Origin of the sequence: Micromonospora chokoriensis (genome assembly GCF_000718555.1) — a bacterium.
GTDB classification, from domain to species: domain Bacteria; phylum Actinomycetota; class Actinomycetes; order Mycobacteriales; family Micromonosporaceae; genus Micromonospora; species Micromonospora chokoriensis_B.
The window spans coordinates 112,756-169,733 of sequence record NZ_JOAN01000017.1; the positions used below are offsets into that span (position 1 = coordinate 112,756).

Annotated in this window: 52 protein-coding genes and 1 pseudogene (2 of these 53 only partly in view); 22 read left to right on the forward strand and 31 right to left on the reverse strand. The window is 70.5% G+C overall.

Annotated features, from left to right (window positions below; genetic code table 11):
* The 4 genes in view from IF46_RS0123040 to IF46_RS0123055 are tightly spaced (at most 3 nt apart) and all read left to right on the forward strand, a layout consistent with a single transcriptional unit that may run on beyond the window.
* Positions 1-1,003: the 3' portion of an ABC transporter substrate-binding protein gene (locus tag IF46_RS0123040; RefSeq protein WP_030490446.1), read on the forward strand. The gene continues 62 nt to the left of window position 1, outside the view; the window shows 1,003 of its 1,065 coding nt (coding positions 63-1,065); its start codon lies beyond the left edge, outside the window; its stop codon occupies positions 1,001-1,003.
* Positions 1,000-1,779, forward strand: coding sequence for an ABC transporter ATP-binding protein (locus tag IF46_RS0123045; RefSeq protein ID WP_030490447.1), 780 nt, complete (start codon positions 1,000-1,002; stop codon positions 1,777-1,779). Before IF46_RS0123040 ends, IF46_RS0123045 begins: the two co-directional genes overlap by 4 nt.
* The gene (locus IF46_RS0123050; protein WP_030490448.1) at positions 1,769-2,653 is read left to right on the forward strand and encodes an ABC transporter permease; all 885 of its coding nucleotides are present in this window, start codon (positions 1,769-1,771) and stop codon (positions 2,651-2,653) included. Before IF46_RS0123045 ends, IF46_RS0123050 begins: the two co-directional genes overlap by 11 nt.
* 3 nt (positions 2,654-2,656) lie before the next feature.
* A complete protein-coding gene (locus tag IF46_RS0123055) occupies positions 2,657-3,091 on the forward strand; it encodes an RrF2 family transcriptional regulator (protein WP_030490449.1) in 435 nt (144 codons plus the stop codon).
* Between the two features lie 110 nt (positions 3,092-3,201).
* Here the strand turns inward: IF46_RS0123055 and IF46_RS0123060 are convergent, their stop codons facing one another.
* The 8 genes from IF46_RS0123060 to dapE form a co-directional block, all read right to left on the reverse strand.
* Positions 3,202-3,402: a hypothetical protein gene (locus IF46_RS0123060; RefSeq protein WP_030490450.1), complete on the reverse strand. Its 201-nt coding sequence runs from the start codon at positions 3,400-3,402 to the stop codon at positions 3,202-3,204.
* A gap of 244 nt (positions 3,403-3,646) precedes the next feature.
* A complete protein-coding gene (locus IF46_RS0123065) occupies positions 3,647-4,960 on the reverse strand; it encodes a DEAD/DEAH box helicase (RefSeq protein ID WP_030490451.1) in 1,314 nt (437 codons plus the stop codon).
* A gap of 222 nt (positions 4,961-5,182) precedes the next feature.
* The gene (cspE, locus tag IF46_RS0123070; protein WP_007464836.1) at positions 5,183-5,386 is read right to left on the reverse strand and encodes a cold-shock protein; all 204 of its coding nucleotides are present in this window, start codon (positions 5,384-5,386) and stop codon (positions 5,183-5,185) included.
* 226 nt (positions 5,387-5,612) lie between these two features.
* The gene (locus IF46_RS0123075; RefSeq protein ID WP_030490452.1) at positions 5,613-9,035 is read right to left on the reverse strand and encodes an ATP-dependent helicase; all 3,423 of its coding nucleotides are present in this window, start codon (positions 9,033-9,035) and stop codon (positions 5,613-5,615) included.
* A 114-nt stretch (positions 9,036-9,149) separates the two neighbouring features.
* Complete coding sequence (locus IF46_RS0123080; RefSeq protein ID WP_030490453.1) at positions 9,150-12,692, reverse strand: ATP-dependent helicase; 3,543 nt, start codon at positions 12,690-12,692, stop codon at positions 9,150-9,152.
* Positions 12,693-12,837: 145 nt separating this feature from the next.
* Positions 12,838-13,383, reverse strand: a complete 546-nt coding sequence (locus IF46_RS0123085) for a TIGR00730 family Rossman fold protein (RefSeq protein WP_030490454.1) — start codon at positions 13,381-13,383, stop codon at positions 12,838-12,840.
* Positions 13,383-14,237 carry a TIGR00730 family Rossman fold protein gene (locus IF46_RS0123090; RefSeq protein WP_030490455.1) on the reverse strand — a complete coding sequence of 285 codons (855 nt, stop codon included), beginning with the start codon at positions 14,235-14,237 and terminating at the stop codon, positions 13,383-13,385. The genes IF46_RS0123085 and IF46_RS0123090 overlap by 1 nt, the downstream gene beginning before the upstream one ends.
* 381 nt (positions 14,238-14,618) lie before the next feature.
* A complete protein-coding gene (gene dapE / locus IF46_RS0123095; protein WP_030490456.1) occupies positions 14,619-15,692 on the reverse strand; it encodes a succinyl-diaminopimelate desuccinylase in 1,074 nt (357 codons plus the stop codon).
* 78 nt (positions 15,693-15,770) lie between these two features.
* Here dapE and dapD point away from each other — a divergent pair, with 78 nt between their 5' ends.
* A complete protein-coding gene (gene dapD / locus IF46_RS0123100; protein WP_030490457.1) occupies positions 15,771-16,730 on the forward strand; it encodes a 2,3,4,5-tetrahydropyridine-2,6-dicarboxylate N-succinyltransferase in 960 nt (319 codons plus the stop codon).
* 51 nt (positions 16,731-16,781) lie between these two features.
* On the opposite strand, the gene IF46_RS0123105 is transcribed toward dapD, so the two are convergent.
* A complete protein-coding gene (locus IF46_RS0123105; protein ID WP_232234126.1) occupies positions 16,782-20,057 on the reverse strand; it encodes a S8 family serine peptidase in 3,276 nt (1,091 codons plus the stop codon).
* 181 nt (positions 20,058-20,238) lie between these two features.
* Here IF46_RS0123105 and IF46_RS0123110 point away from each other — a divergent pair, with 181 nt between their 5' ends.
* Positions 20,239-20,796, forward strand: a complete 558-nt coding sequence (locus IF46_RS0123110) for a sugar O-acetyltransferase (RefSeq protein WP_036393000.1) — start codon at positions 20,239-20,241, stop codon at positions 20,794-20,796.
* Here IF46_RS0123110 and IF46_RS0123115 read toward each other — a convergent pair.
* The 5 genes from IF46_RS0123115 to fdxA are packed head-to-tail and all read right to left on the reverse strand — an operon-like array spanning position 20,793 to position 24,576.
* Positions 20,793-21,440: a nucleoside/nucleotide kinase family protein gene (locus IF46_RS0123115; RefSeq protein ID WP_030490460.1), complete on the reverse strand. Its 648-nt coding sequence runs from the start codon at positions 21,438-21,440 to the stop codon at positions 20,793-20,795. The two genes, IF46_RS0123110 and IF46_RS0123115, sit on opposite strands and share 4 nt — an antisense overlap.
* Entirely contained in the window at positions 21,440-22,090 is a 651-nt protein-coding gene (locus IF46_RS0123120; RefSeq protein WP_030490461.1) for an SIMPL domain-containing protein, read from the reverse strand. Before IF46_RS0123120 ends, IF46_RS0123115 begins: the two co-directional genes overlap by 1 nt.
* Positions 22,091-22,100: 10 nt before the next feature.
* Positions 22,101-23,129 carry a prephenate dehydrogenase gene (locus IF46_RS0123125; RefSeq protein WP_030490462.1) on the reverse strand — a complete coding sequence of 343 codons (1,029 nt, stop codon included), beginning with the start codon at positions 23,127-23,129 and terminating at the stop codon, positions 22,101-22,103.
* A 17-nt stretch (positions 23,130-23,146) separates the two neighbouring features.
* On the reverse strand, positions 23,147-24,253 hold the full coding sequence (gene dapC / locus IF46_RS0123130) for a succinyldiaminopimelate transaminase (protein ID WP_030490463.1): 1,107 nt from the start codon (positions 24,251-24,253) through the stop codon (positions 23,147-23,149).
* Complete coding sequence (gene fdxA, locus IF46_RS0123135) at positions 24,250-24,576, reverse strand: ferredoxin (RefSeq protein WP_030490464.1); 327 nt, start codon at positions 24,574-24,576, stop codon at positions 24,250-24,252. Before fdxA ends, dapC begins: the two co-directional genes overlap by 4 nt.
* Before the next feature lie 79 nt (positions 24,577-24,655).
* Between fdxA and IF46_RS0123140 the strand changes: the two genes are divergently transcribed.
* Entirely contained in the window at positions 24,656-25,678 is a 1,023-nt protein-coding gene (locus IF46_RS0123140) for a GNAT family N-acetyltransferase (protein WP_030490465.1), read from the forward strand.
* A gap of 206 nt (positions 25,679-25,884) precedes the next feature.
* On the opposite strand, the gene IF46_RS0123145 is transcribed toward IF46_RS0123140, so the two are convergent.
* The 3 genes from IF46_RS0123145 to mshB all read right to left on the reverse strand — a co-directional run bounded on the left by IF46_RS0123145 (position 25,885) and on the right by mshB (position 27,814).
* Positions 25,885-26,349, reverse strand: coding sequence for a hypothetical protein (locus IF46_RS0123145; protein ID WP_030490466.1), 465 nt, complete (start codon positions 26,347-26,349; stop codon positions 25,885-25,887).
* Positions 26,350-26,432: 83 nt separating this feature from the next.
* Entirely contained in the window at positions 26,433-26,870 is a 438-nt protein-coding gene (locus IF46_RS0123150; protein WP_030490467.1) for a hypothetical protein, read from the reverse strand.
* A gap of 17 nt (positions 26,871-26,887) precedes the next feature.
* Complete coding sequence (mshB, locus tag IF46_RS0123155) at positions 26,888-27,814, reverse strand: N-acetyl-1-D-myo-inositol-2-amino-2-deoxy-alpha-D-glucopyranoside deacetylase (protein WP_030490468.1); 927 nt, start codon at positions 27,812-27,814, stop codon at positions 26,888-26,890.
* A gap of 87 nt (positions 27,815-27,901) precedes the next feature.
* Between mshB and IF46_RS0123160 the strand changes: the two genes are divergently transcribed.
* The gene (locus IF46_RS0123160) at positions 27,902-30,046 is read left to right on the forward strand and encodes a S9 family peptidase (protein ID WP_030490469.1); all 2,145 of its coding nucleotides are present in this window, start codon (positions 27,902-27,904) and stop codon (positions 30,044-30,046) included.
* Between the two features lie 153 nt (positions 30,047-30,199).
* Here IF46_RS0123160 and IF46_RS0123165 read toward each other — a convergent pair whose 3' ends face one another.
* A complete protein-coding gene (locus IF46_RS0123165) occupies positions 30,200-30,952 on the reverse strand; it encodes an SDR family NAD(P)-dependent oxidoreductase (protein ID WP_030490470.1) in 753 nt (250 codons plus the stop codon).
* A 108-nt stretch (positions 30,953-31,060) separates the two neighbouring features.
* On the opposite strand from IF46_RS0123165, the gene IF46_RS0123170 reads away from it, so the two are divergent.
* On the forward strand, positions 31,061-31,651 hold the full coding sequence (locus IF46_RS0123170) for a GIY-YIG nuclease family protein (protein WP_030490471.1): 591 nt from the start codon (positions 31,061-31,063) through the stop codon (positions 31,649-31,651).
* 104 nt (positions 31,652-31,755) lie between these two features.
* On the opposite strand, the gene IF46_RS0123175 is transcribed toward IF46_RS0123170, so the two are convergent.
* From IF46_RS0123175 to IF46_RS35285, 4 genes and pseudogenes are all read right to left on the reverse strand, one after another.
* Positions 31,756-32,130: a DUF805 domain-containing protein gene (locus tag IF46_RS0123175; RefSeq protein WP_030490472.1), complete on the reverse strand. Its 375-nt coding sequence runs from the start codon at positions 32,128-32,130 to the stop codon at positions 31,756-31,758.
* Positions 32,131-32,328: 198 nt separating this feature from the next.
* Entirely contained in the window at positions 32,329-33,141 is an 813-nt protein-coding gene (locus tag IF46_RS35275; protein WP_232234132.1) for a hypothetical protein, read from the reverse strand.
* A 222-nt stretch (positions 33,142-33,363) separates the two neighbouring features.
* A pseudogene (locus IF46_RS35280) lies at positions 33,364-33,504 on the reverse strand (helix-turn-helix domain-containing protein); the annotation flags it as partial.
* Entirely contained in the window at positions 33,491-33,655 is a 165-nt protein-coding gene (locus IF46_RS35285) for a hypothetical protein (protein ID WP_232234127.1), read from the reverse strand. The gene IF46_RS35285 and the pseudogene IF46_RS35280, both read right to left, overlap by 14 nt.
* Before the next feature lie 153 nt (positions 33,656-33,808).
* Here IF46_RS35285 and IF46_RS0123190 point away from each other — a divergent pair, with 153 nt between their 5' ends.
* Entirely contained in the window at positions 33,809-34,552 is a 744-nt protein-coding gene (locus IF46_RS0123190; RefSeq protein WP_198041511.1) for a helix-turn-helix domain-containing protein, read from the forward strand.
* 131 nt (positions 34,553-34,683) lie between these two features.
* Here the strand turns inward: IF46_RS0123190 and IF46_RS0123195 are convergent, their stop codons facing one another.
* Positions 34,684-35,052 (reverse strand): cyclic-phosphate processing receiver domain-containing protein, encoded by a 369-nt coding sequence (locus IF46_RS0123195; protein WP_030490475.1) that lies wholly within the window; start codon positions 35,050-35,052, stop codon positions 34,684-34,686.
* Positions 35,053-35,257: 205 nt separating this feature from the next.
* Here IF46_RS0123195 and IF46_RS0123200 point away from each other — a divergent pair, with 205 nt between their 5' ends.
* Together IF46_RS0123200 and IF46_RS0123205 are read left to right on the forward strand one after the other, a co-directional pair.
* Positions 35,258-36,250, forward strand: a complete 993-nt coding sequence (locus tag IF46_RS0123200; protein ID WP_030490476.1) for a MerR family transcriptional regulator — start codon at positions 35,258-35,260, stop codon at positions 36,248-36,250.
* A gap of 40 nt (positions 36,251-36,290) precedes the next feature.
* Positions 36,291-36,704, forward strand: a complete 414-nt coding sequence (locus IF46_RS0123205) for a VOC family protein (RefSeq protein ID WP_030490477.1) — start codon at positions 36,291-36,293, stop codon at positions 36,702-36,704.
* On the opposite strand, the gene IF46_RS0123210 is transcribed toward IF46_RS0123205, so the two are convergent.
* From IF46_RS0123210 to IF46_RS0123220, 3 genes are read right to left on the reverse strand one after another with little or no spacing between them, the layout of a single operon-like run.
* On the reverse strand, positions 36,679-37,164 hold the full coding sequence (locus IF46_RS0123210) for a hypothetical protein (protein ID WP_030490478.1): 486 nt from the start codon (positions 37,162-37,164) through the stop codon (positions 36,679-36,681). The two genes, IF46_RS0123205 and IF46_RS0123210, sit on opposite strands and share 26 nt — an antisense overlap.
* 2 nt (positions 37,165-37,166) lie before the next feature.
* Complete coding sequence (locus tag IF46_RS0123215) at positions 37,167-37,523, reverse strand: PadR family transcriptional regulator (protein ID WP_030490479.1); 357 nt, start codon at positions 37,521-37,523, stop codon at positions 37,167-37,169.
* 44 nt (positions 37,524-37,567) lie between these two features.
* A complete protein-coding gene (locus tag IF46_RS0123220; RefSeq protein ID WP_030490480.1) occupies positions 37,568-38,464 on the reverse strand; it encodes a LysR substrate-binding domain-containing protein in 897 nt (298 codons plus the stop codon).
* A gap of 140 nt (positions 38,465-38,604) precedes the next feature.
* Here IF46_RS0123220 and IF46_RS0123225 point away from each other — a divergent pair, with 140 nt between their 5' ends.
* The 5 genes from IF46_RS0123225 to uppS all read left to right on the forward strand — a co-directional run bounded on the left by IF46_RS0123225 (position 38,605) and on the right by uppS (position 44,371).
* Entirely contained in the window at positions 38,605-39,615 is a 1,011-nt protein-coding gene (locus tag IF46_RS0123225) for an aldo/keto reductase (protein WP_030490481.1), read from the forward strand.
* A gap of 31 nt (positions 39,616-39,646) precedes the next feature.
* Positions 39,647-40,072: an SRPBCC family protein gene (locus IF46_RS0123230; RefSeq protein WP_030490482.1), complete on the forward strand. Its 426-nt coding sequence runs from the start codon at positions 39,647-39,649 to the stop codon at positions 40,070-40,072.
* 325 nt (positions 40,073-40,397) lie between these two features.
* The gene (locus tag IF46_RS0123240) at positions 40,398-42,596 is read left to right on the forward strand and encodes a hypothetical protein (protein ID WP_157563368.1); all 2,199 of its coding nucleotides are present in this window, start codon (positions 40,398-40,400) and stop codon (positions 42,594-42,596) included.
* 9 nt (positions 42,597-42,605) lie between these two features.
* Entirely contained in the window at positions 42,606-43,517 is a 912-nt protein-coding gene (locus tag IF46_RS33380; RefSeq protein ID WP_084598010.1) for a class I SAM-dependent methyltransferase, read from the forward strand.
* A gap of 62 nt (positions 43,518-43,579) precedes the next feature.
* Positions 43,580-44,371: a polyprenyl diphosphate synthase gene (gene uppS, locus IF46_RS0123250; protein ID WP_051724094.1), complete on the forward strand. Its 792-nt coding sequence runs from the start codon at positions 43,580-43,582 to the stop codon at positions 44,369-44,371.
* A gap of 83 nt (positions 44,372-44,454) precedes the next feature.
* Here uppS and IF46_RS0123255 read toward each other — a convergent pair whose 3' ends face one another.
* The 5 genes from IF46_RS0123255 to IF46_RS0123275 all read right to left on the reverse strand — a co-directional run bounded on the left by IF46_RS0123255 (position 44,455) and on the right by IF46_RS0123275 (position 50,536).
* Positions 44,455-46,197: an ABC transporter substrate-binding protein gene (locus IF46_RS0123255; protein WP_030490486.1), complete on the reverse strand. Its 1,743-nt coding sequence runs from the start codon at positions 46,195-46,197 to the stop codon at positions 44,455-44,457.
* 158 nt (positions 46,198-46,355) lie between these two features.
* Positions 46,356-47,342, reverse strand: coding sequence for an ABC transporter permease (locus IF46_RS0123260; RefSeq protein WP_030490487.1), 987 nt, complete (start codon positions 47,340-47,342; stop codon positions 46,356-46,358).
* Between the two features lie 10 nt (positions 47,343-47,352).
* The gene (locus IF46_RS0123265) at positions 47,353-48,360 is read right to left on the reverse strand and encodes an ABC transporter permease (protein WP_030490488.1); all 1,008 of its coding nucleotides are present in this window, start codon (positions 48,358-48,360) and stop codon (positions 47,353-47,355) included.
* On the reverse strand, positions 48,357-49,484 hold the full coding sequence (locus IF46_RS0123270; RefSeq protein ID WP_232234128.1) for an ABC transporter ATP-binding protein: 1,128 nt from the start codon (positions 49,482-49,484) through the stop codon (positions 48,357-48,359). Before IF46_RS0123270 ends, IF46_RS0123265 begins: the two co-directional genes overlap by 4 nt.
* Positions 49,481-50,536: an ABC transporter ATP-binding protein gene (locus IF46_RS0123275; protein ID WP_030490490.1), complete on the reverse strand. Its 1,056-nt coding sequence runs from the start codon at positions 50,534-50,536 to the stop codon at positions 49,481-49,483. The genes IF46_RS0123270 and IF46_RS0123275 overlap by 4 nt, the downstream gene beginning before the upstream one ends.
* A gap of 277 nt (positions 50,537-50,813) precedes the next feature.
* Here IF46_RS0123275 and IF46_RS0123280 point away from each other — a divergent pair, with 277 nt between their 5' ends.
* The 5 genes from IF46_RS0123280 to IF46_RS0123300 all read left to right on the forward strand — a co-directional run.
* Positions 50,814-51,362 (forward strand): Uma2 family endonuclease, encoded by a 549-nt coding sequence (locus tag IF46_RS0123280; RefSeq protein ID WP_030490491.1) that lies wholly within the window; start codon positions 50,814-50,816, stop codon positions 51,360-51,362.
* A 32-nt stretch (positions 51,363-51,394) separates the two neighbouring features.
* The gene (locus IF46_RS0123285; protein ID WP_030490492.1) at positions 51,395-52,831 is read left to right on the forward strand and encodes a TldD/PmbA family protein; all 1,437 of its coding nucleotides are present in this window, start codon (positions 51,395-51,397) and stop codon (positions 52,829-52,831) included.
* A complete protein-coding gene (locus IF46_RS0123290; protein WP_030490493.1) occupies positions 52,828-54,234 on the forward strand; it encodes a TldD/PmbA family protein in 1,407 nt (468 codons plus the stop codon). The genes IF46_RS0123285 and IF46_RS0123290 overlap by 4 nt, the downstream gene beginning before the upstream one ends.
* 243 nt (positions 54,235-54,477) lie before the next feature.
* Positions 54,478-55,284: a hypothetical protein gene (locus IF46_RS0123295; protein WP_030490494.1), complete on the forward strand. Its 807-nt coding sequence runs from the start codon at positions 54,478-54,480 to the stop codon at positions 55,282-55,284.
* A 12-nt stretch (positions 55,285-55,296) separates the two neighbouring features.
* Positions 55,297-56,978, forward strand: partial view of a fumarate reductase/succinate dehydrogenase flavoprotein subunit gene (locus tag IF46_RS0123300; protein WP_030490495.1) — the 5' portion only. Its footprint extends 247 nt past the window's final position; 1,682 of the gene's 1,929 nt are visible here — the first part of the coding sequence; it begins with the start codon at positions 55,297-55,299; its stop codon lies off the right edge, out of view.

A 56,978-nucleotide genomic window follows, 5' to 3' on the forward strand; every position in this document is an offset into this window, starting at 1 on the left:
GACCCTTGGCAGCACCGCCGCGTGCGGCGACGACAGCGAGGGCACGGGCGGCAGCTCCGGCCCGGTGACGTTGCGCCTCGGCTACTTCCCCAACATCACCCACGCGCCGGCGGTCGTCGGCGTGGAGAAGGGCATCTTCGCCGAGAAGCTCGGCACCGACGTCAAGCTGGACCCGAAGACCTTCAACGCCGGCCCGGCCGCCATCGAGGCGGTCTTCTCCGGCGCGCTGGACGCCACCTACATCGGTCCGAACCCGACCGTGAACGCCTTCTCCAAGTCCAAGGGTGAGGCCGTCCGGGTCATCTCCGGTGCGGCCTCCGGCGGTGTGGCGCTTGTGGTCAAGCCCGGCATCACCGGGGCACAGGACCTGAAGGGCAAGAAGATCGCCACCCCGCAGCTGGGCAACACCCAGGACGTGGCGATCCGTTACTGGCTCAAGCAGCAGGGCCTCACCACCACCAAGGAGGGTGGCGGCGACGTCAAGATCGTGCCGCAGGAGAACGCCCAGACGGTCGAGACGTTCAACAGCGGCACGATCGACGGGGCCTGGGTGCCCGAGCCGTTCGTCTCCCGCCTGGTCAACGCCGGCGGCAAGGTGCTCGTCGACGAGCGCGACCTGTGGCCGGACAAGAAGTTCGTCATCACCAACCTGCTGGTGAGCACGAAGTTCCTCAAGGCACACCCGGACGTGGTGCAGAAGCTGGTCGACGGCCAGGTGGCCGCCAACGAGTTCGTCAACAGCAAGCCCGACGAGGCGCAGCAGGCCATCTCCGACGCGATCGGCAAGATCACCGGCAAGCCGCTGGACCTGAAGCTGATCAAGCAGGCGTGGCCGACGTTGGAGTTCACCAACGACCCGATCTCCTCCTCCCTGAAGGCCGGGCTCGACCACGCCGTCGATGTCGGTCTGACCGAGCCGGTCGACCTCAAGGGCCTGTACGACCTGAAGTACCTCAACAACGCGCTCAAGGCGCAGGGCAAGCCCGAGGTCGTCCAGCCATGACGTCGACCACGACGACGCCGCAGAGCGCGACCACCGCGGTCGCGCTCTCCGGCGTGACCAAGGTGTACGGGCGCGGAGCGAACGCCGTCCTGGCCCTGGACGGTGTCTCGCTGGACGTCGCGCCCGGCGAGTTCGTCTGCCTGGTCGGCGCGTCCGGCTGCGGCAAGAGCACCCTGCTCAACCTGGTGGCCGGGCTGGACCGGGTCAGCGGTGGGCAGATCACCCTGGCCGGCGACGCCAACCCGGGCCTGATGTTCCAGGAGCCGGCGCTCTTTCCGTGGTTGACCGTCGACGCCAACGTGGAGGTCCCCCTCAAGCTGCGCCGACTGCCCCGGGCCCAGCGTCGCGAGCGGGTGGCCGAGCTGCTGCGGACGGTGCACCTGGCCGACTTCGGTCGCAAGCGCCCGCACGAACTCTCCGGCGGGATGCGGCAGCGGGTGGCGCTGGCCCGCACGCTGGCCCTGGACACGCCGGTGCTGCTGATGGACGAGCCGTTCGGCGCACTGGACGCGATGACCCGGGACATCCTGCACGACGAGCTGGAACGAATCTGGTCCGAGCGCAAGCTCTCGGTGCTCTTCGTGACGCACAACGTCCGCGAGGCGGCCCGGCTGGCCGACCGGATCATCCTGCTCTCCAGCCGACCCGGTCGGATCATCTACTCCACCGAGGTGAACATCCCGCGCCCTCGCCGGATCGACTCCCCCGAGGTCGCCGCCATCGCCGCCGAGGTCACCGAGCGGCTCCGTACGGAGGTGGGCCGCCATGGCCAGTGACACCCTCACCAGTTCGGCGCGTACCGACGCGGAGATCACCGGCCTCGACGCGCTGGAGATCGCCGGCCGGGACAAGGAGGTCTCTCGGGGTGCCCGAATCTGGGCGGCCACCTGGCCCAAGCTCGCCGCGCTGGTCATCGCCATCGCCGCCTGGCAGCTCGTGGTCTGGTCCGGTTGGAAGCCGCCGTACTCGCTGCCGGGCCCGCTGGAGGTCGGCCGCGAGTTGGCGGCCCAGGCCCAGGGCCCGCAGCTCTGGGACGGCCTGGTCACCACGCTGCGCCGGGCTGCCGTCGGGTACGTCTTCTCGGTCGCCGTCGGCCTGCTGCTGGGCCTCGCGGTGGCCCGGTCCACGGTGCTGCGCGCCGCCATCGGCTCGATGATCACCGCCCTGCAGACCATGCCGTCGATCGCCTGGTTCCCGCTGGCCATCCTGCTCTTCGAGCTGAGCGAGAAGGCGATCTTCTTCGTGGTGGTGCTCGGCGCGGCACCGTCCATCGCCAACGGAGTGATTTCCGGTGTGGACTACGTGCCGCCGCTACTGCTGCGCGCCGGCCGCAATCTGGGTGCCCGAGGGCTCAACCTCTACCGGTACGTCATCGCGCCGGCTGCCCTGCCGGCGATCGTCGCCGGACTCAAGCAGGGGTGGGCGTTCTCCTGGCGCAGCCTGATGGCCGGTGAGCTGCTCGTGGTCGGCATCTCGCAGACCTCGCTCGGCGCCCAACTCACCTACTCCCGAGAGCTTTCCGACGCGCCCTGGCTGCTCTCCACGATGATCGTCATCCTGGTCGTCGGCTTGGGCGTGGACGCCGCGTTCGGTGCGGCGGACAAGGCGATCCGGCGGCGCTGGGGCGTACTCGATCAGGCGGGCAACTGACCCGTGTACGTCTCCGCGCGCAGCGACTATGCGCTCCGGGCGATGCTCGCCGTCGCCGCCGGCAGTGGCGGCGACGGCGACAAGGTCGGCGAGTTGGTGAAGGCGGCCAGCCTGGCCGAGGTGCAGGACATCCCGCTCAGCTTCCTGCAGGGCATCCTGCTCGACCTGCGCCGTGCTGGTCTGCTACACAGCCATCGCGGCGCCGACGGCGGTTACGCGTTGACCCGCCCAGCCGACGAGATCACCGTCGGGGACGTGCTGCGCGCGGTCGGCGGCACGCTCACCACGGTGCGCGGCCTGCCGGCCGAGCGCGCCGGCTACCACGGAGTGGCCGCGGGGCTCACCGACGTGTGGCTGGCGGTGCACGGGGCGATCGCCACGGTGGTCGACAGCACCACCCTGGCCGACCTACTAACCCACGCCCCCACCACCTCTTGAGCAGCGGCAAAGGCGATGTGGTCGGGTCGGTGCCCCGCCGACCCGACCACACCTCGTACCGATCCTGACCGGGCCTGCCCCTCCGCCTGCACCGGTCGGCCGGTCGCTGCTCAGCCCACGTGTGCGCCCGCCGAGCCGAGGCCCGGGTCGCCAGGACTGTGCAGCTCCACCAGACCGGCGGGTGCGTTACCCGCCGGGGTGGCGTGCCAGGGTGCGAAGGCCGCGACCATGGCGAGCAACAACCCGGCGAGCGCGACCGCGACCACCAGGATCAGTTCACGCAGCGCGCCCGAGCCGGCTTCGCCCGCCATGGTCACCCCTCCCGTGCCGGGCCCCCCGCCCGGTGTCCCCCGTCGGTCAGCCTCGACCACGAGCGGGCCGGGCGCAGTCGGCCAGACGACCAAGCCGATGCTGATTACCGACTCAGACGAGTGGCCAGTGCGACGCGGCGGACTGACCGGTCGGCGCGGCGGGTGGGCCGCACGGGCAGAACATCGCGTAGACGAAACCGGCCCGCCCCGCAACAGCGGGACGGGCCGGTGAACGCGCAGAAGATCAGACGGTACGGGGGCGACGCGGACGACGGGACCGACCCGACGCGCGATGCGCCGGCCGGGCGCCACCCTCGGTGGACGCACCACCGGCGGCACGGGCCCGAACAGCGGGAGCCGGCGGCGCGACGATGGTCACCGGCACACCGGACGGCTCGCGGGCACCGGTCACCCGGGCCAGCGACCCGTCACCCGGGCGCACCTGGACCGACTCGGGCCGGATGCCGGCGGTGGCCATCAGCCGGGACACGTCCCGGCGCTGCTCCGGCAGGACCAGGGTGACCACGGAGCCGGACTCGCCAGCGCGGGCGGTACGGCCGCCCCGGTGCAGGTAGTCCTTCGCCTCGGTCGGCGGGTCCACGTTGACCACCATGTCCAGGCCGTCCACGTGGATGCCCCGAGCCGCCACGTCGGTGGCGACCAGGGCGGTCACCTGGCCGTTGCGGAACTGCTCCAGGATGCGGGTGCGCTGCGGCTGGGACTTGCCGCCGTGCAGCGCGGCCGCGCGAACGCCCTTGGAGAGCAGCTGGCGGGCCAGCCGGTCGGCGCGGTGCTTGGTGCCCATGAACAGGATGGTGCGGCCCTCACGGGCGGCGATCCGGGTCAACGCGTCCGGCTTGTCGACAGCGTCGACGTGCAGCACGTGGTGGGTCATCGCGGTGACCGTCGCGGTGCCCGGATCCACCGAGTGAGTGACCGGGTTGCTCAGGAAGCGGCGGACCAGCCGGTCCACGCCGCCGTCCAGGGTCGCGGAGAACAGCATCCGCTGCCCCTGCGGCGCGACCTGCTCCAGCAGCTTGGTGACCTGCGGCAAGAACCCCATGTCGGCCATCTGGTCGGCCTCGTCGAGCACGGTGATCTCGACCTGGTCGAGCCGGGCGTCGCCACGGTTGATCAGGTCGTGCAGCCGACCGGGGGTGGCGACGACCACCTCGGTGCCGGCGCGCAGAGCGTCCGCCTGCCGCTGCAACGACAGCCCGCCGACGATGGTGGCGCAGCGCAGCCCGACAGCGCGGGCGTACGGGGCCAGAGCGGTGGTGACCTGCTGAGCCAGCTCGCGGGTCGGCACCAGCACCAGCGCCAGCGGACGACCCGGCCGGGCCTTACGGCCGGCGGTGCGGGACAGCAGCGGAAGCCCGAAGGCGAGGGTCTTTCCGGAGCCGGTACGACCCCGGCCCAGCACATCCCGGCCAGCGAGCGAGTCGGGCAGCGTCGCCGACTGGATCGGGAACGGCTCGGTGATGCCCTGCGCGGTCAGCGCGGTGAGCAGTGCCGGTGCCAGACCGGTATGAGCGAAAGACGGAATAACTGTGGTCATGCGGAAGCCTTCCTCGACGCGGCACGTGTCGAGGGAGGGCGCCGAAGTCGGCGCTGTCACCGGCGGAAAAAGGCCGCCAGGACTCACAAGCACGAACCGAAGGGAGTACAGGCCGGCCCGCCGCCAGGCCGCTGCCTGCCGAAGCAGGCGAGGGCGGGGCGGGCCGGTCCCGTCACCGTCACACCCGGAGGGCGCGACAGGTAATGCTGACCGATCCGAAGATCAGAGCGGGCGGATGTTCTCCGCCTGCGGGCCCTTCTGACCCTGGGTCACCTCGAACTCGACCCGCTGGTTCTCGTCCAGGCTCCGGTAGCCGGAGGACTGGATCGCCGAGAAGTGGGCGAAGACGTCGGCGCCGCCGCCGTCCGGGGTGATGAAGCCGAAGCCCTTGTCAGCGTTGAACCACTTCACGGTGCCAATAGCCATGTGTTTCGTCTCCTTGACGGAACGTCGGACGCGCACTTGTTGCGTGCCCGAAGAGGAGCGCTCCGCGCGGGGATGCGCGAATCGCCTGTCGCTTCTGGTCGCCCCGCCCGGAGAACTCCGGACACAACAAAGAGCGCCTGGGGCCACAATCCCGCCAGGCGCACACAGAGTCTCTGGTAACCAAAACTGCAACCCGGTCAACCTACCATGGTTTTCCCCGCCATGGTCAATGTTGGGCGGAATCCTCGGGCAACTGGGCGATCATGGCGGTGAGCCCCGTCACATCCAGCAGGTCAGCGGGCCGGACAGTCACCCCGTGCCGGACGTAATGGAACGCCGCGCCCACCCGGTCCACCGGCACGCCGGCCAACTCTGCCCAGGCCAGCCGGTACACGGCCAGCTGCACGGCAGCCACCTCGGCCGCCGGGCCGGAGGGCTGGGCCCCGGTCTTCCAGTCGACCACGTCGAACCGCCCACCCGGCCGGGCGAAGACCGCGTCCATCCGGCCCCGCACCACCACGCCCGCGATCACCGTGGCGAACGGCACCTCCACCTCCACCGGGGCCCGATCGGCCCACTCGCTGGCCAGGAACCGCTCCTGAAGCTCGACCAGAGCCTCGTCCGGCGCGGCATCGGCGTCGGCAGCGCCCGGCAGCTCGTCCAGGTCCAGCAGGCGGTCGGCGCCGAAGCGCTGCTCCAACCAGGCGTGGAAGGCGGTGCCCCGGCGGGCGTACGGGTTGGGTTCGGCCGGCACCGGGCGACGCAGCGTGCGGGCCAGCGCCGCCGGATCGCGCCGCAACGCGACCAGCTGGGTCACGCTCAGCGCCCCGGGCAGAGCCACCTCGACCGCACCGGAGAGCCGGGTCAGCTCGGCGCGCTCGGCCAACAGCAGGTCCGCTTCGCGCTGCCAGCGCGCCACCTCCGGATCCACCACCGCTACCGGCTCAGCCTGCGACCCGACCGGCGGCACCGGCTCGGCGAGTACCGGCCCGACCGGCCCGGGGAGGGCCGCAGCCGGACCGTCGGCCATCAGGCGGCGCACCAACCCGGCTGCCTCGGCCAAGGCTGGCCGGCGACCACCCAGCGGGTCGGCCGGCCACTCCGCGCGGAGCACCACCTCGGCCGTGGGGTTCGTCGCGTCGGGAGTCGGCTCCGGTGCCCACACGTCGATCAGATGCCCCGGCCCGCCGTCCAGGCAGGCGTCGTACACCTCCCGCAGGAAGACCGACGGACCTCGCGGCCGCTTCGTGCCCTCCCCCCACCAGTAACCGGAGCAGAGCAGCAGCCGACGCGGCCGGGTGACCGCCACGTACGTCAGTCGGCGTTCCTCCCGCTCGTCGTGGGCCCGCCACGCGTCGGTGAAGTCGGTCACCGCCCGCGCCACCGCCCGCTGGTCGGCCGCCTCGTCGAGCGCCAACTCGGGCAACCCGTCGGCGTCGCCGCGCAGCGGGAACGGCAGCACGCCCAGCCCGCCCAGCCAGTGGTCGGAGTTGCGGACCGGCCCCGGCCACAGCCCACGACTGAGCCCGGCCACCGCCACCACGTCCCACTCCAGACCCTTGGCGGCGTGCGCGGTGACCACCTGCACCGCGCCTTCCACCACCTCGACCTCGCCCGGCGCCAGGCCACGCTCCTCGTCCTCGGCGGCGGCCAGGTAGGACAGGAAGCCGGACAGGGTCGCGCCGGGCGTCTCCCCGCTGAACCGGGCCGCCACGTCGCCGAGCGCGTCCAGGTGACCCCGGGCCAGGCCCGCGTCGCCAGCGCCGTCCCGCCCGGCCCGCACGGCGACCTCCACGTCCAGGCCGATGGTCCGCTCGATGTCCGCGATCAGGTCCGGCAACGCCTGGTCCAGGCGGTAGCGCAGCAGCGCCAACTCCCGGCCGTACGCACGCATCCGCGCGAACCCCTCCGCCGAGTACGCCTGCGCCGGCCCGAGGTCGGCCAGCGCCTCCACAAGCGTCGCCTCGTCCAGCAGGTCGGGGCTGATCTCGGCGGCCTCGTCGGCGGCCACCTGTCGCCGGGCGTTCGCGATGGCCCGAGCCCGTCGGTGCAACGCCACCAGGTCACGCGGCCCGATCCGCCAACGGGCGCCGGTGAGCAGCCGCAGCAACGCGGCGCCATCGGTCGGGTCGGCCAGCACCCGCAGCGTGCAGACCACGTCGCGTACCTCGGGGGTGTCCAGCAGACCACCCAGCCCGACCACCTCGACCGGAAGACCGCGCTCGCGCAGCGCCGACTCGATCGCCGGGATCTGACTGCGGACCCGGACCAGCACGGCGGTCGTCGGACGCTGCGCCACCGGGATGTGCTCCGGGGCCGCGCCCGGCATCCGGGCCGCCCCACGCCAGGCGGCGAGCACGCTGTCCGCGATCCACCCGGCCTCGTCGGCGTACGTGGGCAGCATCGCGCAGTGCACCGTGCCGCCGGCCGTGCCCCCCGGGCTGCGGTGCGGGATCGGGTCCCGGACGGTCAGCGCGGAGCGCAGCTCCGGCACCCGGGCACCCGCCGCGCGCAGCGGGGTGGAGAGCGCGTTCGCCACCCGGAGGATCTCCGGACGGTTGCGCCAACTCGTGGTGAGCCCCAACGCCGGGGCCGGCTCACCGTCGGCGCGGGCGAACTCGGTGGGGAACCGGTCCAGCGTGCCGGCGCTGGCCCCTCGCCAGCCGTAGATCGACTGGCACGGGTCGCCCACCGCGGTCACCGGGTGCCCGCCACCGAACAGCGCGTTGAGCAGCACCACCTGGGCGTGGCTGGTGTCCTGGTACTCGTCGAGCAGCACCGCCCGGAAGCGGCCTCGCTCGATCTCGCCGACCCCCGGGTGATCCCGGGCCACCCGGGCCGCCCGGGCGAGCTGGTCGGCGAAGTCCATCGCCTCGAAGTCCAGCTTGCGCCGGGCGTACGCCCGCACCAGCGGCAGCAGACGCAACCGGGTCTGCTGGAGGGTGAGCGCCTTGCGCACGTCGGCGTAGACCCGACCCGGCCGAGACTGCACCTCGGCGAAGAACCGACCGGTCCAGGCCGCCAGGTCGTCCGGCGCGACCAGATGCTCGTCCAACTCCCCGGCGAGAGCCAGCACCGCGTCGGTGATGGTGCTCGGCATCCGGTCCACCTCGGACATGTCGCCGTCGTAGTTGCGCACCAGCAGGTCGACCAACTGCCAACGGGACGCCTCGGTGAGCAGCCGGGTGGATGGCTCGTAGCCAGCCCGCAGCCCGTGCTCGGTGACGATCCGCCCCGCGTACGAGTGGTAGGTGGAGACGGTGGGCTCACCCGCGAGCGGATCGTCCAGCGGGTCGCGTCCCTGCCGGCCGAGGCGGCGGATCAACTGGTCGAGCCGGGTCCGTACCCGATGGGCCAGCTCGCCGGCCGCCTTGCGGGTGAAGGTCAGCCCGAGGATCTGCTCCGGCCGCACGTACGAGTTGGCCACCAGCCAGACCACCCGCGCGGCCATCGTCTCGGTCTTGCCCGACCCGGCGCCCGCGACCACCAGCAGCGGCTCCACCGGGGCGGCGATGATCGCCGCCTGCTCCCGGGTGGGTGCCGGCAACCGCAGCAGCTTGGCCAGCTCCACCGGCGTGTACCGAGGGCCGGAGTCCGCGAGCCGGGGCGTCGGCGCGGGACCCGCGCCGAACAGGGTGGGCTGGGTCACTGTGTCATCTCAGTTCGGGACTGCGGGGCTCGCAACATCGGCTCACTCCTCGCCCTCACCGTGTCATCTCAGTTCGGGACTGCGGGGCTCGCAACATCGGCTCACTCCTCGCCCTCACGGATTCTCCGAAGGACGGACGGTTGGCGGCTCGACCACCTGACGCCCCTGCCCGGAGACTGGGCAACTGGTGCGCACCGGGCAGACCCGGCACTTGGAGTTGGCCACCGCGGCGAACGTGGCGGCTGCCATCGTATCGGCGGTCCGCCGGACCAGCGCGGTCGCCCAACCGGCCGCCGGCCCCTCGCTGGCCGCCGGCTGGTTCTGCTCCCGGGCGTCCTTGGCGGAGGTCCCGAGCTGCACCAGCGCGGCTCCCCCGGACTCGTCACCGAACTCGGCGAACGCCCCGGCCTCCACCGCCGCCTGGTAGGCGCCGAGCTGTGGGTGCTCCGCCAACTCGCTGCCGGTGACAGCTGTGGACTTGCCGGTCTTCAGGTCGATCACCACGAGCCGCCCGGCCTCGTCGACCTCCAGCCGGTCGACCCGACCGGTCAGGTCGACGGGCCGGTTCGGGTCGTCCAGGCGGACCGCGAACTCGTGCTCGATGGCGAGCAGCCGACGCGGGTTGGTGGCCAGCCAGCGCAGCAGCTTGTCGACCATCGCCTCGGCGCGCTCCCGCTCCGGCCCGGCCATCCACCGTGCCGCCAGCTCGATGGCGTCGAACCGGGCGGCCACATAGTCGAGCAGCGCACCCCGGTCGGCGCTGGCGTCCTCGGCGAGCATCGCGGCGGCGTGCACCAGGTTGCCGACCCCCTGGGCCGTGCTGGTCGGGCCGCTGCCGCCGTGCCGTTCCAGCAACCACCGCAGGCTGCACCGCAGCGCGCTCTCCATGGCCGACGGGGTGACCCGCACCGGGTCTCCGTCGTCGACGAGCGGCCGGTCGTCGGAGAGCACGCGCAACCCCCACCAGTCGTCGGGGTGCGCGCCGGGCACCCCGGCGGCGGCGAGCCGGGCCAGCTCGGCCGCCGCGGCGCGCCGCCGGGCGGCCGGGGCGGCCGGGTCGGTGATGGCGGTACGCAGCTCCGCGACCAGCGCCGGCAGGGTGAGCGCCCGGGGCGGACGGGTCACCGGCAGCGCCCCGGGACGATCCGGCTCGTCGTCGCCGGTCGTGCCGTTGGTTGCGGCGCCGTCGGAAGGAGTGGCATTCGGTGGACTGACGGCGGGGCCGCCGGCCTGCGGGCCGGTGCGCGGGCCCGGCGGTGTCGACGGGTCGGCCGGCCCACCACCGCTCGGCGGGCCAGAAGGCGTGGGCGGGCCGGGCGGCGTGGGCGGGCTGGGCGGCGGTGGGCCGGGCGGCGGCGTGCTCGGGCCTAGCTCGTGCAGGAACCGGCTGGGCTGCTCCTCATGGTCGTCACCGCCGACGGCGGCCGAGGCCACGGCGCTGACCAGCAGTCGGTGCCGGGCCCGGCTGATGGCGACGTGGAAGAGCCGGCGCTCCTCGTCCAGCAACGCCGACGTCTGACCCACCACGTTCGCCGCGGTCGCGCCGTCGACCGAGCGGCCGGTCAGCACGTCGACCAGCCGCTCGGAGCCGAGCAGGCTGCCGCGCAGCCGCAGGTCCGGCCAGATGCCCTCCTGTACGCCGGCCACCGCGACCAGGTCCCATTCCAGGCCCTTCGCGGCGTGCGCGGTGAGCAGGCGTACCGCCGCACCCCGGTCGGCGGTCGGGGCGATGGTGTCGGCCGGCAGGTCCTGGGCGAGCACGTGGTCGAGGAAGACCTCGGTCCGGGCACCGGGCAGCCGGTCGGTGAACCGGGCCGCCGCGTCGAAGAGCACCAGCACGGCGTCCAGGTCGCGGTCGGCCGCCTCGGCCCGCCGTCGCCGAGCCAGGTCGCCCTCGCCGGCCTCCGGGCGCCCCTGGTTGATCGCGCCGGCCCACCGCTCGGCGAGACCACTGGCGTGCCAGACGGCCCAGAGCACGTCCTCGGCGGTCGAGCCCGGCCGGGCGGCGGCCTCGCGTGCGATGGCCAGCAGCCCGGCCACCGCCTGAGCTGGCTCCGCCCAGTGCCGGTCGATGCTGGCCAGCTCCTCCGGATCGCGCAACGCCTCGACGATCAGCTCCCCGGAGGGGCGTCGGTCACCGCCGGCCAGCGCGAGCGCGCGCAGGCCCTGGCGCAGCCGCCGCTCGGCCAGCGGGTCGGCGCCGCCCAGCGACGAGTGCAGCAGAGTGACCGCCGCCTCCTCGTCGAGGCGTTCCGGCTCCAGCGCGCAGCGCAGCAGGAGCAGCAGCGGCGCGACCGCTGGTTGCAGGTGCAGGGGCAGATCCTCGCCGTGCACCACGGTGGGCACCCCAGCGGCGTGCAGCGCCCGTCGCAGGGTGGGCAGCTGCAACGCGGTGGACCGCACCAGCACCGCCATCCGGGACCAGGGCACGCCGTCGAGCAGGTGCGCCGAGCGCAGCGCGTGGGCCAGCCAGGCGGCCTCGCTGGTCGCCGAGCGGAACGTGTGCACCTCGACCGCGCCGGGCGGCGCGTCCGGCAGTGGGTGCAGCCGGCGGTGCGCGGCCGGGCCACGCAGCCGACGACCCAGCCGGGCGATCGCCGCGAGCAGACCGGGCCCGGCCCGGTACGACGTGCTCAGCAGCACCTGCGCGGCCGGCGCACCGGAAGCGGTGCGGAATCGGTGCGGGAAGGTCGCCACCCCGGCCGGATCGGCACCCCGGAAGGCGTACGTAGAGGAGTCCGGGTCGGCGAACGCGACAAGCGACTTGCCGCCACCCGCGATCACCGAGAGCAGCTCCAACTGGGCGGGGTCGGTGTCGGCCAGCTCGTCGAGGTAGACGTGGGCGAGCCGACGGCGCTCGGCGGCCAACAGTTCCTCGTCGTCGCGCAGCAGCCCGGTGGCCGCCCGGACCAGCTCCGCCGGGTCGTACGCGATGGAGCCCCGGTTGCTGACGTCGCGCAGCGCGAGCACTGCGACGTACTCCCGGAGGAAGCGCGCGGCGGCCGGCCAGTCGGCGCGGCCGAGCTTCTCGCCCAGCCGGGCCAGGTCGACCGGGCCGACGCCGCGCTCGGCGGCGCGCATCAGCAGGTCGCGCAGCTGGCCGGCGAACGCCCGGGTACGCAGGGCGGGGCGCAGGTCCGTCGGCCAGCCGACCGGGTCGTCTTCGGGCTCCTCCCCCACCACGTCCAGCAGCTCACGGATGATCAAATCCTGCTCGGGGCCGGTGAGCAGTCGGGGCGAAGGCTCGCCGCGCTCGGCGGCGGCCCGGCGCAGCAACCCGAAGGCGTACGCCGGGAAGGTGCGCACCAGCGGCTCGCGCAGCACCCGGTGGCCGTCCTGCGCGATCCGGGCCTCGATGCGTTGACGCAGCGCGGTGGCGCCTCGACGGCTGAAGGTCAGCACCAGGATCCGTTCGGGGTCGACCCCCTCGGCCACCCGGGCAGCGACCGCCTCGACCAGCGTGCTGGTCTTGCCGGTGCCGGGGCCGCCGAGCACGAGCATCGGACCGCCGGTGTGCCCGACCACCTCGGCCTGCACCGGATCGGCCCGCCAACCGTTGCCGCCGACCGTCAGCTCGGGCCCGGGTGCGCTGCCAGGCGCCGCGCCGTCCCCCCGCGCCGGCCCTCCGGGCCGCCGCACCAACCGGTACGCCTGCATCAGCTCATCCCATCAGACCCCTACGACACCCACCAAACCCCCAACCCCACCCCACCACCTCCGTTGATCATGAAGTTAGCGACGCGACACGCCGACAGCGACGTCGCTAACTTCATGATCAACGCAAATCAGGGCAGGGGCTTGGTCAGGTTAGGCGGGATTCCAGAGCGTTTAGGGCTTCGGGGACGGTTTTGGTCACCGTTAGGAGGTCGCGGCCGGCGGGCTTCAGGAATGTCTGATCGGCCAGCTTGTCCAGCCAGTCCAGCAGGGGGCGGTAGAAGCCGTCGGTGTCGATCAGCACCATCGGCTTGGTGTGCAGGGCGAGGGTGGCGGTGGTCCAGACCTCGAACAGCTCGTCCAGGGTGCCCAGCCCGCCGGGCAGGGTGAGGAAGGCGTCCGACTTCTCGATCATCAGAGTCTTGCGGCTGGCCATCGACTCGGTCACCAGCAACTCGTCCGAGGCCAGGTCGGCGACCTCCAGGTCGACGAGCGACTGCGGGATCACACCCACGGTGCGCCCACCGGCGGATCGGGCGCCGTCCGCCAGCGCGCCCATCATGCCGACGCAGCCGCCACCGCTGACCAGCGTGTGCCCGCGCCGGGCCAGCTCCGCACCGGTCTCGGCGGCCAGGTCCAACCAACGCTGATCGAGGGTACGAGAGGAGGCGCAGAAGACGCAGATCGCCGCCATCAGTCGTGGTCCCGAGCCTGCTCGGCGGCGGCCTGCTGATCCGCGCCGGTACGGGCGACGGCCTCCTCGCGGACCGCCTCCTGCTCGGCGGAGAGCGCGGCCTCCGCCGCGACGATGTGCCGGACCGCCTCGTTGACGTCGTCGGTGAGACAGATCAGGTCCAGGTCGACCGGTCCGATCTTGCCGGTGGCGGCCATCGTGTCGCGGAGCCAGTCGAGTAGGCCCTGCCAGTAGGCGACCCCCATGAGCACCACCGGAAACCGGGTGACCTTGCCGGTCTGCACCAGGGTGAGGGCCTCGAACAACTCGTCCATGGTGCCGAACCCGCCGGGCAACACGACGAACGCCTGGGCGTACTTCACGAACATCGTCTTGCGGGCGAAGAAGTAGCGGAAGTCGATGGCCAGGTCGACCCAGTCGTTGATGCCCTGCTCGAACGGGAGCTCGATGCCGAGCCCCACGGAGAGCCCACCGGCCTCGCTGGCGCCCCGGTTGGCGGCCTCCATCACTCCGGGCCCACCTCCGGTGATCACCGCGTAGCCGGCTCGGGCCAGCGCGCCGCCCAACCGCTCGGCCAACTGACACTCGGCGCTGTCCGGCCCGCTGCGCGCGGAGCCGAAGACGCTGACCGCCGACGGCACGTCGGCGAGGGTGTCGAAACCCTCGACGAACTCGGCGAGGATGCGCAGCGCGCGCCAGGCGTCCTTGGTCTTCCAGTCACCCCGCCCGCGGGAATCCAGCAATCGCTGGTCCGCCGTGCTGCTCGGGATCGACCCTCTGCGCAGCGTGACCGCACCGCGATGCCGCTCCTGCCCAGGACCGCGACCCGCCTCCCGCCCGTTGCTCTGGCTCATGGGGCAACCGTAGTGGAGCAGCACCGGCCGGGTGCGCGGGGAGCGAACGCAGAGAAATAGTTCGGGATCATGGGCAACTATTCGGCTCTCCCGTACGTCTTACTATTCACATACCGGGTATGCCCCGGCGCGCGCCTTCGGGGGAGGAGACAGCGTGATCAGCAACAGCGAGATGCTTCGGATCCGTCGCCAGATGCAGCGACGGATCCGCGACGTGGTGGCCGAACGCCGCCGCACCCGAGACCTGAACCCCGCACCCCTCCTACCCCCGACCCCCGCAGCAACCGGAGCTGATCAAGAGGTTTGCGTCGCCGACAACGGGCCAGGCTGACGCAAACCTCTTGATCACCGGCGTACGGCCGGGGGCGGTTGGGCCGACGGTTAGGCCGGGGCTAGCCAGCGGTGCAGGGTTGCCGCACCGTCACGGATCTTGCTGATCTCGACGTGCTCGTTCTTGTGGTGGGCCAGGTTGGGGTCGCCCGGGCCGAAGTTCAGCGCGGGGATGCCCATGGCCGCGAATCGGGCCACGTCCGTCCAGCCCAGCTTGCCGATGGGCGCCGCGCCCACGGCCGCCAGGAACTCCTTCGCCGGAGCCGCCTCCAGCCCGGGGGCCGCACCGGCCGCCGCATCGGTCACCGCCACCTCGAAGCCGGCGAAGACCTCCCGCAGATGCGCCTCCGCCGCCGCCGGGTCGCGATCCGGCGCGTACCGGTAGTTGACCTCGATCTCGCAGTAGTCGGGGATCACGTTGCCAGCGACCCCGCCGTTGATCCGTACCGCGTTCATGCCCTCGCGGAAGTCACACCCCTCGATCGTGACCCGGCGTGCCTCGTACGTCTGGAGACGCCGCAGCACCTCACCGGCCGCGTGGATGGCGTTCACACCGTGCCAGGAACGCGCCGCGTGCGCCCGCTCACCCGTCGTCGTCACGATGGCCCGCATGGTGCCCTGGCAGCCCGCCTCGACGATGCCGTACGTCGGCTCCAGCAGCACCGCGAAGTCCGCCTCCAGCCACTCCGGGAACGCCTGGGCGACGAGGTTGAGCCCGTTGTACTTCGACTCGATCTCCTCGGCCTCGTAGAAGAAGTACGTCACGTCGTAGCGCGGGTCAGGCAGCGTCACCGCCAGGTGCAGCGCATACGCGGTGCCGGACTTCATGTCGGAGGTGCCACAGCCGTACATCAGGTCGCCGCGCATCGTCGACGGAAAGTTGTTGTTCAGGGGCACCGTGTCGAGGTGCCCGGCCAGCACGACACGCTGCGACCGACCGAGGTCGGTGCGCGCCATCACGGTGTTGCCGTGCCGGTGGGTGGTCAGATGCGGTACGCCCCGCAGCACCTCTTCGACACAGTCGGCGATCGCCTTCTCGTTGAGGGACACGGACTCTATGTCGACCAGAGCGCGGGTCAGCTGCACCGGATCGGCGAGGACCTCGGGGGTCAGCGGGTTCTCCATGGTTCGCACGGTACCTTCAGGTCTGACAGCGCGAGGAGCGAGCCGAGGTCAGCCCGGCCGCGACCGAGAGGTGTAACAGTGACGTCCGCAGATTCCGCCTGGGGCATCGGCCTGGCCACGGTCACCGCAGACGAGCAGGTGCTCGATACCTGGTACCCGACCGGCAAGCTGGGCCTGGGTGAGCTGCCGCTGGTCTCCGGCGAGGACGAGGCGGACGTGCTCGACCTGCCGCCGGCCGCGCTCGGTGACCGGCCGCTGCCCGGTCTGCGTACCGTGCAGGTGGTCACCGTGATCGGCTCGCTGGACGACCCGATCAAGGACGCCTCGGACGCGTACCTCCGGTTGCACCTGCTCTCGCACCGCCTGGTCCGGCCCAACCAGCTCAACCTGGACGGCATCTTCGGCAAGTTGGCCAACGTGGCCTGGACGTCCGCCGGGCCGTGCCCCCCGGAGCGGGTGGACGAGCTGCGGGTGATCGAGCGGGCCGCCGGCCGGCACCTGGCGGTGTACGGGGTCGACAAGTTCCCCCGGATGACCGACTACGTGGTGCCCTCGGGTGTGCGGATCGCCGACGCCGACCGGGTCCGCCTCGGCGCGCACCTGGCCGCCGGCACCACCGTGATGCACGAGGGCTTCTGCAACTTCAACGCCGGCACGCTCGGCACCTCGATGGTCGAGGGGCGGATCGTGCAGGGCGTGGTGGTCGGCGACGGCTCCGACGTGGGCGCCGGGGCGTCGATCATGGGCACCCTCTCCGGCGGCGGCACCGACAAGGTCCGCATCGGTGAGCGGAGCCTGGTCGGCGCGAACGCCGGCATCGGCATCTCGTTGGGCGACGACTGCGTGGTCGAGGCCGGGTGCTACGTCACGGCTGGCTCGAAGGTCACCCTGCCGGACGGCCGCGTGGTCAAGGCCCGGGAGCTGTCCGGCGTCGACGGCCTGCTGTTCTGGCGCAACTCGGTGACCGGCGCGCTGGAGGCCCGGCCGCGCACCGGCCGGGGCATCGAGCTGAACGCCGCCCTGCACGCCAACGACTGACGGCCCCGCCGGGTCCGCGGCGCTCGGCCGCGGACCCGACAGGGGTACGCCTCAGCGCAACCGGTACGCCTGGATGATCCGCTGGGTCACCGTGTTGCCGGCGGCGTCCCGGGCGGTGGCCCGCAGGGACGCGTAACCGGACCCGGCGGGGTGCCGGACGGTGGCCGTCCAGCCGTGCCCACCGTGCCGCACCTTGGCGGGGTGCCAGCTGCGGCCTCCGTCGTAGGAGACGTCCACGGTCAGCTTGGTCACCCGTGACCCGGCCGCCCCAGGTTGCCGCTGCACCTGCACGGGGATGACCAGACTCCGGCCAGCGGCGGCGGAGTTGTCCCCGTTCAGCGGCGGTGTGAACCGGATGGCCGACACCGGCAGCGGCCGGTAGTCATCGCCGCCGACGTGCCGGGACCGGAACGTCCACGCCGTGCCGACCTCGGTGCTGAGGTCGGTGAAGCTGCGCTTCGCGGACACCTCCAGCCGATAGTTGGCGTTGCCGGGCGGCACCGTGAACTGCCCGAATCCCGGTTCCGGCGACTCGTCGACAAGCTTGCCGTCGCGGTAGAGGGCGGTCCGGGCGGCGTCGACGATCGAAGCACCGGCGTGCCCCGCGGCGTCACCGTAGAGGGGCACGTCCACCTGGATGTCGTCGCCGACCCGGGTCACGCCCTGGCCGGGCCAGCGCGGCGCCGGGAACGACGGACCGTACGGCGCGCTGTTCCAGCTCTCCCGGGTGTGCCGGCCGGCCCGGTACGCCTTCGGTTCGCCGATCAGCACCGCCTTGCCGTCGAGCCACCCCTCCTCGGTCAGGACGCCGAACATCAGCTCCGAGGACCACCGCACTCCGCGGGTGTTGTAGTGCTCGACCCGCTGGCCGGGCACCGTGGTGGGCACATTGACCGCCCAGCCACCCAGGTCGGGTTCGAGGTGCGGGAAGACCACCCGATCCGAGACCAGGCCGGGGTAGCCGCCCCGGAACTGGTGTGTGACGCTCGCCAACTCCCTGCTGCGGTACGTCTTGTCGAAGCCGGTCGGCATCCGGCCGGGGAAGGTCTCGGCCAGCGCGTACAGGTAGGGGCTGTTGGTCACCTCCGGATGCGTCCACTGACTGGCGACCGTCCCGACGAACTGGTCGGCAGACACCGCCTGGCCGAGCTGCCCGATGGCCAACCCGGTGAAGTCGAACGCGAGGATGCCGAACCCGTAGGAGCTACCGTCGGCGCCGAGAAAGAGCGCGCTGATGTCGACAAGTGCCGGCACGGCCGAGCGCTCCGGAACGGCCATCCGCACCGGCCGGGCCTTGCGGGCGTCGACGGTGACCGCCGTGTTGGCGTCGACGACCAGCTCCGGTTGGGCCAGCTGGGCGAGCCCGTCCTCGCTGAAGACAATGCTGACGAGCCCGTAGCGGCCCTTCGGCACCCGGATGTCGTCGGTGCCGTCCTGGTCGTACAGGTCGAAGGTGCTGTAGGTATCCAGGTTGACCAGCGCCGTGATGTGGTCGGCGGCGGGTGCTCCCGTTTCGTCCAGGTGGCGCACCGTGACCTGGTAGCTCTCCACCTCCCGGTTGACCGCCACCGGGGTGACCGCAACTGTCGTCCCGGAGCGGGCCACGATCCGTCCGGTCCAGTAGCCGTCGGTGCCGAGTCGGGTGTCTGCGGTGACCGTGGTGCCGGCGCTGCCGCCAGCGGGCACGGTGACCTGGGACGCCGCCAGGGTGAACAGGCCGGCGGGCGCTGGCTGGCCGTCCGGACCTGTCACGTCGAGGGTGAGCTCCAGGGTGATCGGGTCCGGCCCATCGTTACGCCAGCCGACCTTGTGGGTGATCGGGGTGTCGTCGTCGTGCGGCCAGGCCGGCTGCCCGAAGGCGATGCTGACCGGGTCGCTGACCACTCGCTGGGTGATCGCCCGGGCCACGTCCACCCGGCCGGCGCCCTGCTGGAAGGACGTCTGCTGCGGGTGCGGCTTCGCCGAGGCCATCAGGGTCGCCTTGAGCTGGTTCGCCGTCCAACCGGCGTGCTGCTGGGCGATCAGCGCCACCGCGCCGGTGACGTGCGGCGCGGCCATCGAGGTACCGGAGAGGGCGACGTACTTCTCCCCCACCGGGTCACCGAGCAGGGTGCCGTCCCCGCGGGCGGCCACGATCTCCACTCCCGGCGCGGTGATGTCCGGCTTCAGCCCACCGTCGCCCACCCGAGGACCACGGCTGGAGAAGTCGGCCAACGCGTCGTCGCGGTCCACAGCGCCCACCGACAGCGCGGCCTCTGCCGTGCTCGGTGAGCTGACCGAACCGTCGGCTCCATAGTTGCCGGAGGAGATCACGAAGAGCGCGCCGGTCTGCGCGGTAAGCGACTCGACGGCCGCCTCCAGCGGGTCGACCTCGGGCGTGTCGGCACCACCCAGACTCATGTTGACCACATCGGCGTGCTGGTCGACGGCTGCCCACTGCATGCCGGCCAGGATCGCCGATTCCGAGCAACCCTGGTCCTCGCAGACCTTGCCGTTGAGCAGTGTGGCGTCGGGGGCGACGCCTCGGTACTTGCCACCTGAGGCAGCGCCACTGCCGGCGATGATCGAGGCGACGTGGGTGCCGTGGCCGACCGTGTCGCCGGCGTTGGTGGCCTCGCTGAAGTTGTGCGACTCGGCGACCCTGCCCGCCAGGTCGGGGTGGTCTGCGTCGATGCCGGTGTCCAGCACCGCGACGCGTACGCCCTGGCCGGTGAAGCCCGCCTGGTGCGCGGCCGGCGCGCCAATCTGCGGCACGCTGTGGTCCAGAGTGACCTGTCGGCGACCGTCGAGCCAGATCCGGTCGGCACCCCCCGCCGTGCCGACCCGGGCGCTGGTTGCGGTGAGCGCCGCCCAGACCGCCGTGGCCTGCTTCTTATCCGCCGTTGCGGCGACCCCGCCGATCACGGGCAGTTGCGCGGTGACGGTCAGCCCCGAGGGCGTGGCGGCGCGCTGACGTGTGCCCGCTTCGCCGGCGATCAGCACCGGCAGGTTGTCCCGGCGGGCGTCGTCGTAACCGGCGGCGATCAGCCCGGTCACGTTGAACAGTCGCCGGTCGACCCGTCCGGAGCGGACCAGCGGCACGGCATCCTGCGGCAGCACGGTGAGCTGGCCACTGTCGCGGGTGGTGACGAAGCGCAGATCGCTACGACCGGGGCCGGGCCGAACCGCAGCGGCCCCGGTCGCGGTGACGGTGACCCGGTCACCGGTGAGCAGAGTCACCGTCTTCGTGGTGGCGCTGGCTGCTGCGCTCGGGGTGGCATCGGGAGCGGTGGTTGTGGGTGGGCTGGCCTGGGCGATCGTCGGCGTGCCCAGGACGAGGGCTGCCACGGCCGTGACGGCGGTGATTGTTCTGCGGTGTCGATGCAACGGATCCTCCTCGGTGGAGCGTCGATACCTACGAGAGGTGCATAGACCGCCGTCAGTATTGCATACTGAGTATGCAAAAATGGGGACGAAAATATGACGGACCTGCCAACCCTCGGCGGGATCGGCGGGCATCATCGAGCGCGTGACCTCCATGAAGGACCGGATGCTCGCCGGTGAGCCGTACCTCGCCGACGATCCCGAGATCATCGCTGACCTGGACCGGGCCGCCCAGCTGATGGAACGCGTCAACACCAGTGCCGCGGCCGACCCGCAGGCCCGCCTCGCGGCACTACGCGACCTTCTCGGCGAGCTGGGTGAGGGCACCTGGATCCGCCCACCGTTCTACTGCGACTACGGCTGGCAGATCCGCATCGGGCCACGCAGCTTCATCAACTACCACGCCGTCTTCCTCGATGTCGCGCCCATCACCATCGGCGCCGACGTCCAGGTCGGACCGAACGTGCAGCTACTCACGCCGACCCATCCGGTGGAGCCCGGCCCGCGCCGCGACAAGTGGGAGGCGGCCAAACCGATCACCCTCGGCGACAACGTCTGGCTCGGCGGCGGCGCGATCGTGCTGGCCGGCGTGACGATCGGCACGAACACCGTCGTCGGCGCAGGCGCGGTGGTCACCCGCGACCTGCCCGCCAACGTGGTGGCGGTCGGCAATCCGGCCCGGCCGATTCGCGAACTCGACTAGCGCGCCGGGGGCTCCGACAGTCGGACCACCAGGTCCGCGCGATCGGCGGTGGGGGTGATCAGAGCGGCATTCGACTCGTCACTGCCCAGCGCCCACGCCCGCGCCTGCTCCGGCGACCGACCGAACGCCTCGTGCCGGGCGGTCAGCCGGCGCTGCCGCACCTCGGCGTCCAGGTCGAGAAACCACGCCTCGTGCAGCAGCGGTCGGATCTCCTGCCAGGGGAAATCCGGCAACAGCAGATAGTTGCCCTCGGTCACCACCAGCCGGACCGATGGCGGCACCTCGATCGCCCCGGCCACCGGCTCCTCCAGCTCCCGGCGAAACTCCGGCGCGTAGACCGACGTCGGCTCCAACCGATGCAACCGGCGCAGCAATGAGGCGTACCCATTGGCGTCGAAGGTGTCCACCGCGCCCTTGCGGTCGGCCCGGCCCAGGCGGACCAGCTGCGACTGCGCCAGGTGGAAGCCGTCCATCGGCACCAGGCAGGCGACGGGACCGACCTCGGCCACGATCCGCTCCGCCAGGGTGGACTTCCCGGCACCCGGCGCACCGGCGATGCCGAGCAGTTGTCGCGGGCCGGACTCGGCAAGCACCAACGCCCGCTCCACCAACTCGTCGACGGACAGCACCCGGGCCGGCGGCATCAGCCCAGAACCGGGTCGCTGATGGTGAACCGCGCCTGCACCGCCGCCTGCACGGTCTGCGGCTGCGGATCCAGCTCAAGCTCCGGCGGACCACCGCCCGCGCCGCCACTGCCGGCGAACGCCGCACGGGCGAACATCGGCCGGTCGGCAGGCCCCGCATCGGCCAACTCGATCAACGAGGTGACCCGGGCGCCAAGCGCCTCCGCGTACTCCCGGGCCCGCAACAGCGCGTCGCTGATCGCGGCGTGCCGGGCCGCGCGATGGGCAGGGCTGTCCGGGCGAAGCTCCCACCACGGGCCCGCCACCTCGACCTGATCCTGGTCGGCCAGCCGCAGCATCAGCTCACCAAGCGCGGTGAAGTCGGTGACGGTGACTGTGGTGGTGACGCTGCCGTGCCAGGCGACCACCCGCTCCCCCGAGCGCCGGGTCTCCGGCCGCACCCGCAGGTCGCCGGTCTCCCGCCGCGCCACCGCCGGCCCGGAGCCGTCCAGCAGCACCCGGATTGCGGCGGCCCGCTCGGCCAACCGGGTCAGCGTCGCCTCCCGGTCCCGGTCGCGGGCTGTCGCGGTGACCGCGAACCGAGCCAACTCGGGCGGCACCTCCCGGTACGCCTCGCCGCGCACCTGCACCACCGGACTGTCCACCGCCATGCCCCTCAGCCTAGTCAGCCACGGGAAGCCACGCGGCGTAGGAAACCGCCTCCGGGTCGACCTGACACCCCGTCAGGTGCCCACCGGCGGCGCCCAACTCGCGCAGCCAGGCCACCTCGGCGTCATGATCACCATCGGCCGCGAACCGTCGGGACTCACCGGCGAATTGCCGGTCCAGCAGCGCCGACCGGGCCGCCCTGGCCTCCGCGTACCGCGCGATCAGCGCCTGCGCGTCGTCGGCCCGCAGAGCGGCGGCCAGCCCATCCAGGAACGCGCCGACCTCGGCCAACTCGTGCAGCACCCGATCACGGTTGCCGAGCAGCATGTTCGCGGTCCGCTCCGCCGGGGTGCCCGCGACCCGCGTACCGTCGGAGAAGCTCCCCGCGGCCAGCGCCAACACCGCGTCCCGCAGCGGCGCCCGCTGCGTCGCCCCGGCCAGCGCGCCGGCCAGCAGGTGCGGCACGTGCGAGGCGAGCGCGGCCACCGAATCGTGTGCCGGCGCGGACATCGGCACGACCCGGGCACCGAACAGCTCCACCAGCAGCCCGGTCAGCCAGCGAAAGGCGCCCGTCGCGACGCCGGGCGCCGGGCAGAGCACCCAGGCGGCACCAGCCAGCAGGGTCGGCGCGGCGGCGGTCAGGCCGGCGGACTCCGCGCCCGCCATCGGGTGGCCGGGCACGAACCGGTCGGCGAGCCCGAGCCGATCAGCCGCCTCGGTCACCCCCACCTTGGTGCTGCCGACATCGGTGAGCACGCAGCCGGGCCCGGTCAGCTCGGCCATCTGGGCCAGAGTGTGCGGCAGAGTGGGCAGCGGGCCGCAGAGGAAGACCACGTCCCGGTCGGCCACGGCCTGCTCGATCGTCGCTGGGGTGACCACACCCCGGCGCTGGGCGCGCTCCCGAGTCGTCGGGTCCGGATCCCAACCGACCACGTCCAGGCCGGCATCGGCCAGGCGCAGCAGCACCGAGCCGCCGATCAGCCCGGTGCCGATCACCGCCACCCGCACCCTGCCGTACCGCCCGGTCACGCCGTCGGTCATCGCCGGGCCGCCCGGGGTCAGGCCCGGAGCCGGCCGGCGACCGCCGCGACGTGCTCGTCGGACTCGGTCAACGCAACCCGGACGTGCTGCTCGGCTGCGGGACCGTAGAAGACGCCCGCGGCGACCAGGATGCCGCGTCGGGCCAACCAGTCGACGGTCTGCCAGCAGTCCTCACCCCTGGTCAGCCAGAGGTAGAGACCCGCCTCGGAGTGCTCGACGGTGAACCCGGCAGCGGTGAAGGCTGCCCTCAGCACCTCCCGCCGGGCACGGTAACGCTCGCGCTGCTCCTCGGCGTGTCGCTCGTCCTCCAGTGCGGCCACCATGGCTGCCTGCACCGGCGCGGGCACGATCATGCCCGCGTGCTTGCGGACCTTGAGCAGCTCGGCGACGAGCGCCGGGTCACCGGCGACGAACCCGGCCCGGTAGCCGGCGAGGTTGGACCGCTTGGAGAGCGAGTGCACGGCGAGCACCCCGGCGTAGCTGCCGCCGCTGACCTGCGGAGACAGCACCGAAACCGGATCGGCCGACCAGCCCAGCGGCAGGTAGCACTCGTCGCTCGCGACCACCGCGCCACGTTCCCGGGCCCAGTCGACCACCTTCTTCAGGTGCGCCGCGGGCAACACCCGGCCGGTCGGGTTGCCGGGCGAGTTGACCCAGACCAACCGGACCCGCGAGGTCGGCCCGACCGACGTGAGCGAGTCGGTACGGACGACGGTGGCGCCGGCCAGCCGGGCACCGTCCTCGTAGGTGGGGTACGCGATCGACGGCACCACCACCACGTCACCCGGGCCGATGCCGAGCAGGGTGGGCAGCCAAGCCACCAGCTCCTTCGAGCCGATGGTCGGCAGCACACCGAGACCGTCGACGCCAGCGCCACAGGCTCGGGACACCCACGCCGCGATCGCCGCCCGCAACGCCGGGGTGCCGGCGGTCAGCGGGTAACCGGGAGCATCGGACGCGTCAGCCAACGCCCGGCGGATCACCTCGGGCACCGGGTCGACCGGCGTACCCATGGAGAGGTTGATCATGCCCTCCGGGTGCGCCGCGGCCAGCGTGGCCGCGGCGTCCAGGATGTCCCAGGTGAACTCGGGCAGCCGCGACGAGACCGGCGCGGGCCGGTTCAGTGGCCCTCGCCGCGCGGCGGCTGCGCGGCGACGAAGGTGGCGTCCTTCTCTACCTTGCCGACCTTCGAGGCGCCACCGGGCGAGCCCAGATCCTCGAAGAACTCGTAGTTGGCGCCGGTGTAGTCCTTCCACTGCTCGGGGACGTCATCCTCGTAGAAGATCGCCTCCACCGGGCAGACGGGCTCACAGGCACCACAGTCGACGCACTCGTCGGGGTGGATGTAGAGCATCCGGTTGCCCTCGTAAATGCAGTCGACCGGGCACTCCTCGATGCATGCCTTGTCGAGCACATCCACGCACGGCTCGGCGATGATGTAGGTCACCGGTCTTCTCCTCCGCAAGACACGCCGCGATCTCCCGCGACGGTAAGAGCCTAGTATCTCGCCGGGGAGGGGGTCGATCGTGCTCCGACAGCAGGATGTGGGACACCGAATTGTGGTCCGCCGGATTGTGGGGATTCGCGAAGGCCGCCCACTCTTCTCCGATGCCCTCGGCGAGCTGGTTGAGCTGAGCGAGACTCATCTCACGCTGGCCACCGCGAAGGGACAGCTACGGGTTCCGGTGGCGCAGGTCCACCGCGCCAAGCGCGTACCGCCGACCCGTCGGCCCACCGCGACCGCGGTCGTGGCGCTGGAGCGGGCCGCCGACGAGGCCTGGCCGGCACCGACCCGGGGCCGGCTCGGTGACTGGCTGCTCCGGTCGGCCGACGGCTGGACCGGACGGGCCAACTCGGCGCTGCCGATCGGCGACCCGGACCGACCGCTGCCCGCCGCGGTCGACGCGGTCGAGCGCTGGTACGCCGAGCTGGGCCAACCCGCGTTGATCAACACCCCGCTGCCCCTCGCCGCGCCGGTCGGCGCCGAACTGGACGCCCGCGGCTGGGCCGCCCGCCCGCCGACACTGGTGCAGACCACGCCGCTGCCCTCGCTCGCGTCGGCCCCCGCCGAAGCCCCACTCGCCGATCTCCGCGCCACGGCCAGCGACGCCGCTGGCGCGCAGGCCGGCGGGTGGAGCAGCGCGGTCGTCGAGTTGGCCAGCGCGCCCAGCGAGGAGTGGCTGGCCATCGCTGCCGGCCGCAAGGGTGGCCTACCGGAGGCCGCCCGGCACGTGCTCACCGCCGTGGACCAGGTCCGCTTCGCCCACGTGTACGCCGACGACGCTCTGGTGGCGATCGGTCGAGGCGCGGTGACCGGCCAGGGGCGGTGGCTGGGCCTCAGCCTGATCGAGGTGCTGCCCTCGGCCCGCCGACAAGGGTTGGCCCGCCGGGTGATCCACGAACTGGCGAGCTGGGGTCTGGCCGGCGGCGCGACACACGCCTTCCTCCAGGTCGAGCAACGGAACACCGCGGCGATCGCGCTCTACCAGCGGCTCGGCTTCACCACCCACCACACCTATCTGACGCGGGTGGCCCCGCACCGAGCCTGACCACCCGGGCCCGCCTGGCGCTCGTGCCATGGCGTGATCCACTCGCGTTGCAGGAAACCGGGGCATCGGAGACGCCCTGACCCCACGACTTCCTGGAAGCCGAGTCGATCATCGCCGCAGCGCGCGGTAGGGGCAGGCGGGCCGGCGCGCACGCGGGGCGGCGCGTCCAGGCCGGCGCGCACGCGGGGCGGCGCGAGCGGGGCGGGTCAGCGGCGGACGACTCGGCGGGGCTTCGCGGCCCTGACCTCGGCGTACCGCTTGAGCTGCTGCGAGCGGAAGTCACGCCCGAGCGCGGTGAGCACCAGGTAGCCGATCAGCACCCCGGCGCCCGTGGCGAGCAGGTAGAAGCAGATCCGGAGGAGGAACGTCGCCGCACCCCCGTCGAACGGGTTGTAACCGACCAGCAGGGGCCCGACCAGCAGGGTCAGCAGCAGCGCCACCGGCACCACGAGAGCCATGTCGGCCGCCCAGCCCGCCAGCGGCCGGCGACTACCCCAACGGAAGGCGACCACGGCGAGGATCAGCCCGATCACCGTGAACATCCCCAGCGACACCCGGTCGGCGGCGGTGTCGTCGCCCTCGAAGCCGAACCGGATGATCAGTCGGGCGACCACGTTGACCGCGAACAGTGCTGCTACGAGCACCCCGATGTCACGCCACCGCTTGTCCATCGCCGGACCCTCCTGCCATACGCCCCCGCACGGGGCCTGAATCCCTGGCAGGAATATCTACCACCCTTACCTGGGTAACGTCATCAGCCGCCGAGGGTGAGCGGCGGCGGGGCGAGGATCTGCCGGAAGCCCATCACCGCGAAGGTCATCGCGCCGGCCACGATCATGGCCAGCCCAACCCAGTTGTCGCCGGCCAGCAACAGGTCGCCCTCGTTGGTCCGGATGGCGGCGACCACCATCAGCGCGAACCACGGCACCGCCGGCAGCGCCACCGCCCATCGGCGGCCCACCGCCTCGTGCGCGAACCAGCTCAACGCGATGTTGGCGCCGATGACGAGCAGCACCGACACGCCGATCAGTTGCCCGCCGACGCGGACCGTGGCGAGCAGCAGCTCCAGCACGCCGGTCAGCACTCCGGCGACGACCACGACGATCGCACCGGCCACTCGCACGCCCAGGTCCAGCAGGCGCGGCGGTGGCCCCGCCGGGGGCGGGGTGTCCTGGGCATCCTCGACCGTCATCGGCGTGGCGGGCAGGGTCACCGGAGACCCGCCGCCGCGACCGGGGACCGGTCCGGGGCGGTCTCCGCGGGCAGGCCGGCGAAGAGGTCGTCCTCCCAGCCGTACGGCCCGGAGCCCGGGCCCTTCGCCCCGACCGCGAGGGTGAAGTACTCCACACCCATGAACTCGCCACCGAAGTTGCCGGCGATCGAGTAGAGCCAGGAGTTGGCCGGGATCTGGGTGGCGTGCGCCCGCATCGCGGCCTCCTTGGCCGTGTGCTGGTCGGTGCCGTCGATCCGGGCCGCGATCTGGGCGTCCGGGGTGCCGAAGGGCAGGTCGGCGATGTCCTCGATGCCGCCGAACGGGTTGTCGGAGGACTCGGCGAAGTGCGTCATGCCGGCCTCCAGGACACTGAGCGGCATGGCCGTCCAGTAGACCTTGAGCGGGGCGCAGCCCTCGGCCGTGGCCAGCTCGACGGCGCGCATGGCAACCCGGTGCGCCTGGATGTGGTCGGGGTGGCCGTAGAAGCCGTTCGGGTCGTACGTGATCAGCACCTGCGGGCGTACCTCCCGCATGATCTCCACGAGATGCCCGGCGGCCTCGTCGAGGTCGGCCTGCCAGAAGGCCCGGGGGTTGTCGTTGGTCGCGAGACCCATCATCCCGGAGTCCCGGTAGCGGCCGGCGCCACCGAGGAAGCGGTGGTCGCCGACGCCGAGCGCGGCGCACGCGGCGGCCAGCTCGGCGACGCGGTACCCACCGAGCTGGTCGGCCTCGGCGGCGGCGAGCTGGGCCAGCGCGGGCACGTGGATCTCGCCCTCCTCGCCGAGCGTGCAGGTCACCAGCGTGACGTGCGCGCCTTCGGCGGCGTAGTGGGCCATCGTCGAGCCGGTGCCGATCGACTCGTCGTCGGGGTGCGCGTGGACCAGCAGCAGGCGGCGGTCGGGCAGCATCGTCACGACGGTCACTCTAACCGGCGGTTCTCCCCCGGCCGACGCTGACGCGTCCGCCCAGGTCGGCCACATCACCCCCGGTACCGCTCTACGATTTGGCGTGTGGACTTTCCAGAGCTGGCCGCCCGCACCCGCCGGTTCAGTCATGGCGCTCCACGCGCTGTCTCGGTGGCTGAGGACGGCTCCCGGGTGATCTTCCTGCGCTCCGCCGGCCCCGAGGACCCGGCGGACGCGCTCTGGCTGTTGGACGTGGCCACCGCCGAGGAGCGGCTGGTCGCCGATCCGGCGACCCTGCTGGGCGAGGGCGGGGATGTCCGGTCCCTCTCCCCCGGTGAACGCGCGCTGCGCGAGCGGCTGCGGCTCAGCGCCGCCGGCATCGGCTCGTACGCGTTGGACGCGGCCGGTCGGGTTGCGGTGTTCGCGCTGGCCGGGCGGCTGTTCCGGGCCGATCTGGTGCATGGCGACGTGGTCGAGGTGGCCGCCGTCGGCCCGGTGCTGGACCCTCGTCCGGACCCGACCGGGCAGCGACTGGCGTACGTGACCGACGCGGCCGAGGGTGTGCGCCGGGGCGAGCTGCGGGTGATCGACCCGGACGGCACCGACACCCTGCTGGCCGGCGAGGACGCCGGGGTGAGTTGGGGCTTGGCCGAGCACATCGCGTCGGAGGAGTTCGGCCGGTACCGGGGGTACTGGTGGGCGCCGGACGGCCGCTCGGTGCTCGCCGCCCGGGTCGACGAGTCCCGCCTGGAGCGCTGGCACCTGCACGACCCGGCCGAGCCGGCCAGCCCGCCGACGGCCGTCGCGTACCCCCGGGCTGGTGGGCCGAACGCGGAGGTCAGCCTGCACCTGCTGGACCTGGACGACGGCTGGGTCGACGTGCACTGGGACCGGGAGACGTACCCGTACCTGTGCGGGGTCAGTTGGGGTGAGGGCAGCCCGTTGATCACCGTGCTGCGCCGCTCGCAGCAGCACGGGCTGGTGCTGGCGGTGGACCCCCGAACGGGTGAGACGCAGGTGCACGCCGAGCTGGCCGACCCGCGCTGGGTCGAGCCGATCGCCGGCACACCGGCGCACCTTCCGGACGGTCGGGTGCTGGTCGGTGGGGAGTTGGCCCACGATGGGTACGACGCGCGGTGCCTGTTCGCCGACGGCACCCTGCTCACCCCGCCGTCGCTGTACGTACGGCGGGTGGTGGGTCGGCTGCCGGCCGCCTCCGGCCCGGCGGATCTGCTGGTGGAGGCGAGCGACGGCGAGCCGAGCGAACGGCACCTGTTCCGGGTCCGCACCACCATCGGCGGCGGGGTGGACGCGCGCCGGCTCACCACCGACTCCGGTTGGTACACCGCCGCGGTGGGCGGGGACGTGCTGGCGGTCGGCGTCGCGTCGCTGGACCACGCCGGGGTGCGCTGGACGGTGCGCCGCGGCGATCAGGAGATCGCCGAGCTGCGGTCGTTCGCCGCCACCCCGCCGTATTCGCCCCTGCCGCTGCTGGAACGGGTGACCGATCGGCGGCTGCCGGCGGCGGTGCTCTACCCGGACAACCACGTGACGGGCCGGCGGCTGCCGGTGCTGCTGGACATCTACGGCGGCCCGGGGCACCAGGAGGTCGTGGCGGCGCGGGCCGCGTGGTTGGAACGGCAGTGGTGGGCCGACGCCGGGTTCGCGGTGGTCACCATCGACAACCGGGGTACGCCGGGCGTGGCGCCGTCGTTCGAGAAGGCGATCCACCGGCGGGTGGCGGACGTGATCCTGACCGACCAGATCGACGCGCTCACCGCGCTCGCCGGTAAGCACCCCGACCTGGACCTGGATCGGGTGGGGATCCGCGGCTGGTCGTTCGGGGGGTGGCTGGCCGGGTTGGCGGTGTTGCGCCACCCGGAGCTGTTCCGGTGCGGCATCGCGGGTGCTCCGGTGACCGACTGGGCGCTCTACGACACCGCGTACACCGAGCGTTATCTGGGGTTGCCGGAGGACGGCCTGGACGTCTACGCGCACCATTCGCTCGTCGAGTTGGCCGCCGAGCCGGTCACCGGGCCGGGCCAGGCCCGCCCGTTGCTGCTGGTGCACGGGATGGCCGACGACAACGTGGTGGCCGCGCACACGCTGCGGCTCTCCGCGGCCCTGCTGAGCACCGGCCGGCCGCACGCCGTGCTGCCACTGACCGGTGCCACGCACATGGCCGCGAACGGCACCGCCGAGCGGCTACTCCCCCTGGAGCTGGACTTCCTCCGTACCCATCTGTTGTAGGCGCTCGGGCCAGCGCTGGCCCGCGCTCTCAAGATCGCACTCGATCCTGGATCGAGTGGTATCCCGGCGCCGAATAGCCACTCGATCCAGGATCGAGCGTGACCATGGGACGCCGTCGGGTTGCGACGTCAGTCGAGGACTGCGCCTTCGCGGTCAGACGGCGAATGGTCCGCGTACCGTCACTCCGCCGTCGACTACGAGACTCTGCCCGGTCACATAGGACGAGAGCGGCGATGCCAGGTAGACGGCTGCCGCGGCGGCATCGCGGGGTGCTCCGAGCCGGCCCATCGGGATCTCGGGCACGTCGCCGTCGACAGGCGCGGAGTTCGCTACGGCCGTCGCGATGGCACCGCAGGCCACCACGTTCATGCGAATCGCGTCGGCGGCGTACTCCGCAGCTACCGTTCTGGCGAGGCTGGCCAGGCCGGCTTTGGCAGCACCATATCCGGCCTGCATGGGCGCGGCCATCACCCCGGCCACCGAACCCACACTGACGATGGATCCGCCGCCACCTTGAGCCAGGAAGACGCGGATTGCGGCGCGGGCTGCCCGTACGACGTAGCGAAGATTCATCTCGTACGCGAGGTCCCAGTCATCGTCGCTCATCTCGTGCAACCGCACCGCCGGGACGAACGCGACCTGGCCGCCGACGACAGTGACGAGCGTGTCGAGCCGTCCGAAGGCGGCGACGGTCTGGCTGACGAACCCGTCGATCGCGGACGGAGAACGCACATCACCGGCGAGCGCGACGGCCCGGACGCCAGACTTCGCCAACTCATCGGCGGCTTCGTTGGAACGCTCCGGATCGAGGTCGGCGACGGCGACCGCCGCACCGGCTGCGGCGAAAGCTCGTGAGATCGCGCGTCCGATTCCGTCGCCCCCGCCGCCAATGATCAACGCGTTCATGCCGTCGAGCGGCCTGGTGAAGTCGATCATGGACGGATCTTTCCACAGATTTGGCGACCGGCGGTGGCCCCGGCCACGATTCGCCTGCGACGTCTAGGGTTGCCCCCGATGACCACGCCCGGCACGCGACCCGACGTCCCCTCCGACGAGGCCCGAGTCAAAGAGGCTCTGCGGCTGCTCTCCGGCGCGCCGATCGAGCTCGATGTCGCCGTCAAGCGGCTCAGCCGTGGCGGCGGTGTCTACGCCTGGTGGGCTTGTCCTTCGACCCTTCCCGACCTCCCCGGGCCGGCGAATGGAACGGATCCGTCGCTACGGCTGCTGTACCTCGGACGGGCAACCAGTCTGCGGGGCCGGATCCTGCGCAACCATCTGCGACGTTCGGGCAGCTCGACTCTGCGCCGTACGTTGGCCGGGCTTCTGGTCTCCGAGGGATACCGAACGACGTGGACCGGTCGGGTCGTCCTGCTTCCTGAGGATGAGACACGGCTGACCGCGTGGATGCACGAGCACCTGCGCTTGACCTGGGCCGAGGACGCGGAGCCAGCGATCATCGAGGCCCAACTCGTCCGGCGTCTGCACCCGCCGCTCAACGTGCGGGGCGTCGACCCCGAGCACCTTCAGGCGGCCGTGGTCGCCGCCAAGAACTCATACAACGCCAGCAGTGGCCCGGTCGAGCCCCCGAGCAGCAGTAACCATTAACCCTGCCATCGTTCGGCACAACGTAGAGCGCCCGCCCCCATACCGGGACGGGCGCTTCCGTACGTCTGGCGTTCTACGACCGAGATGCCGAGCGCGGAGAGCGATCAGCCCTTGGGGCTGGCGCCGAACCGGTTCGGGCCGTATGTGCCGTCCGATACGTAAAACACGAACAGAACGATGCCGCCCACGAGCGGCACCAGCCCGATCAGCAACCACCACCCCGTCCGTCCGGTGTCGTGCAGGCGTCGCACCGTGAGCGCCAGCGCCGGCAGCAGCAGCACCAGGTAGGCGATGAGACGGATGAGGCCGATCGAGGAGTCCTCCCCGAAGTTCAATCCCAGGACGCCGTCCAGAATGGCAGCGACAACATTGACCAGGGCGCCGAACAGGGCGAACCACCAGAACTCAGACCGACGGGCCCGACCTCTGAAGCCGATGTACTGGGTGAAGGCCGACTTGACGGCGGCGTTGAAGGACATAGCTATAGCCGATCTTTTGAGGGGGTTTGCAAGATCATCTCGGACGCAGCCAAGCAGGTCGACGCAGCGGGGTCAACCGCCAGACAGTCGAGAAGCAGAAACCGCATCGCCCGCAAAACGATCATGCAAGAGCTGGTGAACGCCTGCCACAGGGCGCACCACCGCCAGGCGAACAGAAGGTGTTTGCGCCGCGGTGCGCTACCCGATCCCCAGTGCGACAGCGAGCCGGTGGATCGTCGGCGGGGCGTCCGGATCGCGGACGACTTGGGCCACCACGTCGCGTGCCGCTGGCCGGTGCCGGATCTCGGCCGGCGCGATGCGGTCGGCTCGCAACAGGACCCGAGCCGCGTTGGTGGGATCGTTCGTCTGCAGATAGGCGCGCGCCACGTCGATCAGGTGTGCGGCCCGGTGCTCGACCGGCAGCCACCGCCACCCGTCCCGCCCGATCACCTCCTCGTGCCACCTGATCGCCTGCGGCCCGTCGCCCAGCTCAACGGCGGCGGCGACCCGGCCCAGCTCAACGGCGGCCGGCCCGAAGGCCGTGCGGTAATGGTCGTGCCCGTCGCCCACCCGAGCGGCCAGTCCCGCAGCCTCATCCAGCAGCTCAGCGACCACCCGGTCATCACCCGCCCGGGCCGCGATCAGGGCCGCCTGCACCAGCAATGAGCCGCGCAGCGACAGCTCCCCCGGTGATCGCTTGGCGTCGTCTGGGCCGAGCTGGTGGGCGGCGGCGAGCATCACCGACTTCGCCCGCGCTGACGCCGGCAGGACCTGACCCAACTGGATCGCCGCGCAGGCCAGGAGTACCCGGTCATCATCGGCGGCGGAGACCGCCCGGTCAGCGGCCAACCAGGCGAGACTCCCCTCCCCCAGCTTCACCAACAGCGCCGCCGTCACTCGATACGCCTCCACCACTGCCGCCGGGTCGCGTAGGTGGGCGCGATGAACCCTGGTCACCAACGTGGGCAGCAACTCGATCAGACGCGGGTACCGGGCGTGCTGGTAGGTCATCCACGCGTGCCGCACCTCCCGAGCCAACCGATCCGGCGACATCGCCTCCCGGTCCGCCGGGCATCCAAGAACCATTGGGTACGCCGACAGCGCCGCCCGAATCCGCGCAACGCCTTCGCGATGCGCGGCTGCCGCAACAGGTTGGGCATCACGACCAAGCAGGGCTGCCGGATCGACTCGCAACACCGCCGCGATCTCCCGAATCGTTGACACCCGATCCAGGGAACGGACTCCACGCTCGATCTTGTCCACCCAGCTCTTCGACTTTCCCAACCGATCCGCGAACGACTGCTGCGACAGCCTCCGCCGCACCCGCAGATACGCCACCCGCCGACCAATCGGCACCGGATCACGGCTCACCACGCCACCGCCGATCCGGCACTGCCCGAGTCGTCTCTTGCGCCGGTATCCGCTCCACCTCGGCCTGCGCGAGCAACCGGCGCTTGACTTCCTCCCGTTCGGCGGCGTCGATCTGCTCGCCCCGGCTGACCGGCTCATCGTCAGAACTGGGCATTATCACCTCCGCTACGGGGGCGCTTCGGCAGGCTCAGCCGACTCGTGAGGTCCACAATGCCGCCGATCTGTCGCCAGGCGCGACGGCACAGAGTGCGACATGACGGGCACATACAAGGCGACATTAAGGCGACACAGGGCTATTGTGGCGAACATGAATGCCCCGAACACCGCCCTACGCGCGGTCCGCACCGGGATGCGCATGAGCCAGGACGACTTCGCCCGCGCGCTTCAAGCCGCCGGCCTCCGAGTCGGCGAGCCCAACGACGCCAACAAGAGACTCGTCCAACGCTGGGAGTCCGGCGCGATCGCCGCACCACGGCCCGTGTACGCCCGCGTCCTGGAGGTCGTCACCGGCCTGCCGATCTCGCTGCTCGGCTTCGCCGCGATACCCGATGGCCAAGCCGTCGACGACCAGCGCGGCGGCCACGACCTGACCTCGCCCATGTCCAGCCTGGCCACGCCAACGCCCAAGCCCCTTGCAGTTCACGGATCGCACGAGGGCATCTGGCTCAGCCGCTACCAATACCACTCCAGCGGCCGGGGAGACTCCTTCGCCGGGCAGCACTTCGTGGTCGTACTCCAGCACGGCGACCGGCTTACCGTGCGCAGCCTGCCCGGCTCGGCGGCATCGTCACTGTCGCTGGATCTCACCGTGGACGGTGCCGTGGTCACCGGTACCTGGGTGGAGCAGACCGATCCCGCCGGCTACTACCGGGGAGCCCGGTACCACGGCGCAATTCAGCTACTGGTGGAGCCCACCGGCCGACGGATGGCCGGGAAATGGGTCGGGTTCGGCAAGGACATGGACGTCAACACCGGCCCATGGGAGCTGACCTTCCGTGATGCCTCCACGTCCAAGGCGACGCTCGGCCAGTACAACAGGCCGCCCGAATAGGACGGATCGCCGATGCCATCGGTCAAGAGGGTATCGCTCTATGTCATCACGGTTGGAGGCACCCGCATCTGGGCGGCGTACCTGCTCAGTCGCCGTCGGAGTGGGCTGGCCGTCCGGCCCTTTCGTTCCGATCAGCTCGTCATAGGGCCATCGAGATAGCCGACGTCCGCGGAGCCCGACGCGACGCGGACGCGATACCCCCAGTGCCGTAGGACCTGCGCAATCTTCGCGGCTCCGCCTGGGTTGGCGGAGTGGACGTTGATGACGCCAACATCGAAGGGCCGCTTCTCGAACGCGGCTTGTTCCAGGATCTCCACGACCGGCCAGATTGTGTCGTCGCCACCCAAGTCGTGGTCCAGCCACAGCTCGTCCAGGAACCTGTCCCGGTACCGACGGAGAAGCCTGACTCCGGCAGCGCTGGTCCGAGCCACCTCGGCGCCCCGGCCGTCCACAAACGAACGGAGATCATCGATCAGCACGATCGTTCGGCGGACATCCACGAGATAATGATGGTCTGCGGCCTCATGCAGCAACCGCGCGTCACCGATCGCCCATCCTCAACGCCGCCGCTGGGACGCAGCGCGCTCCTCTGCCGCGAACGGCGATCAGCCGCATTCGGCTGGCTTCGGCGGCGAGCGCGCTGTCTCGCCGAGGTTGGATGAGGGGCTTGCATCTCAAGCCGCTTGAGATCGCATAGTGGGCGTCGTGGAGATGCACGAGCTGTACGCCATCGGAGATGTCGCCCGGCGGACCGGCCTGAGCGTCAGCGCCGTCCGGTACTACGCGGACGCCGGTGTCGTCACGCCGGCCGCCAGCACCCCGGCTGGTCACCGCCTGTACGACGTGTCGGCCATCGCCCGGCTGGAACTGGTCCGGACGCTACGGGAACTCGACGCCGGCCTGGACGAGATCCGGCGGGTGCTGGCCGGCGAGGCGACGCTGCGCGAGCTGGCCACCACCCACCTGGCTCTGCTGGCCCGGCAGGAGGCACGGCTGCGCAGCCGACGCGCGGTGCTGTCGGCCATCCTGCGGCAGGACTCCACGGCCGAGCAGGTCACGCTTATGCACAAGCTGGTTGGCATGCCGGACGAGGAACGCGACCGACTGATCGACGAGTTCTGGACCGAGGTCTCCACCGGCTGGGAGCCGCCGGAGCGGATGGTCGAGTGGTGGCGGGCGGCCCGACCGGAGCTACCCGAACATCCCACCGCAGCCCAACTGGAGGCGTGGATCGAGCTGGCCGAGCTGGTCCGGGACACCGAGGTCCGGCAGGCTGTACGCCGTGAGCTGCACGAGGCGTGCACCACCGGGGCCGGGCCACTGATGACCTCGTCGCCCATGCTGGACGCCCTGGAAGCGGGCGCCGCGATCGGCCAGCCGGTGATGGACGCGGCGCGCGAGCAGGTGCCACCGGACTCGCCCAGGGGGCGGGAGATCGCCGACCAGTGGATCGCCTGGTTGACCAGCATCTTCGCGACACCGGACAACCCCGCGATGCCGGACACGCCCGAGTTCCGGATCCAGGCCGCCGACCACATGCTGAGGGGCGCCGAATGGGATCGCACACCGCCCGAGCCGGAAGGACCGTTCGACAGGTACATGGAGCTGGTCGCCACCGTGAACAACGCGCCGCCGGAGCAGTTCCCGTACGAGTGGCTGGCCGCGGCACTGCGCGCGTCCGCCGCGCCGGCTTCCTGACGGGCAACTAGCGGCTCGGCCGGTGTGGCAAGATCGCCGGATGCTGCGACTCACCGATTTCATCATCGACTGCCCGGACACGATGAAGCTGGCGGCCTTTTACTCCGAGGTGACGGGTCGCCCAGTCAAGGCGGGCAGCCACGAGAACTGGGCCGGCATCCTTTTTGGCGAGATCGAGCTGGCCTTCATCCGGGTGGAGGACTACCGCACCCCGCAGTGGCCCGACAGCGAGCACCCGAAGCAGTTCCACCTCGACTTCGAAGTCGACGACATCGAGGCCGAACAGGCCCGCGTCTTGGCGCTCGGCGCGACCCTGCAGCAGGACTCCATCGGCCCCGAGGGCTACGGCTGGCGCGTGTATACCGACCCTGTCGGCCATCCCTTCTGCCTCTGCCGCAACAAGGGTGCCACCTGGACCGACCAGGGCCTCACCTGGTCCAGAAACGACGAGTAGGTGCACGAAGTCGGTGGCTTCTGCCGCTCGTGACCTGCAGGATGGCCGCGACCACGGCGGCCACCACCGAGAGAAGTGTGAGCAGCAACGCCGGCGCGACGACACCTGTGACGTCTTCGCCGGTGCCGCGCGCCAGGAGCATGACCGTGGCGACCCCCGCCACCATCAGGCCACCGGTGGCCAGCGCGAGCCACTTGACGATCCTGAAGACAGCGGTTGCATTCCTGGCCATAGTCAACCTCGCAAGGTCTGACGCGCGCTCCCGGATGATGCCCACGAACGTTTCGGTGAAGATCCAGAGGATGAAGGCCGCAGTTCCACGGCCCTCGGTTCCGGCCCGTTCACGGCAGAGGTCGGCGAAGGTCTGCTCCATGCTGTCGGCGAAGCGTTCGCGGTACGGCCTCGGATAGAGACCGAGCAGCCTCCGGTACCAGCGCCGATATCGTGTCTGTCCGCCCATGGTCAGGCACCCATTGCCCTGGGTATGAGGGATCGCTCATGGGCGACCGCGACGACCTGACGGTATCGCTGCAACTCTGCAGCGAGGGTCTGTTGACCGAGCGCGGTGATGCCGTAGTAGACGCGGCGCTCATCGTCCAAGTTCGGGTCGATCTTCTTGTCACTCTCGCGGATCAAGCCCGCTTCGGTCATCCGTCGAACCGAGCCATATAGCGTTCCTGGCCCCATCTTGACTCTCCCCTGGGAGTCGGCCTCGACCTGTTTCATGATCCCGTAGCCATGGCGGTCCTGGGTCGAGAGCACGAGCAGGATGTGAAGCACCGCAGGGGTGAGGGGCCCGCCGGTTCTGGTGCTCGCCATGAACCGAAACTATATCCGCGACGGATATACGTCAAGCCATCCGCTCAGGCGCCCTGTTCCCCGAGGACGGTTTCGCGGAAGGACGCCACCACGGGCCGAAGGTCGACCCGGTGCCAGGCCGCCCACAGCCGCACGGACCCCCCGTACCAGGAAAGTTCCCGCACCACGATGCCCTGGGTCGTGCCACGCACCATGCTGCGCGGGACGAGCGCGAGGCCCAGGCCGGAGGCGACCAGGCCCAGCGCGGTAAGCGGATCGGCCGCGTTGAGGCGGATGTCTGGCGTAAAGCCGGCGGCCACGCACGACGCGACGAACGTGTCACGCCAGGCCGGGTCCTGTGAGTCGCCCACCGCGATCCATGGCTGCCCGTTCAGGTCATCGGGCGTCAACCCCTCCTGCGCAGCGAGGGGATGAGTCGCCGGCAGCGCCAGCAGCAGCGGATCCTGGAGCAGCGGAGCCGCCAACAGATCCGGGTCGCCCTCGGGCGGCGGCGTGCGGACCAGCGCGATGTCCAGGCTACGCTGACGCAGACCTTCGAACTGCTCGGCAGACTCCTGGTCGTAGAGCGCGACGTGGATCCCGGGGCGCTCCTCACGTAAGGCGCGAAGGGCAGTGGGCAGGACGCCGGTGTGCATGGCGTTGGCCACGTACCCGATGCAGAGGCCACCCTCCTCGCCGCGGCCGAGCCGCCGGCCGAGGTTCTCCAGCCTGGCCGCGTGGCGCAGCAGTGCGCGGGCCTCGGTCAGGAAGACGCGACCATCGGAGGTCAGCCGGATTCGCTGCTGGCTGCGCTCGAAGAGGGTGAGACCCAGGTTCTTTTCGAGCTGGGCGATCTGCCGACTGAGCGGCGACTGGGAGATGTGCAGCTGATCAGCGGCCCGCCCGACGTGTTCGGCCTCGGCGACGGCCACGAAGTACCGGAGTTGTCGGAGGTCAAGCACGTCGGACCCGGGAGGACTCAAGTGAGTCCAAGTAAGTCTTGGACAGTCTCATGCATGGATCCTAACCTTGAACTCGCAAGGCCGGTCAATCACACATTCGTTCATATTTCCGGCTACATCGACATTAAGAGGTTTATTCCGTGACTATCAAGTCTCTCCTTCCCGGCGCGCTCGGGTTCGGCACCGCACCGCTGGGCAACATGTTCCGCGACATCCCCGACGAGGAGGCGGCGGCCACCGTCCAGGCCGCATGGGACCAGGGCATCCGCTACTTCGACACCGCACCCTTCTACGGCGCGGGTCTCTCCGAGATCCGGCTCGGCGACGTGCTGTCACAGCACCCGCGCGACGAATACGTCCTCAGCACCAAGGTCGGCCGCGTCATCCTCGACGAGATCGAAGACACCACCGCCCGCGACCTCGGCGAGAAGGGTGGCCTCTTCGAGCACGGCCGCCCGAACAAGATGGTCAACGACTACACCGCCGACGCCACCCTGCGCTCGATCGAGGACAGCCTCAAGCGCCTCAAGACCGACCGCCTCGACATCGTGTGGGTGCACGACGTGGCACAGGACTTCTACGGTGACGAGTGGCTGGCCGCCTACGAGACGGCCCGCACGGGCGCCTTCCGCGTCCTGCAGAAGCTGCGCGACGAGGGCGTCATCAAGGCCTGGGGCCTGGGCGTCAACCGCGTGGAGCCGCTGGAGCTCACCCTCGACCTCGACGAGCCGAAGCCCGACGCCTTCCTCCTCGCCGGCCGCTACACGCTGCTCGACCACGACCGGGCCCTGCAGCGCCTGCTGCCGGCAGCCTCGGAGCAGAACGTGGACATCGTCGTCGGTGGCCCGTACAGCTCGGGGATCCTCGCCGGCGGCACGCACTTCGAGTACCAGAAGGCACCCGCGGCCATCATCGACAAGGTGGAGCGGATCAAGGCAATCGCCGGGCGACACGGAGTCAGTGTCAAGGCCGCGGCCCTGCAGTTCTCCCTCGCCCACCCGGCCACGGCCGCCGCGATCCCCGGCGCCACGAAGCCCAGCCGCATCGCGGAGGACGTGGCCGCCCTCGGCGAAACGGTGCCGGCCGCCTTCTGGACGGCCCTGCGCGAGGAGAAGCTGATCGCCGACTCCGCGCCGGTACCCGCAGCCTGACCCTTCATCCCTAACTCAGTAGGAGAATCCAGTGGTCACCGCCACCGAGTTCATTGACATTCCCGCTTCGCCCGAGCGCATCTGGCAGCTCATCGGCGGCTTCGACTCGCTTCCCGACTGGCTGCCCTACATCCCCAGCAGCGCACTCAGCGAGGGAGGACGCGTCCGCACCCTCAACAGCGAGGACGGCGGCGTCATCGTCGAGCGTCTCGAAGCCTTCGACAACGAGGCACGCAGCTACAGCTACTCCATCCTCCAGGCACCTTTCCCCATCACCGACTACCTCTCCACCATCACCGTGCACGAGGTGCCCGGACAGGACGGGGCCCGCGTGCAGTGGTCAGGCACCTTCACGCCGGTCGGCGTCAGCGACGAAGAGGCCACCGCCCTGTTCCGCGGCATCTACCGAGATGGCCTGGCGGCACTGCACCAGACACTCACCACGACTGCCGCCTGAGGGGCCAGGGATCTCGTCGAGATGCCGCGCATGCGGCTCCTTCCAACCGAGGTGCGTGCGTCAGCTTCGGACGGTGACTGGACTCGGGCATCGACGGCTGCCCACCCTGCCACTGCGCGAGATACATATCGCTGCGCGCCAGGCTGACCACGCACCTCCATGCGCTACCGACACGTAACAGCGACCGTGCGCTCCGTCTCGGTGAAGCCCAAACTTCAGGCAGGGACAAACCACCAACGGCACGGGCAATGTTGGTCTTGACGGAAGCCTTTATCCGCGAAGGGCAGGGATGTACGTTGATATGATGCGGTCCTGGCGGAAATCGATGGCGGTCGCCATCGGCGTGTCGGCCGTCATGATTTCCGCGTGGTCATGGCTGTCCCATGACGATTCCCTGAGTGCCACCGACTCCATCTGGAGCATTATCGCTGGCGCAATAGCCCTCACTCTCGCATTACTCACATGGCTTCGAAACAAGAGCGGGCCGGGCAACATCGAACAGAACCGGCCGGCTGTCGACTGCCTAGCCGAATCGGTACGCACACAATGGCGTGAAGAGGCCGAGATGCGGGGCGTCTTCCGTCCGGCGCTGCTGCCGCTGCGATGGACCGCCCAGCATGGCGACTCCCGGGCGGACGAGATCTTCGGTACAAGCGAGGAGATCTGGCGAACCTACGCGGGGATCGACAGCGGGCGCATGCTCGTGGTCGGACGACCGGGTGCCGGCAAAACCGTATTCACACTGCTGCTGGTGCTAGAGATCCTCAATCGGCGGTCACCCGGCGATCCGGTTCCAGTGCTGCTGCCAGCCTCTCTGTGGAACCCGCAGCGACAACACATCCGCACGTGGATGGCGGAACGATTAGAGGAGGGTTACGAGTGGACCCGGTCTCCGGGGCCGGTCGACAGCACCATGACCATTGCGCAATGGCTTGTGCAGACCGGACAGGTCATTCCGGTCCTCGACGGGCTCGACGAGATGTCTCAGGAGCTACTGCCCCGGGCGATTGAGTCGCTGAACCGGGTCCTGATCCCGGCGGCCCAGTTCGGCCCGGATCCCGTCATTCTCACCTGCCGGGAGTCGGAGTTCCTCGCCGCCGCCCCCGCCGAATACTCATCGGGCGTCGAAAGCGCGGTTCTCTGGGAAGCCACGACGGTCAAGGTGAAGCCCTACACCGCGGAAGACATTGGGGCTTGTCTCGTCGCCGGTGTCCCGGCCAGCCAGGTGGCAAGGTGGGCCCACCTAGCGACCGCCGTGCGGGAGGCACCGGAGGGACCGCTGGCAACCGCGCTTGTCACTCCATTTATGATCTCCCTGACGCGCTCCGTCTTGGGCGGAGAAGGCCGCGATCCGGCGGAACTCGTGGGACGTGCGTGGCCGAACGGACGTGACGTTGAGCTTTCCCTGTTGCACGATCTAGTTCCGTCACTTTATGACCATCCGCTACCCGGCCCGGCGACCGTCGCCCTCTCCAGCGAAAAGGCACAGCGCTATCTGGTCAGTCTCGCACGGACACTGTCCGCCACGGGAACTCACGAGATGGCCTGGTGGAAGCTCGGTGACTCGCTGCCAATCCGGGTGCATTGGCTCCTGTTCGGACTGGCGAACGGCATCGCCGCCGCAGTTATGTTCCGACTGCTCACTGGCCCCCTCCAGGCGTTGATCGTCGGCGGCGCAGTGGCCCTGGCTGCGCAGGCGGTCGGACCGGTCGCGGGCGTCGGCACACCGCTGTTACTAAACATCCGCCTGTCCACCGGCATCGCCCGCCTGACCACAGGATTCCTGCTTAGCCTTCTGGTTGGGCTGGCCGTGGCGTTTACGCTTGGCCTGCAAGGAGCGGTAGCGCTCTCTGCCGGAGCGGCGGTTGGGGTATTCGGCGGTGTCGCTGCGGGACTCGAGTTCGTACTCGAACAACCACCAGCCGAGAGCAGCCAGGCGGCGACGCCCCGCAGCGTACTCCGGGCAGATCGCCAAGCGTTGCTGCTCCGGACGTTCGTCGTCGCCCCCATCGGCGGTTGCGCGGTTGGGCTCGCTGTCGGTCTTTACGCCGACCTCGGTTTGCCACCCGGAGAGCGCACCGGTGTCGTCATCGGGCTTGCTCTAGCCTTGGGTGCATCGGTGGTCGTGGGCCTTCGGCACGGACTGCTGCCCGGCCTCCTCACCGGAATCGGGCTGGGGACCTTCAGTGGAACGCTTACGGCCGTGCTGCTCACCTCGGCCGGGCCGCTTGAGGGACCGTACCCGGTGGTCATCGGAATAGGCCTATGGGCGCAGATTGCCCTGGCGCTCTGGTTTACCAGCTCATACGGCAGATACACCCTCGGTCGTACGGCGTCTGCCCTCCGCGGAAATCTGCCTTTCCGGCTGTTCGGCTTCCTCGAGGATGCACGCGATCGGGGAGTGCTACGCCAAGCTGGCCCACGATTCGAGTTCCGGCATGCCATGCTGCAAGACTTCCTCGCCTCCGACGGTCACGCCGTGATTGCCGCCCCGCAGTCGCGCCGGACGGCCGGCAAGCAATAACGACAATCGATGGATGACGGTGTCGCCGAGCGACTAGAAGTTTCGATGCGTGCGGTACGTCGCCATGCCCGCATCGACAATATCGGCGCCGCCAACTCAACCGTCGAGGCAGTCCGGCGGTACTACCGGTGGAACCATCCGTTCTACCGTCTTCTCCACTCTCGCGACGGTGCCATGCATCTAAGCCTCTCCGGCGAATTTGCGGCCCACGCCGAGTTCATCAGCAAGTACGTCAGCCACATCGGCGCACCGCGGGTCCTGGAACTCGCCTGCGGCACCGGATACAACCTCGGCGAGCTCGCCACCCGCCGCCCGTCGGCCGACCTCCACGGGATCGACCTGTCCCGGCTCCATGTCATGAGCGCGCGCTTGGGCATGTCGCGTGCTGCGAACGTCCGGGTTCGGGTCGGCGACTACCACCGACTGCCCTACGCCGACGGATCGTTCGACGTCGTGTTCGTCATCGAGGGAATCTGCCACGCTCGCGATCTTCATGCATCCCTCGCCGAGGCGCGCCGGGTTCTCGCACCGGACGGTGTCCTGCTGGTATTCGACCTGTTCCATACTGATGATGCAGATCGGCTCGATCCCCGAGTACGACAGTCGGCCATGATCGTCGAGCGCGCTCTCCTGATATCCAGCATCCTGTGCGAACGGCGCTGGCTGGACGTGGCACTGGCTGCTGGCTTGGAGCATCTGCACACCCAGGACCTTTCCGCAGAGGTGACGCCTCAGCTGCGCGTGCTCAACACTTTGGCCTGGCGGTTCGTGCGGGGCCGCCGGGCCGGGCCCTGGGCCCGCCGGTTCCTGCCGGCAACAATTCGGCAGAACGCCGCGGCTGGACTTCTGCTCCATCTGACGGTCGAGGCCGGAGCGCACGCCTATCTGATGATCGCCCTGCGCCCCGCCGCTGCGCCTTGACCCGGAACAGCTGACCAGCATCGACCCCACCCGGCGTGCAACCCCTGAGACGGACGGAACGTATGCGACTTATCGAGCCATCTGAATTCGACCAGGTCCGGGGGCGGGAGATTCCCGCCCACGTCGCGCTGATCATGGACGGCAACGGCCGCTGGGCCTCCTACAAAGGCCTTGACCGCACGGACGGCCACCTCGCCGCCCGAGAGCCGATGATGAACTGCATCGACGCCGCACTCGAACTTGGCACCAGTTGGCTGACCTTTTTCGCGTTCTCGACCGAGAACTGGACACGGCCGCCGGTCGAGGTGCAGATCCTCATGGACTTCGCCACCTGGTTCTTCACGCCCGAGACCGTTTCCTCGCTGGTAGACCGAGGGGTGCGCATCCACTTCATTGGCGACACGAGCGATGCTCGCATCAAGTCGTCGGTGCGCCTTCGATTTCATCACCTGAAGACGATCACTAGCGAAAACTCCCGACTCGAACTCGTCATTGCCTTCAACTACGGCGGCCAGCAGGAGATTCTCGACGCGGTGAAGCGGGCCGCGCTGGCCGGCGCCAACCTCGGCGAGGTGGACGAATCCATCCTGAGAAGATTCTTCTACCTGCCCACGATGCCGCCGGTGGATCTACTAGTTCGCACCAGCGGCGAGCAACGACTCTCAAATTTCCTGCTCTGGCACCTCGCCTATACCGAGATGCTGTTTCTCGACACGTTGTGGCCGGAGTTTTCAAAGGGTCACTTCTACACAGCTGTCGCCGATTATCAGCGGCGACAACGGCGATTCGGCGGCATCCCTCGGCCGACGGAGTCGCGTCCGGTCGACACGCCGATCCAGGGATGGGCCTTGTAGACCGAGCCAGCAGCTCAGGGAAACAGAAGGGTCCCCTCCCGACGACGTTGTCGGTTGGGGACCCTTCTGGCTTGCGGTGTGCCTTACGGCTTGACGTGCGCGTTCACGAAGGACGGGTACCCGAAGACGCTGGAGATGAAGATCCCGCCGGCCTTGGACCCGTGCACGTTGTAGGCCACGTCGACGAAGAGCGGCACGACCGGCGCGTGCTCCTTCATGATCCGCTCGTCGAGCTTGGCCCACTCCGGGCCCTGGTCCGCCGGGGCGAGCGCCAGGATGCGGTCCATCTCGGCGTTGATCGCCGGGTCGTTGAAGTACGCCTGGTTGCTGTTGCCCTCGGCCTTGATGGTGCGGCCGTCGTAGAGCACCGGCAGGATCGACGCCCCGCTCGGCCAGTCCGCCGCCCAGTTACCGAGGTACAGGTCCCAGGGGTTGTTCTTCTTCTTGATCTCGTCGAGCTTGGCGTCGTCGGAGATGTTCCGCAGCGTGATCTTGAAGCCGGCCCGCTCCAGGTTGGACTTGAGCTGGGCACCCTGCTGCTGCTCGGTGGAGTTGTCGGAGACGCCGAGCACCAGCTCCGGCGTCTTCCCGCCCAGCAACTCCTTAGCCTTGTCGACGTTGCCGTTGGGGCCCGCCGGGTACGCCTCGTACGCCTTGTAGCCGATCGTGGCCGACGGCATCAGCGTGGTCAGGGGTACGGCGACGTTCTGGCCGCCGAGCGCCTTGATCATCCCCTCCCGGTCGATGGCGTAGTTGAGCGCCTGACGGACCTTGAGATCGGTGACCCGCTGGTTGTTGATGACCAGTTGGTTGGCGCTCGGGGTCGGCGAGAGGATGCTGCGCGACTTGAGCGCGGCGTCCCCGGCCACCTTGGCCACCAGCGAGGCGGGCACGAAGTTGAAGGCGAGCGCGCTCTGGTCGGCGCCGTTGTCGGCGATCACCCGGTTGTTGGCGGCGTCCGCGGTCGGGCCGAAGCTCCAGACGAACTGGTCCGGGTACTGGTGGCGAACCGCGTCGGTGGCCGGGTCCCAGTTCGGGTTGCGGTCCAGGGTGAGCTGCACGCCGACCTGATTCTTGGCGACCTTGTACGGGCCGGACGAGAACGGCTGCTTGTCCAGGTCGACGCCGGTGTCCTTGTCCGCGGGCAGTGGCGCGGTGGTCGGCAACGAGGCGGCGAACGGCAGGTCACAGCGGGGCTTGGCGAACTCGAAGCGCAGCGTCTTCTCGTCCGGCGTGCTCAGGCCGGGCGGCAGCGACGTCTTGTTCTTCTTGAAGTCCCACTTGGTGTCGAACTGCGCGGTGTCGGCCAGCCACTCCTGGATGTAGGTCGGGCCGCCGGAGAGGTCCGGGTCGAAGGAGCGAGCGATGCCGTACGCGATCTCCTTGGCGGTGATCGGCCGGCCGTCCTCGAACTTCACCCCGCTCTTGATCTTGAATTCCCAGACCTTGCAGTCGTTGTTGACGTTGGTGCCCGGCGTCTCGGCCAGGTCGCCCACCAGGACCAGGCCGCCCTTGCCGTCGTCCTTCCAGGTGGTCAGGTAGCGCGACCAGAGCGGGTTGGCCATCAGGCCGGCGAACGAGTACGTCCGCTGCGGGTCGAGGTGGGAGATCGGCGACTCCCGGATGACGCTGAAGGTGCCACCCTTCTGCGCTCCACTCACCTCGGCCGCCGGCCCCTGCGAGTCCTTGGGGTCGGTCGCGATGACCCCGGTCTGCTTCCGGTCGGTGTCCACAGTGGTGCCCTCGCCCGTGTTCTTCGAGCACGCACCCAATGCCACAACCAGAGCGATCGCGCCGCCTGCGGCAACCGCCACGCGTGGTCGCATGAAGTACCTCCTTCAGCCATGTGCCGTGCGGTCTCGTCGGGGCGAGAACCGCCGACGTCCCGAGGATCGTAAGGAAGAAAACCTACGAGTTGTGTAACAGTTGTCGATAAATTTCGCCACCAGACCAGCCGCCGGTCAGGCGCGGGCCGCCGATCGGCTCAGCGCAGCCGCACCCGGGGGTCGATGGCCGCGTAGAGCAGGTCCACCAGCACGTTCGCCAGCACCACGAAGACCGCCGCGATCAGCACGGTGGCCATGATGGTGGGCAGATCGCCCGAGCGCACCGCGTCCACCGCCGTACGCCCCAACCCCTGGATGCCGAAGGTCGTCTCGGTGATCACCGTGCCGCCCAGCGCCCCGCCCACGTCCAGCCCCGCAATCGTCACCACCGGGGTGATCGCCGCGCGCAGCGCGTGTCGCCCGTACACCTTGGGTTTGGCCAGGCCCTTGGCCCGCGCGGTCCGGACGAAGTCCTCCGACAGGGTCTCCAACATCTGCGCCCGCGACAGCCGCGCGTAGATGGCCGAGAAGAGGAAGGCCAGCGCCACCCAGGCGAGCACCAGCCCACTGGCCCACTTCGCAGGGTTGTCCAAGAGCGAGGTGTAGCTGGGCACCGGCAGCCACCGCAGGTTGTAGACGAAGACCAGCAGCAGCACCGCACCCACGAAGTAGAGCTGCAACGAGGCGCCGGTCAGCGAGAACCCGATCGCGGCTCGGTCCAGCCAGGTGCCGCGACGCAGCGCGGAGACCATGCCGAGCCCCACCCCGAGCAGCAACCAGAGGATGGCCGCCGGGATCACGATGCTCAGCGTCACCGGCAGCACCCGGGCGATGGTGTCCGAGACGGCCTCGTTGGTGACGTACGACCAGCCCAGGCACGGCGCGTCGCAGCGGCCACCCTGGGCGCTGCCCAGGTCCCGACCGGTGACGATGCCCTTCATGTAACCGGCGTACTGGCTGATCAGCGGGTCGTTTAGGCCCAGGTCGTCGCGGACCCGCTCCAGCCGCTCCGGGTTGCAGTTCTTGGAGCAGATGCTGCTCACCGGGTCGCGCGGCAGGGCGAAGAACATCAGGAAGGTCAGCACGCTCACCGCGAAGAGGGTCAGCGTGGCAGAGAAGATTCGCTTGAGCAGAAATCGCGCCATGATTTGACCCCTACCGGGACGACTTCGGGTCGAGCGCGTCCCGCAACGCGTCGCCGAAGAGGTTGAAGGCGAACACCAGCGCGAAGATCGTGATGCCCGGGAAGAACACGTACGCCGGGTCGGTCTGGAGGAAGTCCAGACTGCGGTAGATCATTCGGCCGAAGCTCGGCGTCTCGTCGCTGAGGCCGACGCCGATGAACGACAGCGCGGCCTCGCTGGTGATGAACTGCGGCACCGCCAGGGAGAACGACACCAGGATCGGCGCCCAGATGTTCGGCAGCAGTTGCCGGAAGAGCATGTGCCCCAGCCCGGCCCCGCTGGCCCGGGCGGCCTCCACGAACTCCCGCTCGCGCAGCGCGATCACCTGCCCGCGTACCAGCCGGGCCGTGCTGGCCCAGCCGAAGATGGCGAAGACGGCGATCAGCACGCCCACCCCGAAGGCCGACGACACCTGCCCCCGCTCACCATAGAAGCGCAGCGTGATGGTGGGGGTGAGCGCCAGCGCGATGATCAGGAAGGGCATGGCCAGGGTCAGGTCGGTGATCCAGTTGATCACCGCGTCGAGCCAGCCGCCGAGGTAGCCGGCGAGCGCACCCAACACGACCCCGATCGCCGCAGTGATCAGGGCCGCCGCGAACGCGATGAACAGCGACGTCCGCAGCCCGTAGATCAGCCGGATGAAGATGTCCCGGCCCAACCCCGGCTCCAGGCCGAACCAGTGCTCGCCGGTGACACCGCCGGCGTAGCCCAGCGGCATCCCGAAGCCGTCCAGCAGGTTCTGGAACTGCTCGCGCGGACCGATCCCGTAGACCATCTCGATAAGCGGGGCGGCCAACCCCAACAGCAGGAAGAAGACCAGGAGTACGCCGCTGACCACCGCCGTCCGATCGCGGCGCAGCCGCAGCCAGGCGAGCTGACCGGGCGAGCGGCCGACGACGCCCTTCGCGGCGGCCCCGCCCTCGTCACCGCCGGCTTCGATCTCGGCCAGCGCCACGCCCTCCACCGGTGACAGGCTCACGACGACACCTCCTCGATGTTCGCTGCGACGCCGCGACCAGTTCCGGCGGTGGCCACGCCCGGACCGGCGGCGGCCGGCTCGGGGCTCGTGCTGGCCGCATCCCCTCCGGGGCTCGTGCTGGCCGCTTCCCCTTCGGGGCTCGTGCTGACTGGTTCCCCTTCGGGGAAGTGACACGCGGTGGCCTGCCGGCCGCCGTCGCGCGGGATCAGCGCCGGCTCCTCGGTGGCGCAGATGTCCTGCGCCTTCCAGCACCGGGTGCGGAACCGGCAACCCGACGGCGGGTCCAGCGGGGTGGGCACGTCACCGCTCAGCCGGATCCGACCCGCCGGGCCGAGCTGGGTGACGTCCGGGATCGCCGAGAGCAACGCCCGGGTGTACGGGTGCTGCGGCCGCTCGTAGATGTCCGCTCGGTCGCCGATCTCCACGATCCGGCCCAGGTACATCACCGCGACCCGCTGGCAGAAGTGCCGGACCACGGCCAAGTCGTGCGCGATGAACACGAAGGCCAGGCCCAGCTCCCGTTGCAGGTCACGCAGCAGGTTGACGACCTGCGCCTGGATCGAGACGTCCAGCGCGCTCACCGGCTCGTCGGCGACGATCAGCTTCGGCCGCAGGGCCAGCGCGCGGGCGATGCCGATGCGCTGACGCTGCCCGCCGGAGAACTCATGCGGGTACCTGTTGTAGTGCTCCGGGTTCAGCCCGACCAGCTCCAGCAACTCCTGCACCCGGGCCTTGATCCCACCCGGCGGCTTGATCCCGTTGACCTGCAACGGCATCGCCACGATCCGGCCCACGGTGTGCCGCGGGTTCAGCGAGGCGTACGGGTCCTGGAAGATGATCTGGAGTTCCTGACGCAGCGGGCGCAACTCCCGGCGACCGGCGTGCGTGATGTCCCGCCCGTCGAACTCGATGCTGCCGCTGGTTGGCTCCAGCAGCCGCACCAGCATCCGGCCGGTGGTGGTCTTGCCGCAGCCCGACTCCCCCACCAGGCCGAGCGTCTCGCCCGGGCGCACGTCGAAGTCGAGCCCGTCCACCGCCCGCACCAGACCTGTGGTGCGCAGCCCCAGACGTACCGGGAAGTGCTTGCTCAGGCCGCGTACCCGCAGCAATGGCTCATCGGTCATCGGGCCACCCCCACTCGTGCGACGTCCTCGGCGTAGAAAGTGGCGCGCTCCTCGGCGCTGAGATGGCAGGCGACCAGGTGGCCGTCGGCCCCGGCTGGGCGCAGTTCGGGCACCTCGGAGCGGGACCGGCTGCCGGCGCGGTCCGCGTACCGGCAGCGGGGGTGGAACGCGCAGCCCGACGGCAGGTTGATCAGGCTGGGCGGGTTGCCGGGGATGGGCAGCAGGTCCGCGTCCGCGTCGCCGTGCAGCGACGGCACGCTGGAGAGCAACCCCCAGGTGTACGGATGCTGCGGCGCGCGGAGCACCTGCTCGACGCTGCCCTGCTCGACGGCACGCCCGCCGTACATGACCAGCACGTCGTCGGCGACCTGGCCGACCACGCCGAGGTCGTGGGTGATCAGGATGATCGCGGAGTGGAACTCGGCCTGGAGGTCGGCGAGCAGGTCCAGGATCTGCGCCTGCACGGTCACGTCCAGCGCGGTGGTCGGCTCGTCGGCGATCAGCAGCGCCGGGTCGTTGACCAGGGACATCGCGATCATCGCCCGCTGACGCATGCCGCCGGAGAACTCGTGCGGGTACTGGTCGAAGCGACGCGCCGGCTGCGGGATCCCGACCCGGTTCAACATGTCGATCGCCCGCTGGCGGGCCGCGCGCCGGTTGACCTTCGGGTGGTGCACCCGGTACGCCTCGGCGATCTGCCGACCCACCGTGTAGTACGGGTGCAGCGCCGACAGTGGATCCTGGAAGATCATTGCCATGTCCCGGCCGCGCAGCCGGCGTACCTCGTCCTCTGCGAGGCCGATCACCTGCCGGCCACCCACCGAGATCTCCCCGGTGATGGTGGTCCGTCTGGGGTCGTGCAGGCCGAGGATGGCCAACGAGGTGACGCTCTTGCCGGAGCCGGACTCACCCACGATGCCGAGGGTGCGGCCCCGCTCGACGGCGAACGACACCCCGTCGACCGCGCGCACCACGCCATCGGAGGTGTCGAACCGCACCCGAAGGTCACGCACCCGCAGGTAGGCGTCCTCGTTGCCGCGCTGCGTCGGCACGGTGGGATGGTCGTCCGGTTCGCCGGACGGCAACGGTTCCGAGCTGTCCACGGCCACCTCCCTCAGTGACGAAGAGAACTTACAGGAAAGTCCCGAGGGTGAAAATAAGCTACATAGCCGGCACGTGTCAGCGGGCCCGAGCGTAACGAGTCGGCATCGGCCCCGCACCCCCGTCACCTCGCCATCCACACCCGTTCATGGCCCTTGACGCACGTCAAGTGCGATCATTGGATCCGCAACCAGCAGAGGATGCCCCTGGCACGAGGTGGAGGTGACGATGACTGCCGCGGTGTTCAATCATGAAGGCCCGTGGACCGAAGAGGAGTACCTCGCCCTCGGCGAGACGCAGCAACGCGTCGAACTCTTCGACGGGAGCCTTCACGTGACCCCAGCCCCCACCCCTCGGCACCAAAACATCTCGGGCGAATTACGCGCGGTGCTACGGGCCCCGGTTCGCGAAGCGGGCCTGCACGTCTTGGAAGCGGTAAACGTTCGGCTCAGGCCGGGACGAATTCCGATTCCCGATCTCGTCATCACCAGCCCGATCGACTTCGACGAACCCAACGTCGAGGCGAGTGATGTGCGGCTGGTATGCGAAATCATCTCACCGAGCAACGCGTCCACCGACAAAGTCCTCAAGATGCACTACTACGCCGCTGCCGGCATCGAGTGGTATCTCCTGGTGGAACAGGACAGCGGCACCATGCATCTGTACCGGCGGCGAGGCGGTCACTACACCGAACAGTCCGTGACGAGACCGGGCGAGGTGCTGGTGCTGACTGAGCCGGTGAAGGCCACCATTCGGCCTGAAGAACTGCTCCCCTGACGGGTGTCGGTCGGCTGGCCTAGGGTCGGTCCATGACCGAGTTCGACGCGGCCACCGCCGCCGTCCAAGCCGCCCTCGACGCGGGGGCTCGGTACGCCGACGCCCGGGTGATGCACCGCCGCTACGAGTCGATGACCGCGCGCAACGGTGACGTGGAGGAGCTGACCCAGGACGAGAGCGTCGGGCTGGGCGTCCGAGCGCTGGTCGGGGCGAGCTGGGGCTTCCACGCCGTACCCGATCTGTCTGACGCCGCCGCCTGCGACGCCGGCCGGCGCGCGACGCGGACCGCCATGGCGAGCGCGCGGGTGCCGGGCCCGCCGGTCGACCTGGTGCCGGTCCAGGCGGTCACCGCGAGCTGGGCCTCCGGCTGCCAGATCGACCCGCTCGGGGTGCCCCTGTCGGACAAGGGCGACCTGCTTGTCGACGCGACCCGCACGATGGCGCGGCACGGCGCGGACCTGGCCGAGGGCCTGTACCAGATCTGGGACACCGCGAAGTGGTTCGTCTCCAGCGAGGGTCACCGCATCGACCAGCGGATTCGCGAGTGCGGCGGCGGCATCTCGGCCACCTCGATCGGCGACGGCGAGACGCAGCGCCGGTCCTGGCCGAGCTACCGGGGGCAGTACGGCACCACGGGGTGGGAGCTGGTCGAGTCGCTCGACCTGGCCGCGCACGCCGCGCAGATCGCCGAGGAGTCCCGAGCGCTGCTCACCGCGCCGCCCTGCCCGGCCGGCGAGACGGACCTGATCCTCGGCGGCGAGCAGTTGGCCCTACAGATCCACGAGTCGGTCGGGCACGCCATCGAACTGGACCGGATCCTCGGCTGGGAGGCGGCGTTCGCCGGCACGTCCTGGCTGGACCTGGCCCAGCTCGGCTCGCTGCGCTACGGCTCCGAGCTGATGAACATCACCATCGACCCGACCATCCCGGGTGCGCTGGGCAGCTTCGGTTTCGACGACGAGGGCTCCCCGGCGGTCAAGCGGGACGCGGTCCGGGACGGTCGCTGGGTGGGTGTGCTCGCCGGGCGGGACTCCGCCGCCATGGCCAGCCTCGATTACGGCGGCAGCGTACGGGCAGACGGGTGGGCCCGGCTGCCGATGGTGCGGATGACAAACGTCGGCCTGGAACCCGGCCCGCACACGCTGGAGGAGATCATCGCCGCCACCGACGACGGTGTGCTGATGGACCTCAACCGGTCCTGGTCGATCGACGACAAGCGGCTCAACTTCCAGTTCGGCTGCGAGGTCGGCTGGGAGATCAAGAAGGGGCGGCGGGGGCGGATGCTGCGCAACCCCACGTACACCGGGATCGGCCCACTGTTCTGGCGCTCGATGGACATGCTCTCCGGCGAGACGGTCGCCTGGGGGACGCCCAACTGCGGCAAGGGCCAGCCCGGCCAGATCGGGCACACCGGCCACCCGGCCGCGCCGGCCCGGTTCAAAAACGTCCGGGTAGGAGTCTCGGCATGAGTGGGCAGACGGAGTCGGAGCTGGCGGGGCAGGTTGTGGAGCTGGTTCGCCGTCTCGGCGGGCCGGCCGCGCAGGCCGAGACGGTGGTAACACGGGCGGACCTGGCGCTGACCCGGTTCGCCAACTCGGCCATCCACCAGAACGTCTCCGAGTCGACCGTCGGGGTCCGGCTGCGGGTGCACGTCGACGGTCGGACGGCCGCCGGCAGCGGCAGCGTGGTCACCGCCGACGGGCTGAGCGCCCTGGTGGAGCGCACCCTGGCCGCGGCACGACTCTGCCCACCCGACCCGGGCTGGCCGGGGCTGGCCCCGCCCGCGTCCACGCCGGACGCGCCACCCGTCGACGAGGCCACCGCACACGCCGAGCCGGATCAGCGGGCCGACCGGGTGGGGGCGTTCGTGGCCGCCGCCGGGAACCTAAGCACCGCCGGTTACTGCCGCACTGCGCACCGCTCGTCGGCGTTCGCCAACTCGGCCGGGCAGTCGGCGTACGGCCGCTCGGTAGAGGCCGCGATGGACGGCATCGCCCGCCGCGATGGGGCCGACGGGGTGGCCCGGCGCTGCGCCGACCGGCTGTCCGACCTCGACGGCGCCGAGTTGGGCGCGCAGGCGGCCGCGAAGGCGCAGGCGGCGGCCGACCCGGTCGAGCTGCCGCCGGGGCACTACGAGGTGGTGTTCGAGCCGGCCGCCGTGGCGGACCTCCTGCAGAACCTGTCCTGGTACGGCTTCAACGGCAAGCGGTACGCCGAGCGGCAGTCGTTCGCCGAGCCGGGCACGGCCCAGTTCGACCGGGCAGTGACACTGGTGGACGACCCGCTGAGCGCATCCGGGCTGCCGTTCGACGCGGAGGGCACGCCTCGACGGGCGCTGACGCTTGTCGAGGCGGGCACCACCCTGGCGGTGGCGCACGACCGGCGGACCGCCGCCGAGGCGGGTGCGGAGTCCACCGGGCACGCGGTCGCCGGGGGCACCACCTGGGGCCCGATGGCCCGCAACCTGCGGCTGACCGGCGCAGCGGTAGGCCCGGCCAGTGCGACGGGCCGGAGCACGACCGGCGCGGCGGCCGGAGCGGTCGTCGACACGGACACTGCCGCGTTGGTCGCCGGCGTACGCCGAGGGCTGCTGGTCACCGACCTCTGGTACACCCGGGTGCTGGACCCGAAGAGCCTCGTCGTCACCGGGCTGACCCGCAACGGCGTCTGGCTGATCGAGGACGGCGTGGTCGTCCGGGCCGTCCGTGACCTGCGGTTCACTGAGTCGTACCCGCGGGCGCTCGGGCCGGGGGCCGTGCTCGGGCTGGGCGCTCGGGCGGTGCGCCAACCGGATCGGGTGGACGGCGTTTGGTGGGCGGCACCTTCGCTGCGGCTGGCGTCCTGGCACTTCACCGGAGGTGCCTCCGGCTGACCGCAGTGACGTTCCTCGACGACGCGCATCGACCGTCTTTTTCGCAGGCCAGACACACGGGACACTCCCTTGCGCGGACGGCTCGCAGAGATCGGCGTAACGTGTGTCACTTAGCTGCGTCGGTCGATCCGGCGTGGTCGTTGGTGTGCGCATGACGTGGCAGCGGGTGCGGGTTCGCCGGTCCGCGTGCCGACCGGAGAGAGACCAGCCCGCCCGTACGGGCCCGTCGAGGAGACGACTCGAATGACTTCAACGGCAACGAGGCCGCGGGGAGCGCGGGCGCGCGCCGCCATCGCGGCGAAGACGTTGCGTACCGACCGATGGTGGTTCGCCCCGCTGATCACCGTGATCGGGCTCAGCGCCTGGGTCGCGTACGCGACGGTCCGGGTCTTCATGCACAAGTGGTACTGGGTGGACCAGTTCCACTACCTGACCCCGTTCTACTCCCCGTGTGTGACCGACCGGTGTGTCGAGCAAGCCTCGCACTTTGGCCGGTTCCTGCCCGGCTGGTGGATCATCCCGGACGCGGCGCTGACCCTGCCGTTCCTGCTGCTGTTCCGGCTCACCTGCTACTACTACCGCAAGGCGTACTACCGGTCGTTCTGGCTGTCGCCGCCGGCCTGCGCCGTCCCGGACGGGCACAAGGAGTACGGCGGGGAGACCCGTTTCCCGCTGCTCGGTCAGAACCTGCACCGCTACTTCTTCTACGCCGCCGCGATCATCTCGTTGATCAACACCTGGGACGCGATCCTCGCCTTCCACTCGCCCAAGGGCTTCGGCTTCGGGCTGGGCAACATCATCCTGCTGCTCAACGTGGTGATGCTCTGGGCGTACACGATCTCCTGCCACTCCTGCCGGCACATCATCGGCGGTCGGCTCAAGCACTTCTCCAAGCACCCGGTGCGGTACAAGGCCTGGACGTTCGTCTCGGCGTTGAACGTCCGGCACATGCAGCTCGCCTGGATCACCCTCGGCACCCTGGCGCTGGCCGACTTCTACATCATGGCGCTCGCGGCCGGCTGGTTCTCCGACCTGCGGTTCATCAACTAAAGGGCCCCTGACATGACCACTACCACTCGCATCGAGCGACACCACTACGATGTCGTCGTCATCGGGGCCGGCGGCGCCGGTCTGCGCGCGGCGATCGAGGCCCGGCTGGCCGGCAAGAAGACCGCGATCATCTCCAAGTCGCTGTTCGGCAAGGCGCACACGGTGATGGCCGAGGGCGGCGCGGCCGCCGCAATGGGCAACGTGAACAGCCGGGACAACTGGCAGGTGCACTTCCGCGACACCATGCGCGGCGGCAAGTTCCTGAACAACTTCCGGATGGCCGAGCTGCACGCGAAGGAGTCGCCGCAGCGGATCTGGGAGCTGGAGACGTACGGTGCGCTCTTCGACCGCACCAAGGACGGCAAGATCTCGCAGCGCAACTTCGGCGGTCACGAGTATCCGCGCCTGGCGCACGTGGGCGACCGGACCGGCCTGGAGCTGATCCGCACCCTCCAGCAGAAGATCGTCTCGCTCCAGCAGGAGGACCACCGGGAGTTCGGCTCGTACGACGCCCGGATCAAGGTCTTCTCCGAGACCACCATCACCGAGCTGCTGCTCGACGGTGACCGGGTGGCCGGCGCGTTCGGCTACTACCGCGAGTCGGGCGAGTTCATCCTCTTCGAGGCGCCGGCGGTCGTGCTGGCCACCGGCGGTGTCGGGCGCTCCTACAAGGTCACCTCGAACTCCTGGGAGTACACCGGGGACGGGCACGCGCTGGCGCTGCGCGCCGGGGCGACGCTGATCAACATGGAGTTCCTCCAGTTCCACCCGACCGGCATGGTCTGGCCGCCCTCGGTGAAGGGCATCCTGGTCACCGAATCGGTGCGCGGCGACGGTGGCGTGCTGAAGAACTCCGACGGCAAGCGGTTCATGTTCGACTACGTCCCCGACGTCTTCCGCAAGCAGTACGCGGAGACCGAGGAGGAGGCGGACCGCTGGTACACCGACCCGGACAACAACCGGCGTCCACCGGAGCTGCTGCCCCGCGACGAGGTGGCCCGCGCGATCAACAGCGAGGTCAAGGCCGGCCGGGGCTCCCCCGCCGGCGGTGTCTTCCTGGACATCGCGAGCCGGCGTTCGGCCGACGAGATCCGCCGCCGGCTGCCGTCGATGTACCACCAGTTCAAGGAGCTGGCCGACGTCGACATCACGGCCGAGCCGATGGAGGTCGGGCCGACCTGCCACTACGTGATGGGCGGCGTCGAGGTGGACCCGGATTCGGGCGCCGCCTTCGGCCACGTACGCGGGCTGTTCGCCGCCGGTGAGGTCTCCGGCGGTATGCACGGCTCCAACCGACTCGGCGGCAACTCCCTGTCCGACCTGCTGGTCTTCGGCAAGCGGGCGGGCGGGCACGCGGCCAGTTACGCCGACGGGCTCGCCGCCCGACCCAAGGTGGCCGTGGACGCGGTCGAGGCCGCCGTGGAGACCGCGCTCGCACCGCTACAGCGCGACACCGGCGAGAACCCGTACACCCTTCAGCAGGACCTCCAGGCGGTCATGGGGGACCTGGTGGGGATCATCCGCCGGGAAGGCGAACTGGCCGACGCGCTGGTCCGGCTCGCGGAGCTGCGCGAGCGGGTCGCCAAGGTGAGCGCGTTCGGCGGCCGGCGCTACAACCCGGGCTGGCACCTCGCCCTGGACCTGCGCAACATGCTGGTGGTCTCGGAGTGCACCGCGAAGGCGGCGCTGGAGCG

Coding starts and splice junctions, on each gene's coding strand:
- IF46_RS0123045 (WP_030490447.1), top strand. CDS start 1,000: ATGACGTCGACCACGACGACGCCGCAGAGCGCGACCACCGCGGTCGCG.
- IF46_RS0123050 (WP_030490448.1), top strand. CDS start 1,769: ATGGCCAGTGACACCCTCACCAGTTCGGCGCGTACCGACGCGGAGATC.
- IF46_RS0123060 (WP_030490450.1), bottom strand. CDS start 3,402: ATGGCGGGCGAAGCCGGCTCGGGCGCGCTGCGTGAACTGATCCTGGTG.
- IF46_RS0123065 (WP_030490451.1), bottom strand. CDS start 4,960: ATGACCACAGTTATTCCGTCTTTCGCTCATACCGGTCTGGCACCGGCA.
- cspE (WP_007464836.1), bottom strand. CDS start 5,386: ATGGCTATTGGCACCGTGAAGTGGTTCAACGCTGACAAGGGCTTCGGC.
- IF46_RS0123080 (WP_030490453.1), bottom strand. CDS start 12,692: ATGCAGGCGTACCGGTTGGTGCGGCGGCCCGGAGGGCCGGCGCGGGGG.
- IF46_RS0123085 (WP_030490454.1), bottom strand. CDS start 13,383: ATGGCGGCGATCTGCGTCTTCTGCGCCTCCTCTCGTACCCTCGATCAG.
- IF46_RS0123090 (WP_030490455.1), bottom strand. CDS start 14,237: ATGAGCCAGAGCAACGGGCGGGAGGCGGGTCGCGGTCCTGGGCAGGAG.
- dapE (WP_030490456.1), bottom strand. CDS start 15,692: ATGGAGAACCCGCTGACCCCCGAGGTCCTCGCCGATCCGGTGCAGCTG.
- IF46_RS0123115 (WP_030490460.1), bottom strand. CDS start 21,440: ATGCCGCCGGCCCGGGTGCTGTCCGTCGACGAGTTGGTGGAGCGGGCG.
- IF46_RS0123120 (WP_030490461.1), bottom strand. CDS start 22,090: ATGGCGGTGGACAGTCCGGTGGTGCAGGTGCGCGGCGAGGCGTACCGG.
- IF46_RS0123125 (WP_030490462.1), bottom strand. CDS start 23,129: ATGACCGACGGCGTGACCGGGCGGTACGGCAGGGTGCGGGTGGCGGTG.
- IF46_RS0123145 (WP_030490466.1), bottom strand. CDS start 26,349: ATGGACAAGCGGTGGCGTGACATCGGGGTGCTCGTAGCAGCACTGTTC.
- IF46_RS0123150 (WP_030490467.1), bottom strand. CDS start 26,870: ATGACGGTCGAGGATGCCCAGGACACCCCGCCCCCGGCGGGGCCACCG.
- IF46_RS0123165 (WP_030490470.1), bottom strand. CDS start 30,952: ATGAACGCGTTGATCATTGGCGGCGGGGGCGACGGAATCGGACGCGCG.
- IF46_RS0123170 (WP_030490471.1), top strand. CDS start 31,061: ATGACCACGCCCGGCACGCGACCCGACGTCCCCTCCGACGAGGCCCGA.
- IF46_RS0123175 (WP_030490472.1), bottom strand. CDS start 32,130: ATGTCCTTCAACGCCGCCGTCAAGTCGGCCTTCACCCAGTACATCGGC.
- IF46_RS35275 (WP_232234132.1), bottom strand. CDS start 33,141: ATGACCTACCAGCACGCCCGGTACCCGCGTCTGATCGAGTTGCTGCCC.
- IF46_RS35285 (WP_232234127.1), bottom strand. CDS start 33,655: ATGCCCAGTTCTGACGATGAGCCGGTCAGCCGGGGCGAGCAGATCGAC.
- IF46_RS0123190 (WP_198041511.1), top strand. CDS start 33,809: ATGAATGCCCCGAACACCGCCCTACGCGCGGTCCGCACCGGGATGCGC.
- IF46_RS0123205 (WP_030490477.1), top strand. CDS start 36,291: ATGCTGCGACTCACCGATTTCATCATCGACTGCCCGGACACGATGAAG.
- IF46_RS0123210 (WP_030490478.1), bottom strand. CDS start 37,164: ATGGGCGGACAGACACGATATCGGCGCTGGTACCGGAGGCTGCTCGGT.
- IF46_RS0123215 (WP_030490479.1), bottom strand. CDS start 37,523: ATGGCGAGCACCAGAACCGGCGGGCCCCTCACCCCTGCGGTGCTTCAC.
- IF46_RS0123240 (WP_157563368.1), top strand. CDS start 40,398: ATGGCGGTCGCCATCGGCGTGTCGGCCGTCATGATTTCCGCGTGGTCA.
- IF46_RS33380 (WP_084598010.1), top strand. CDS start 42,606: ATGGATGACGGTGTCGCCGAGCGACTAGAAGTTTCGATGCGTGCGGTA.
- uppS (WP_051724094.1), top strand. CDS start 43,580: ATGCGACTTATCGAGCCATCTGAATTCGACCAGGTCCGGGGGCGGGAG.
- IF46_RS0123255 (WP_030490486.1), bottom strand. CDS start 46,197: ATGCGACCACGCGTGGCGGTTGCCGCAGGCGGCGCGATCGCTCTGGTT.
- IF46_RS0123260 (WP_030490487.1), bottom strand. CDS start 47,342: ATGGCGCGATTTCTGCTCAAGCGAATCTTCTCTGCCACGCTGACCCTC.
- IF46_RS0123270 (WP_232234128.1), bottom strand. CDS start 49,484: ATGACCGATGAGCCATTGCTGCGGGTACGCGGCCTGAGCAAGCACTTC.
- IF46_RS0123280 (WP_030490491.1), top strand. CDS start 50,814: ATGACTGCCGCGGTGTTCAATCATGAAGGCCCGTGGACCGAAGAGGAG.
- IF46_RS0123285 (WP_030490492.1), top strand. CDS start 51,395: ATGACCGAGTTCGACGCGGCCACCGCCGCCGTCCAAGCCGCCCTCGAC.
- IF46_RS0123290 (WP_030490493.1), top strand. CDS start 52,828: ATGAGTGGGCAGACGGAGTCGGAGCTGGCGGGGCAGGTTGTGGAGCTG.
- IF46_RS0123295 (WP_030490494.1), top strand. CDS start 54,478: ATGACTTCAACGGCAACGAGGCCGCGGGGAGCGCGGGCGCGCGCCGCC.